The following is a 56306-nucleotide window of genomic DNA, read 5'->3' as shown; positions in this document are numbered from 1 at the left end:
GCGCCGAGGCCGAGAAGGCGGTGACCGAAGCGGTCGGCTCCGGCGTCCGGGAGTTCACCGAACGTTACGCCGGCACCGGCGAGTTCGCTCGTACGGCAGCGGATGCGGCCGGGATCACCTGCCTGGAGTGGGACAAGCGTGGACTGCCGTGCCTGGACAACGCCGACCCGTGGGCCGAAGCAATCCTGGAATCCGCGGGCGTGGCCCGCTGTCCCGCCGATGAACCGGCGTTCACCTGCGACGCCATCTGGATGAACGGCGTTCCCGACACTTTCACCACAGTATTCGGGCCGGGCTCCCTCGACGGCAACAATGCGCACGCACAGGGAGAGTTCGCCGACCTGACCGACCTGGACGCGTTCGCGTCCGCGGTCTCCGGGCTGCTCGTCGCCTTCGCCGGGCAAGCCGCCGAACAAGGGGGAGGTTCCGCATGACGGTCCGCCGGAGCGACAGCGCGCCAGGGCAGACGGTGCTGGTCGACTACCACGACCTGCGCCACGCCATCACCGGTCTGTTCACCGCGCACGGCATCCCATCACAGCGCGCTGCCACCGCCGCCACGGCCCTGTGTTACGGAGACCTCACCGGGCTCGACTCCCACGGCGTGTTCAACCTCGGCCGCCTGTATCTGCCGCTCCTCACATCCGGCAGGTCCGACCCCGTGGCCGAGCCCCGGACGCTCACCGACCTGGGCGCCTGCGCGGTCGTCGACTCCCGGCGCGCACTCGGGCTGTGGGCCGCCTCCGAGGCGATGGACTCCGCCGTCGACCGTGCGCGCCGGCACGGGATCGGCCTGGTGTCGGTCCGTGGCGCGACGCACTTCGGCTGCGCCGGGTTCCACGCAGCCCGCGCCGCCAAGCAGGGCATGATCGGTGTGGTCGCGGGCAACTGCGGCGGTCAGCGCATCGCGCGTCCTCCGCGGGGCGCGGTCGCCATGCTCGGCACGAACCCGCTCAGCGTCGCCGCGCCCGCGCTCGAAGACCATCCCTTCGTCCTCGACATGAGCACGACGGTGGTGCCCACCGGGCGGATCCGTACGGCCGCCCGCCTCGGCGAGACCGTGCCCGAGGGATGGCTGGAGGACCCGGCCGGGAACCCGGTAACCGACCCTGCCGCGTTCGACCGCGGGGAGGCCTGCCTGCGCTGGCTGGGCGGGAACCCGGATACCGGCGCGTACAAGGGGTTCGGGCTGGGACTGGCCGTCGAGCTGCTGGCCGCTGTGCTGCCCGGAGCAGCCGTCGGCCCTGCCCCCGAGAGCCTCGGCGGGGACGGCCGTCCGCACGGCCGCGACGACGACATCGGTTTCTTCGCGCTCGCCATCGCGCCGGGCGAGCTGCGCCGGGAGGAGGACTTCCGCGGCGCGGCGCGCTCGCTCTTCAGCACCCTGCTGGGCTGCCCGCCCCTCGACGAGCACGCTCCCGTACGCTATCCGGGCTGGTGGGAAGCCGAACGCGCGCGCACGCGCCTGCGCGACGGGATCCCCGTCGCGGCGCACCTCCACGAGGAGCTCACCGAGCTGGGGCTCGTCCTTCCCGTCCTCCCGGCGAACGGAGCCGCCTGATGCCGCCCCGCCCCCGCCGCGTCGGCGTCACCGGACTCGGCGTCATCTCAAGGTTCTACCTCGCCGCGATCGACCGCCTCCCGCGCTGGGAGCTGGCGGCCGTGTGCGACGTACGCCGGGCAGCGCTGGCCCCGCACCGCGGACGCGTTCCCTGCTACGGCGACCACCGCTCGATGCTGGCGAAGGCGGGTCTCGACGCCGTCCTCGTCACCGCGCCGAACCATGTGCACGCCGAGGTCTGCCGGGACGCGCTGCTCGCCGGCGTCCCGGTCTGCGTCGAAAAGCCGCTCGCTCTCTCAGGAACCGAAGGGCATGGTCTGGTCGCGTTGGCGCGCGACCGGGAGGTGCCGCTCTTCACCGCGTTTCACCGCCGCTACAACGACAACGTGCTCTCGCTGCAGCGGAGCCTGCCGACCGATGCCCGGATCACGTCGATGAGAGTGCGCTACCTCGAACGCATCGAGGAGCACATCGGCCAGGACACCTGGTACCTCGATCCGCTGCGCTGCGGCGGCGGCTGCGTAGCCGACAACGGCCCGAACGCCTTCGACCTCGTCCGGCAGTTCCTCGGCCACGTCGAGGTGGCCGGCTCGGCGGTCCTGCGCGACGCCCGGGGTACGGACCGGCAGGCGGTCGTGGACCTGCGGGCTCCGGGCGGGAGTACGGCCAGGGTCGAGCTCGACTGGTCGCATCCCGGCGAGACCAAGGACGTCGAGGTGCGACTGGAGAGCGGCACGGTCCTGTACGCGGACATGCTGGCGCGGCACCCAGGATTCAAAGCGTCGCTGTGGCACGAGTACGCCGGCGTCCTCGACGGCTTCGCCGCCGTTCTCTCGGCCGGGCCCGGCGCCGGTACCGACGACGGCCTCGCCGCGCTGGAACTGGTGGAGGCAAGTTATCGCGGGGAACGGTCCACGACGACAGCACGGGAGCAGCGATGAGTACGTACGGCGAAGACGGCGCCAAGCGGCCGGTGCGGGGCGTCCTTGTCAAGGTCCTTCTGCACCACCGGACCGAGCGCGGCATGTCCCTTGAACCGCATGCGAGCCGCTGCGTGCGGCGCGGCGAGGTCCATGAGCTGGTCACCACCGACCACAGGGAGACGGCGCCGGGAGCCTGCATCGACCGCGTCGGTTTTCTCGGCTTCGCGGAGCTCGCCTGCGCAGGGGTGATCGACCGCGGCGACGAACTCTGGATCGGGGGCAGCCGTCTCGGCACAGTGCTGGGATTCGACGCCTGCCACTTCCCCAACCACTACAACATCCTCATCAGCGCCGACCGGCTTGTCACCGGGGGCGATCTGGAATTGCGGCCTGAGATGCCGGTCGCCTTCACTCCGGTGCCGGGCCCGGCCTCCTGACACGATGCGGCCGGTGGCTTCCACTCGGCGGAGACCACCGGCCGCATCGCCGTGGAGTCAGCCCAGCAACTCAACCTCCAGGCGGCCGAAGTGGTAGTCGCGGACCGCAGCGAGCAGTTCCTCCAGCGACAGTTCGCCGTCGCCGTTCTTGTCCACCCGCCGGAAGGCCTCCTGGGCCTCGGCGCGGTCCACGCCGATCCCGGCAAGCCACGCCTCGAACTCCCCGGCGTTGATCTGCCCGTCGGCGTTCTTGTCGCAGAGACCGATGATGGCCTTCACCACGGGGCCGAGCGCGCGGTTGAAGTTGGCCTCACCGCCCTGGAAGATCAGGTTCTCGGTGACGCTCAAGAACTGGTCCTTGGAGAGGGGGCCCTCAGCCGGAACCCCGGCCTCCCGCACGAGGTAGTCGAACAGGCTGTGGAACGCGTCCCTCAGCGCCTGCACCTCCCCCGAGTCGGGGGACTTCCCGAAGGCATGGGCGATCTTGGCAGCCTCCTCCTCGAAGTCACCGCGTTCAAGGGCCCCGTTGCCGTCCGCGTCCCATTTCTCGAAACGCTTGACCAGTCGGTCGGTCGCGATGGCAGTACTCACTATTCCGTTCTCCTTTTCCTCTCGGATTCCTCTCGGACTCGCTGGCAGACCGCGACGCCGTATCTCCATTGGGCGCCACCTCGCGTGAACTTCACCGAAGCCCGACGCAAGTTCAAAGGACCCGCAATCACTTCTCTTCACGGGTCGGTTCCAGGTTTTCAGAGCCGAGTCACCCGGGCTCCTGATGCTTTTCCGCGCGTGTCCAGCAGTGCACATCTGGCGCGCGTCAGCATCGTCATGTCGTAGCAGGCGTGATCCTGTAGAAGAATTGCCAGATCCGCGTCGGCCAACGCCTCAGGAAGGCACTCAACCCGCTCCACGAGCGCACCGCCGACCGTGAATTCCGGTACGTACGGATCGTGATAGGTGACTTTGGCCCCCTTGTCGCGGAGTCCTTTCGCCACGGGAGCCGCCGGCGACTCCCTGGTGTCGGCGACATCGGGTTTGTACGCCACCCCTAGCAGCAGCACCTTCGCCTCGCACACCGGCTTTCCGAGCTCCGCAAGCAATCTGGCAGCCCGCTCGACCACATGGCGCGGCATCTGCGACAGCACGTCCTGGGCCGCCGAGAGCATCCGAAGCGGGACCCCTTCGGCTTCGGCCTTCGCCGCGAGGTAACGGGAATCGACCGGGACGCAGTGGCCGCCCACCCCGGCCCCCGGCACGAAGGGTGCGAAGCCGAAGGGCTTCGTCGCGGCGCAGTGCAGCACGTCCCACACATCGATGTCCGTCTTGTCGCAGAACAGCGCGACCTCGTTGACCAGCGCGATGTTCACATACCGGTACGTGTTCTCCAGCAACTTGGCCATCTCGGCCTCGCGCGTGCCCCTTGAGACCACCAATGTGTCCACGAACCGGCCGTAGAAGGCGACAGCGCGCTTGGCGCACAGCGGCGTACAGCCGCTCACCACCTTCGGGGTATTGCGGATCCCGAACCGCCCGTTGCCCGGATCGATCCGCTCCGGCGAGTACGCGAGGTGGAAGTCCTCACCGGCCCGCATCCCGCTCCCCCGCTCAAGGATCGGCCGCACCACCTCCTCCGTAGTGCCCGGATAACTCGTGGACTCCAGGATCACCAGTGTTCCCGGCCGCAGATGGGTAGCCACTCTGCGGGAGGCCGCCCGTACCGCGGCAAGATCGGGTGCACCGTCCGCCGAGAGGCCGGTGGGCACGCAGATCACGACCGTCTCGCCATGGCCGGTCACCGACGGATCGAACGTGGCGCGGAAGCCCGCCGAGAGCATGTCGGCGACCTCCGCGTCCCGGACGTCGCCGACATGCGAGCGCCCCGCGCCCAGCCCGGCCACCACCGAGGCGGAGACGTCGTGGCCGAGGGTCGACAGCCCCGCCGCGCATGCCTGCCGCGCGAGCGGCAGTCCGACGTAGCCCAGTCCGACCACGACGAGGTCAACAACCATGCGGAACTCCTTGCGGGTGCGTCGCTTCCGCTGTGCTGGGCAAGGAAGCCCCGTCAGCTCCAGGGCTTCTGGCGGAGCGCATTGGCCAGCTCCTGACGATCGGGCACTCAGACGGAGAAACTTCCGCTGCCCGGGGTGACGTGTGAACCGTGTCCGGGCTGCACGGTGAAGCTCGGACTGAGGCAGAGCGGATCCGTGTAGACGCGCACGGGTTTATCGGTTTTATTGATCAGCACGTGGGCAGCAAGCGGCAGCTTGTTGCAGCCTGCGGGGTTCTCGTATGTCGTCAGCGGGTTGATTTCGGTTTCGAATACGACGACTTCACCGGTGGACGCTTCGGCGGGAACGGTGAAACCCAGCATGAGAAGAGCCGTCCCCATGGCAATGAGCGCAGAACCGACTCGGCGCACGTTATATTCCCCTCCTGAAGAACGATTACGTTATTCATCGTCTCCAGCACTCAACGTGCTTAAGGTTCGCACCGTCCAAGTGCACTCGAATAAGCGACCCATGGTCGTTCTCGTGATCAATAAAGAATCTTGTGGTATAAGACGGCCCAGTGCGGGCGTGGCCGCCAGGCAGGTTTTCAAGAGCGCTGTACGTGCGCGTGTGCGCGGCGCGTGAGCCGAGACGGTCAGCGATGCTTGAGTGTCCTTTTTCCCGTAGCGTGAAGACCGTGACTGCAGGGGAAGTGGAGAGTGTGCTTGTGCGGTCGACGCAGGGCACGGTGACGGCATTGCTGCCGTTCCGTTTCCCTGGGCCGCCGACCCGAACTGGATTGCGCGTTGGGCACGCATCCGGCTCTCCGCGTGTCTTGTCCGGTGGTCAGCCGTGGTCGGCTGCCAGCCCGATGGTCTTCGGACTTGGAATCCGAACTCCACGGTAGCGATAGCGTTCGATCGCGACGCTGGATGCGCCGAGGAACTACCGTGCCGCCTGAGGCGAAACGCCACCTCTGATCGCAGTGGTCCCTGCGGGCGCGCGTCGGCGGACGGCGCGCCGAGCAGGGCAAAGACATGAGCGTGGGCGCGGCCGGACACCAGGACATCTACAACGCCGGGGACCGTGAGCACGCGGCCCGGGCCGTCCAAGTGTTCACCCGGCAGTACGGGGCGAAGTTTCCCAAGGCCGTCAAGAAGATCACGGACGACGAAGAGGAACTGCTGGCGTTCTTCGACTTCCCCGCCGAGCACTGGATTCATCTGCGGACGACGAACCCCATCGAGTCGGCGTTCGCCACCGTGCGGCTGCGGACGAAGGTGACCAAGGGCGCCGGCAGCCCGGGCCGCCGCCCTGGCCATGGTCTTCAAGCTGGTGGAATCCGCTCATGCCCGCTGGCGGGCTGTGACCGCGCCCCACCTCGTCGCGCTCGTCCGCGCCGGAGCCCGCTTCGAACGCGGCCACCTCGTCGAGCGCCCCGAGGCCCTCGCGGCATGAGCAGCGCTCCGTGGGGACCATCTGGGGACCAGCGGGGGCGGGTTCGTCGGAGGTGGTGACCCCGCGGCCGGCCGCCAGGTGCGCGCTGAGCGCCTGGCCCGCCAGGTCCACCGACCGAAGATCGGGATGCAGATAGCGCTGCGTTGTGGTGAGCGAGCCATGCCCGGCGACCTTGCGCAGTACATGGAGCGGCACCCCTGCATCCGCCATCCAGGTCAGACCTGTATGGCGCAGGTCATGCCGCCGCAGATGCTCGTAACCGAGCTTGACCACGACCTCGTCCCAGTGCGTCGCGTCCCGCAGGACCGCAGTGGTGATTCGCCCTCCGCGCGGACCGGTGAACAGTCGGTTCATGGGGTCATGGCCGACCGCGTCCAGCCGTGCGGCGACCATGGGACGAATCTCCGGGATGATCGGCACGGTGCGACGGCGCTTGCCCTTGGTGCCCTTGTCGACCAGCCCACCGGGAGCCGTCGTAGTCTGCCGGCAGACCTCCCAGCCGCCGTACTCACCGGCCGACCGGAGCACGAGCGCCGAGGCCAGCTCATTCAGCGCCGCCCAGTCCCGCAGCGCCAGCGAGCGCGGAACGTCCAGTTCGTCCTCAGCCAGCTTGTACTGCCGTTGCCAGCCGGACCAACTATGCACCGCGCGATCCACCACGCCGTTGGTGACCAGGGGGGTCTGGAGATGCCCGAGCGCCGGAACGACCCGGAGATCCCAGCCGGCGCGGTAGGGGTGCATCCCGCTCGGAAGCATTCCCCACCGATGCAGAGGCCCAGACGTGGATTGCGCGTATGCAGCGGCTTGCGGGGCGCGGAGTGCTGGTGGCGCGGTAGTCCGCGCGTACTTCGCGGCGTTCGGTGAAGGTCGAGGAATAGCGGCGGCTCTTGGTCAGGAAGTGGCCGCGGGAGCCGAGCATGTGAGTCCAACGGGCCAGCATCCGCTTCGGATAGATCCGTTGAAGGTCCGCGCACGCGGTCATCAGGCGCCCCCCGCTGCCTCGGCACGTTCCGCAGTAGACCGGCTTGTCGGTGGCGCCTGCGATCTCAGCCGCTTTGGTGGCGTACTTTGCGACATAGGAAGCGACCTTCTGTTCGGTGATGTCGTCCTTGCCGAACGCCTTGATTGGTCTGACGTCGAGCTTCTCGCCCCGGCACAGCGAGCGCGCGGGCAAGCCCTCAGCAGCGGGAACGGTCACCGTGGTGTATGGATGCTTCCTGGCCTCGTGGATAGCGTCAGTGAGCATCTCGAGCGTGGCCCACTCGGGAGGCAGCGTGTCAGGTCCCGCCGGACCGTCGAGGCGGATCACGGCGTGGAAGTGGATCGCTCCGCGATTCTGGAATTCGGCGACCTTGCCGTACGACAGGCGGACTGCAGCGGCGAATTCGCGTTGGGTCAGTCCCGCGCGGGCGGCGATCTCAACGAGCTGAACATCCACCCGTCCATGCGTTTATGCGGATCGATCACGGACTAGCGGGGCGCGCGGAGCCCTACATCGTTTCCCCACTGCCACAGGTGTCAGCGCGACCGCGGAATCACGTGCTCGATAGCACCTGTACGCATGGGAGCTCACCATCGCGGCCAGGTCAGTAGCAGGGGAATTCCCTCAGGGCTACGGAGGAGACCTCGTTGTCGAGGGTGTACAGGCCGAGGTCGTAGACGTGGGTGTGCGGAGGCACTTCGAGGCAGGTCCCCGGGTCGCTCCATGTCGGGAAGTGCCGGTAGAGGTAGATGGGTTCGTCCAGGTTGTTGACGACGGAGCTGGCCCTGTCGGCGGCGCCCTGCGTCCCGAGGTCGGTGACGGGGGACTTGAAGATCCAGATCTGGCCGTCGGCGTGGCGGATGTTGAAGCCGCGGTGGTCGTAGAGGCAGTAGAACTTCTGCGGGCACTCATCGATGCCTTGCCCGGCGCCGACGGCCCGTGCGGTTGGAGTGCTGGTGGGCGAGGCGGAGGCGGTCGAGGTGAGCCCCGCGGTGAGTGCGATGGCCGAAACGAAGCTGACAACGGCGGTGATGAAGCGACGCATGGGTCATTTCCTCCTCGGTGGCGACAGTGAAGCAACCCGTAGCTACCCAGAGGGATTGACTGAATGCACTCAGTAGTGGCCTGACGGTTGTGAAGCGGCGCAATCGCGACATCTGCGGAAGCCTATTTCGCGCGGGGCGCACCGCTGCCGTGCCGTCGGGCCGATGTGCCGCGGGTGGTCGGCCAGGCCGATGTCATCGCCCGGGGGTGGCTGCCGCATGTTTTCTCAGCAGGCGACTGACACCGGCTGAGCAGACCTCAGCAACCGTCCAGCCGGTAGTTCGCATCGAGGTGATCTCCCCGTGCCCGCTGCGTGCCAGATGGGGCGGGGAACGGTGGGGAAAAACGGGGACTCGCGGAGCACGGAAACGAGGAAAGCCCCTGACCGTATGCACTGGTCAGAGGCTGTTCCCCTCGTGTGGCGGGTGCAGGGTTCGAACCTGCGCAGGCGTAAGCCGACAGATTTACAGCTCGCCGACTTCGTCAGCCATGGCGCGCACGGACTGACGCGCGGTTCCCTCGGTAGCGGCCACCTGGTGGGAGGGCGATGCTGGATGCAGGGGGCATGTGATTGAGAGGCACATCCATGGCTCGGACCAGCACAGCCAAGCAGCCGCGCACGTCATTCCTTTCCCGTCCTGGTGTCCGCCGCGTCGCCCCGTTCGCTCTGATCACCGCAATCGCCTTGATCTTCATCTTCGAGAACAACGCGAGCACCAAGATCCGCCTTCTCATTCCAGAGGTGACCATGCCACTGTGGGGCGCCCTTCTGATTGCCTGGGCCCTCGGCATACTTGCCTTCGCATTTGCTCGGCATCGACGCCGCTGAATGTGCAGTTCCGCAGACGCGGCCGTCCAGCACTGGAGCGCTCACAGGAACGAACTTACAAAGCAGTGATCACAAGGATGGTCCGATCATCGCCGGGCCGTCTCTGGGCCGTGCGAGGTCGGCCAACGGTGACAGAGGACCACCGGGGGTGACCGGTCTCCCACCGCTCTGGCCTGGGGCCCCGGAGTCGCTCTGCGGCACTGGTTGGACCATGCCTGCACCCGGAGGGCTGACGTCGGACGTGGCAGCTGACATCCACGGGTGACATCAACGGCAATGGATGACCACGCATCTTGGCGGTCCTACGTGGAGAGGGCAGCGCCTGTTGGTCTTCACCGAGCGGGTGAGGTCAAGCCATCGAGTCGAACTTACAAGGTAGGTCCTCAGCAGCCGTGGACAATTCGTGGACAGGAAACAACTCACTGCCCACATCCGGACCTGTGACCAGCGACGATCCCAAAGGCCGAAGCGGCCTCCGGCGCCGTGTGCGCAGGTTCGAACATTCCCTGCCCAACTCTGGAAACGGCGCAGCCTTCAAGAGCCGGACCCAGTCTCATCGAGTCCGGCTCTGTGTCGTGTTCCCGCACCGCTGCGGAATCCTCATCCTCGACCCAATCCGGGCGGCGAAGACAGGGGCCCCTCGGCTGCTCGGTTGGCTCAGGCGTTGGGACGCTTGCCGTGATTGGCCTTCTTCTTCTTACGGCCGCGTCGCTTGTTCCCTCGCTTGGCCATGGTGCACATCTCCCTAATTCGGGACTTTCCATGCCTTCGTCAGTCTAGATTCGGCCCGGGGTGTCCGCATCAGCGGTGCCGCGGCCACAGCGCCCGTACCGGTGCTCCGCCGCCCCAGCAGTCACTGTCTTCTGTCGAATGCGCGTCGAAGCCGGGCAGGCCGATCCATCACAGCGCTGCCAACTGCAGGTAAGAGTCCGTGCAGGGCTCGGACCATCAAGCGCCTTCTAAGCACTTGGCTAGTGGTTCGTCCGCACCAGGGTTAGGCGGATCGTCGTGTACTGGACAGCTCGAGCGCTTCGTGGTGGTGCCAGAGCAAATGGCGGTCGCCACGGCGTAGCTCTGCGTCTCCCCACTCCAGGCGCATGACCCCTTTGTCCATGGCACACGCGTAGGCCAAGAGCACTACGCCGACGTTTGGATCAAGCTGGTTTAGGTCGTTGTGGAACTCCTGTTCTTGCAGTTCCTCGAGCCCTAGATCCAGCTCTTCCTGCATGGGCTCCGGCCCGTGGCGTCGGATCAGGTCGGCTCGGAGGCCGACTGCGCGGCGGAGTCGCGCGACGGTCACCGGGACGTCCCTCAGCCGCGCCTGTGGGGACCACTGGGAGTCAAGGGGTCGCAGGTTCAAATCCTGTCGTGCCGACCAGCGTTTTCGCAGTCGGAGGCCCTTTTCTCAGAGATGGGAGAGCAGCCTTTTCCGCGTTCGCAGGCCTGGTGGTCGCATGGTGGTCGCGTATGTGCCCTGGAGTTGGGATGCCTGGGGTGAACTGGCTGCTGGGGCGGGGGAGTAGAGCCGGTTGTGGCGCCTTTCTGTGTGGTCGTGGTGTGGCCGCAGCCAGTGCGGCCAGTGGCGGCCGGTGGCGTCTTGGTCGGCGTTGGTCAGGGCCTGGTCGATGGTGTCCACGGCATCGCGGGCGGCTTGCCGGGTGAGGTGGCTGTAGAGGTTTGCTGTGGTGAACAGCGTGGAATGCCGCAAGGTCTTGGACACGACCGTGAGGGGGACGCCTGCGGTGATGGTGGGGATTGCGGCGAGGTGCCGAAGGTCGTGCAGGCCGATGCGCGGTAGACCGGCTTCCTTGGCGCATCGGCGGAAGCGGTCGAGTACCGACTGCGAGACAGCGGAACATGGTCACCCTCCCGCGGCCCACTGCCAGCTGGGTGTCGGCGAAGCCGGCGAAATGGCGGCGGCCGAGTTCGTCGAGCTTCAGGCTGCCAAGGCCGGGGATAAAATAGTGGTGCGTTCCAGCTGGCGGCGGTGCTGGTCGCGGCAGCCGCAGCGGCGGTAGACGCGTCCGCGGTCGGCAGAGGAGCGCATGATGATCGCCTCCTGGGAGGAGCAAGGTGCTGACGTGGCCAGTGTCTGCTGATGTGCTCACCATGCGACCACCCGCAGTATCAGGTCCCGCCTGACCTGGAAGTCCCCCTTGTCGAGGCGCCAAGTGCGCGCGTCCCGGTGCTCGTCACCCGCCGCCGCTCGGGGCTGGGGAAGGCCGTCAGCCCACGCGAAGTGTGCCCGGACACGGGGCTGGCCCCCCGCCACAGGCCGCCCTGCTGCTCAACGAGCTGCTCGCGAATTCCGTCCGGATGATGGAGGAGCTCTGCGCCGATGGTGCGCTTGGGTGACCGCGCTCCCCGGAACCGTGTCGGCTCACAATGGTCGGAACGCCGCGCGTTTACTCGGAGTATGAAGGCACCAGATGTGCTCGCGGACGCTTTCGGACGCATCCACGAGGTGGTGCACGAGGCGGCCGAGGGGCTCACGGTGAAGGATCTCCATGCCCGTCTCGATCCCCGGGCCAACTCCATCGCCTGGCTCGTGTGGCACCTCTCGCGGATTCAGGACGATCACGTGGCCGACGCCTCGGGCCAGGAACAGGTGTGGCTCTCTCAGGCTCGCCGGCGGCTGGCCGTCGATGAACCGCTCGGGACGGAAGACGTCCGGCTGGTCGGCGATCTCCGCGTACAGCAGCTTGTCGAGCCGGCGCTGGAGGGACGTGTGCCGGCGCCAGGGCCCGAAGCGCTGGAGCAGGAGGTAGGGCAGCCCGAGCAGGTTCTTGCACCACCGCAGGCAGTCGCAGTCCGGGCGGCCGCTTCGCTAGCAGTCGGGTTGTGGGGGCAGACGTGATGGAGGGTCATTTCTCGCCGCCACCCTGTTTCTCGCAGTGCCCCCGCCCTTTGTACGGGCAGGCCGGGTTAGGGTCCTGGCGTGCTCAAGCTGATCCTGCCGACCGCCGTGGCGTGCGCCGAGTCCTTCACGGACGTAACCGAGTCCGCGCTCCTTCCTGAGGAGCGGGCGGCGCTCGGGGCAGCGCGCCATGAGGGTCGGCGGCGGGAGTTCACCACGGTCCGCCACTGCGCCCGGCGGGCCCTGGCCGACCTCGGCGTACCGCCCGTACCGCTGCTGCCCGGCGAGCGTGGGGCACCGCGGTGGCCGGCGGGGGTGGTCGGGAGCATGACGCACTGTCCGGGGTACCGGGCGGCGGCGGTGGCGCGCAGCGGGGAGATACGGGCGGTGGGGATCGACGCCGAACTCCATGCCGCACTGCCGCGGCGGGTGCTCGGCGCCGTCACACGGCCCGAGGAACGGGAGCGGCTGGCCGTACTCTCCGGCGCCGACCCGGAGGTGTGCTGGGACCGGCTGCTGTTCTGTGCGAAGGAGGCGGTGTACAAGGCGTGGTTCCCCATGACGCGCCGCCGTCTGGGTTTCGCGGACGCGTCGGTCACGTTCGACCGGACTTCCGGGAGCTTCCACCTCGACGTCAGCGAACCGGCCAGCGCCGGGAGCGCGCCGGCGTCCTACTCCTTCGAGGGGCGCTGGACGGCCACCCCGGGCCTGCTCCTCGCCACCGTCGCGGTGCCCGTGGTTCCTGTCGTTCCTGTACTCAGGAGTGGTCCGGATTCCTCCATCCCGCCCGTGAGTTGAGCGGCGACATCAGGGCGCCGAGACCGACGAGCAGCCGCAGCGCGCCCGCGATCGCAATGATCAGATACATGTTGTGCCAGTGCTGTTCCAGCACACCGCCCAGGATCGAGGCGACCGGGATGGACATGAACGCGATCATCCTGGTGGTGGCGACCACGCGGCCGAGCAGCCGCGCGGGCGCGGTGCGCTGACGCAGGACGAACCAACTCACCATGTTCACGGTGCCGATGCCGTAGATCAGCGCCCACAGCACGGAGATGCCGACGACGTCCTGGAAGGGGATCAGCGTGACGATATCGACGCCGGCCAGGACCGTCCCTGCGATGATGACCCGGCAGGGCCATCGTCAGGCTCCTCCCACCCGGCCTGCTCCCACCGCTGCGCGCGCTGCACGGCGTGACGCGAAGCGGCGGGCCAGCCAGGGACACGCCGCCGCCCCGAGCACCGCGCCCGCCCCCTGCGCCGCGAAGACCACGGCGATCAGGCTCGGCGACATCGCGAGGTAGTCGCTGAGGTAGTAGACGAGGTTGGCCTGCACCAGCCAGGTGCCTGGTCGGTCCGGCGGGGCGGCCGGACCGGCGACTCATTCGCTGTGGGCGTGGGCAGGTAGTCGCGGCGCCGCGGGTCTGATGGTCAGGTTGCGCACGCTGCTGCTGCACAGCGCCAGGAAGGTCGCGGTCACGACGAGTCCGGCGCCGAGCAGGAGGGTCGTACGGAGTCCCGTGTGCAGGGCGAGCGGGCCGGCCGCCATCTCACCGAGCGGGATGGCCACGAAGGAGCCGAGGGCGTCGTAGGAGTAGACCCGGGCCAGCCGTTCCGGCGGGATGTTCTCCTGGAGCGACACGTCCCAGGCCACGGCGAGTTGTTCCAGCGCGACGCCGTTGGCGAACATCGCGAGGACCAGCACGAGCTCGTTCGACGTGGTCGCGAGCGCCAGCAGTGGCAGCGCCTCGAACACTCCGATGGCCGTGCCCAGCCGCAGGGCGTGCCGCGGCTGGGTGCGGGCCGCGATGACGCCGCCCGCGAGCGCGCCGGCCGTCTGCGCCGCGAGCAGCAGTCCCCAGGTCGTACGGCCGAAGGACTGGTCGGCGATGGTGGGCCCGAGAACTTGGAGGCCGCCGGCGACCACCGCGTTGATGACCAGGAACTGGAGCACCACGACCCACACCCAGGTGCGGGAGACGAACTCCGACCAGCCCTCGCGCAGTTCGGCCAGCGGCCGTGCCCGGTCGCCGTTCGGCGGTGGCGTCTTCGCCGACCGGATGCCGGCGAAACACAGGCCCGCGAGCAGGAACACCCCCGCGTTGGTGGCGATGCCCCAGCCGGAGCCGACGAAGCCGACGATGATGCCGCCCGTGGAGGCACCGACGACCATGCCCGCGTTGATGGCCATCCGCACGAGCGCGTTGGCCTGCCGGATCATCGCGTGCGGAACGGTCTGCGGGACCAGGGCGGCGGCCGCCGGCAGCGACACCGCGGACACCATGCCGTTGATGACACTGACCACGACCAGGACCGGGATGGAGGCGAAGCCGAGCAGCACGCTCGCCGCGATGAAGGCCTGGGCCATCCCGGCGGCCACGCTCGACCCCTGGAGCACGAAGGTGCGCGGCAGCCGGTCGGCGATCACCCCGCCGAACAGCAGCAGCACCACATTGGCGACGGACCGCGCGCCGACGACGATGCCGAGGTCGATCACCGAGCCCGTGAGGTCCAGCACCGCGAACGAGAGCACGATGGGCGCCATCGCGTTGGCGACATAGGTCGCCATCCTCCCGCACGCCAACCAGCGGAAATCGCGCTGCCGCAGCGTGTCGAACAGGGTGGGGGTGCGAGCGCGGTCGCTCATCGCTGGTCCACCGGACTCTCCAGGACCAGCACGCCGTTGGAGGCGGCACCCTGGTGCGTATTGATGAGAACACCGCTGTTGGGGGAGGAGTGCCGGACGTAAAGGCCCGAGGGCTCGCGGCCGTACACCAGTGGCCCCAGCACGCACGGGACGGCGGCGCTGCGGATCTCCCCGGTCTCGGCGTGCGCGAACTCGAAGGTGACCTGGTCGGTGTCCACGACCCGCTGGAGGATGTGGTCGCCCCTTTCTGCGGCGTACAGGATCAGCTCCCGCCACTCCTCCTCGGTCACCGAACGCCCCAGCGTCACACCGGCGCCGCCATAGCCGTCGCCGGGCTTGAGGACCAGGAACGTCCTGTCACCACTGAGTGCCTCCGCTCGGACGATGGTCGTCTCGGGTATGTGGCGGCGTACGAAGTCCTGGTCGGCCGGGTCCAGTCCGGGGAGGTCCTCCCAGATCCAGGCCAGCACCCGCTTGTCGCTGACCGGGCTGGTGGCCTCCGGCGTGTACATCTCCGCGGTGCCGGCCCGAAGCGCCCCGGCCAGGGCGTCGAGTCCCGCACCCGGCTGCTCGACCGGTAGGAAGAGGCGGAAGACACCATGGACGATGTGCTCACCGGCGTGCAGCCGCCGCTGGTCGTCCAGGGTCAGCCGGTCCAGCGGATGACCGACGATGGAGATTCCGTGCGCCTTGCCCCGCTCGGCCAGGGGAGCGAGGAAGGCGATGAAGTCCTCGGGGTCCGCCAGGCTGTCGAGCCCGTCCTCGCGGAAGACGGGGACGGCGAGGCAGCTGCCCTCGGTGAGGCCGAGGAAGGAGGTCAGTTCGGTGAAGAGCGCGTCGAGAGCGGAGGGGGGCGGGCGTAGCGCGACCGCCTGCGATGTCTGCTCCGCGGCGCCGAGTGCGGAGTACAGCTCCATGAACTGCCCCGCGATCAGATCGGCTTCGATCGCTCCGCCTACCGCCCCGTCGATGTTGAGCTCGACGACTTTGGGCACACCGCGCTCGACCATGACGTCGGCGCGGAGGGATGTCAGTAACCGTTCGGTGAGCGGTTCGTCGGGGTCGAGGAGGGGGAACTCCTTCCGGGACATGCCGAGGGCATCGAGCAGGTCGCCCGCCGTCCGTGCCCGGCGCCTGCACGCCTCCAGCACGAGTGCCGCCGCGCGGAGCGCGACGGCGCCCACCCGGGCGTACGCCGCCTCGCCCAGCATGAGGGGCCTGGTCGGGCACCAGGAATCCGCCAGGCGCGGAACCCCGGCGTGCGCCTGGCGCCAGTGGGCCCTGCCGAGTGCGCCGGCCGTTCGGCGGAACTCCTCGGGCAGGGTGTCGTACAGGTCCACCACGGGTGCCTCGTTCACGGAGCCGACACCCACGTCTCGTATTCGGGGAGCAGGCCCTGCTCGGCCTGCTGGTAGGTCCGCACGAGCTCGGCGACGGCGGGGTTGCCGGTATCGAACTCGGTGTCGTCGACGCACCGGACAGGGCGTACGCCGCCGGCGGTGCTGGCAACGCACAGCGCATCGCAGCCGAGCAGCTCCTGCGCGCTCACCCGGGTCCGGGCCACCTCATAGCCGAGATCGCGGGCGATCTCGGCGACGGACGCGACGGTGATGCCGTCGAGCGCGGCCGCGGAGTCGGGCACGACGACGGTGCGGCCCCGCACCCCGAAGACGTTCTGCACGGTGCACTCGGCGACGGAGCCGGTGTCGTCGAGGAGCAACGCGTCGTCGTAGCCGCGCCGTTGGGCGTCCATCCAGGCGATCCTGGAGTTGAGGTAGGCGGCGGACACCTTCGCCTTGGTGGGGAACGCTCCGGGGCTGAGCCGGGCGACCGGCGACAGGGTCAGCCGGGGCCGCTGCCCGCGGATCAGCTCGTCGAAGTCCGAGACGTCGAAGGCCAGTACCGCCACCTCGGCCTGCGCGCCGGGCCTGGCCAGGCCGAGCACCCCGTCACCGAGGAAGGCGATGGGACGCAGATAGGCCCGGCGCAGGCCGTTGGCGCGCAGTGTCTCGTGGCAGGCCGCAGCGAGGTCGGCGGGGGACTGGGCCAGCGCCGTCCCCACCAGGCGGCACGACTCGGCGAACCGGGTCAGGTGCTCCTCGAGCCGGAAGAAGTGGTGGTCAGTGTCCCCGGAGGGGAACGCGGAGATCCCCTCGAACACGCACAGGCCGTAGTGGAGGCTGTGGTTGGCGAGGGTCAACGCGGTGTCTCCCGCGGGGACGACCCTGCCCTGCCACCACATGTACTTCGCTGGTTCGTTCATGCTGTCAGTCCTTGTCGGGGCGGGCGATGGCCCGGCACATCTCGTCGCCGACCTCTTCGGTGCGCGCGGTGCCGCCCAGGTCGGGCGTCAGCAGGTCCCCGCACAGCACGTGGTCGACGGCGCGTTCCACGGCGGCGTGCGCCTCGCGCAACCCCATGCGGTCCAGCATCAGGGAGTAGCTCATGACCGAGGCGAGCGGGTTGGCGCGCCCCGTGCCCACGATGTCCGGGGCGCTGCCGTGCACCGCCTCGAAGACGCCGAAGAACGCGGTGTCCTCGGGGTCGTAGCTGGCTGACGGCGCGACCCCGAGCCCGCCGGCGAGCTGGGCGGCCTCGTCGCTGAGGATGTCGCCGAAGAGGTTGCCGGCCACCACGACGTCGAACCGGGCCGGGTTGCGGATCAGCTCCATGGCAGCGGCGTCGACGTACAGGTGGTCGCACTCCACGTCCGGATAGGACGAGGCGATGGCGCGGAAGCGCTCCTGCCACAGGGGACCGGCGCTCGGCATGGCGTTGCTCTTGTCCACGAGTGCGAGCCTGCGGCGCGGACGGGAGCGGGCGAGCTCGAACGCGGCCGTGACCGCCCGGTCCACGGCCCAGCGCGTGTGCACGGCGACCTCCATGGCGACGTGCCCGGGGCGGCCGCCGCGGACCGTCCCGCCGACGCCGGCGTACACGTCCTCCGTGTTCTCCCGCACGATGACGAGGTCCACGTCCTCGATGGACGTCACATGCTTCAGTGGGCAGTGTTCCAGGGTGCGCAGCCGCACCGGGCGGAGGTTGACACTCAGTTCGAGCTGCCGGCGCAGCCCGCCGATGATCTGCTTGGCATGCCCGTTGTCCGGGATGCGCGGATCGCCGAGCGCGCCGAGGAGGACGGCCCGGTACCTGTTTCTGATCTCCTCGATGTCGATGTCGACATCGCCGTGCTCGAGGAAGTAGTCGGCGTCGTACGGCAGTACGTCGGTGGTGAGGCCGGTGCCGAAGGTGTCCTCGACCACGGCATGGACCTTCAGCACCTCGGCCATGACCTCGGGGCCGATGCCGTCTCCCGGGATGACCGCGAGGGGCCTCACCGTGCCGACGCTCCGGACCGGAGCTGTGTACCGGCGTAGGCGACGAGACCGCCCGCGGTGAGCAGCTCCCGCTCGAACGCGGAGGGCGGCGTGATCGGCGCGGACGTCCCCCGGGTCGCGTTGACCAGTTCGCCGCGCTCGTCGTCGACGACCAGCCGGTCTCCCTCCTGGATCTCGTAGGCGAAGTCGCCCACTTCGACCAGCCTGAGGCCGATGTTGAGGGCGTTGCGGGAGAAGATCCGCGCGAAGCTGTGCGCGACGACGAACGGGGCGCCGGACGCCTTGATCCCCATGGGCGCGTTCTCCCGGGAGGAGCCGCAGCCGAAGTTCATGCCGCCGACGATCACCGAGCCGCTCAGGTCGTGCCCGGAATCCTGGTAGTGGTCGAGGAACGGCTGGTTCCCCGCGTGCGCCATGATGTGCTTCTTGTACTCGGCCGGGTCGGGGATCTGGCAGTACACACTGGGCAGGATCACGTCGGTGTTGACATGGTCGCCGAAGACCCAGGCAAGGCTTCCCTGGCGGTCGGCGCCGGCTGCGGAAGCCGCCTGCTCCGGCCGCCCGGCCGCGGCGGTCAGCGGCGACCTGCCCTCGCGTGCCGAGTGGACCGAGAACAACTCGTCGATCCCGCTTCGGACATCGTCCTCGGTGGTGTAGTAGTCGGCCTGGTCGCCGATGGGGGAGAGCACCCCGGTCAGCGCCGCCCGCGCCGCGACGGCGGGGCTGGCGAGCACGACACTGGCGTCCACGTCACCGCAGCGGCCGCGGAAGTTGCGGTTGGAGGTGAAGACCGCGACCTCTCCCTTGCCGAGCACACCGGACTTGATGCCGATGCACGGGCCGCAGCTGGAGGACTCCACGTAGCAGCCCGCCTCCAGCAGGACGTCGATGAGGCCTTCCTTCATCGCCGCCCGGTAGGCCTTCTGGGACGCGGGGATGACGATGGTGCGGACGCCGTCCGTGACGCGCTTGCCCTTGAGCATCTCCGCGACGACCCTCAGGTCCTCCAGGTGCCCGTTGGTGCAGGAGCCGATGAAGACCTGGTTGACCGGGATCTCGCCGTCCTCGTTGGCGATACGGGCCAGTGGCGCGACGCCGGTCATCAGGTCCTCGCGGCCGCCGTACGCGTCCCAGTGGCGCAGTATGTACTGGAGCTGGTGCGTGCCGATGGCGTTGTCCGGCGAGAACGGAAGGGCGACGGTCGGCTCGATCCGGTCGAGGTGGACGTCGATCACGTCGACGTACTCGGGGTCGTCCTCGTCGACGGTGAAGGTGGGGTACGTGACATCGCCGAGGAAGTCGGCGAGGACCCGGTCGGTCGGGAACAGGCCGTACTTGGCGCCCATCTCCACCGCCATGTTGCTCAGCGACAGCCGGTCGGTGATCGCCAGGGAGGCGAGGCCGGGGCCGCCGAACTCGAGGCTGCGGTAGACGGCGCCGTGCACACCGAGGAGGCCGCACAGGTGCAGGGCCACGTCCTTGCCCTGAACGTGCGGGCGCAGCGAACCGTGGAAGCGGACCAGCGTCGCCTCGGGCACCCGCATCCAGCAGCTGCCCCGGACCAGGGCCATGGCCAGGTCCGTCGAGCCGATGCCGGTGGCGAGCGACCCGATCGCGCCCGCGGTGCAGCTGTGCGAGTCGGCGCCGACGGCGACGTCGCCGGGACGGATCAGGCCCTGCTCGATGAGGATCTTGTGCTGGATGCCGCCGTCGTAGCCGACGTCGAACACCCGGATGCCGTGTTCCTTGGCGAACCGCCGCAGCTCGACGAGGATCGAGGCCATCGAGGCGGTGTGCGTCGGGACGACGTGGTCGAAGACGAAGGCGGTCTTCTCACGCTGCGCGGCGAGGCCCGTGGCGATGTACTCGTCGTCGAAGCCGCTGTCCCGGAGGATGTCCAGGGCCCACTTGACGGTCATCTCGCTGCCCCAGCACAGGTCGAACGGCAGGTCGACGACCTCGCCGGTGCTGACGGGACGGCCGAGTTTGTGCTCGAAGAGCTGTCGTACCAGAGTCATCGCAGAACTCTTCCATCCTGGGAACCGAGAAGCTGTTTCTTGAGGCAGTCGAAGACGGTGACGTAGGGCTCGATGCGCCGGTGCACGGCCGGGGACGAGAACCGGATCCAGCCGCGCACCTGTGCCGGGCGGCAGCCCCGCAGCCGCTTCGCGTCCGCCGAACCCATCCCGTACGAGATACGGCGGGCGCCGCCCGCGACTGCCTGTTCGACGAGGTGGTAGAAGGCGAGGTTGAAGTAGGCGTAGTTGGCGCCGATGGCGGCGGTGTCGAAGCCGACGAACTTGGGGTGCAGCACACCCCCGGCTTCCAGGCACAGCAGGAAGCCCGCGATGTCTTGCCCCTCGGCGCCTTCGCGCAGCACGAGATGCAGCGTGGCTCCGAGCCGCTTCGCGTCGAGGAGGGAGGTGAACAGCCGCTCCATCGCGGCCCGGTCGACCGGAAGGCCGTACTTCTTCTGCTGCCCCTCGGACAGTTCCGCGCAGCGTTCGATCACTGCCGGGCCCGGGGCCGCGGCGTGTTCGATACGCATCCCGCTCGCGGTGAATCTGCGGATCTCGGACCGCACGACCGTGCGGCGCTTGCGGTCGAGTGTGCGGAGGTAGTCCTCGAACGAGGAGGCGGGCGCGACGTCGAGGTCGTATTCCAGGTCGGAGAGGAACTCCAGATAGCCGTGTCCGGCGAGGGCGCGGTGCAGTTCCTCGTCCGTGCCGGACTGCCACAGGAAGCTCTGTGCGGGGATCCCCTGTGTCCGGCAGAACGCGTCGATGCCCCCGAGGAGCTGTCCGATCGCCGACCGGCGGTCGGCCGACGGCAGGGTGAGGACGCCGCTCGCGTACCCGTACGGGCTGGTCATCACGAGTGCCGGATAGCCGGCCGCGCGCGTGTGGGCGGCCTCGGCGCACACCACGGCGGCGAGCAGCGCGGCGGCCTCGGCGGACTCCGCCTCCGACCGGTCCCGCGCGAGCGCCTGGCGGAGGTGGTCCAGTTCGTAGTCGCCGAACAGCGCGCCCGTCGGGTCGTGGTACGGAAACGCGTCGGGGTCGCGGACCAGCAGGCCCTGCACACCGGCCACGGTGCGACCGCCGTCCCGCAGCAGGAAGAAGACCAGCTCGAAGCCGAAACAGTCCTCGACCGCGCACAGCCAGTCGTGCGTGAGATACACCTGCGGCGCGGGGACGAGCGCGTCCCACTCCCCGCGGTCGACACCGGATGCCGACCGTACGACGACCACCTCAGTCCCCACGGACATCCACGCCCTTCGTGGCCACCGCGATGAGCCGCTCGGCCCGGTGGTCGTAGGGCGTGCCCAGGTAGCCGCCGAAGAACCGTACGTCGTCGAAACCGGCGGTCCCCAGCATGTCCCGCAGTTCGGCAGCGCTGTAGAGATAGATCGTCATCGACCCCCTGGCAGCGGCCGAGCCGTCGATGGAGAACCAGTCGCTGCGCAGCCGGGTCCAGTCGTCGAGGATGGTGTCGCGCTGGATGAGCACCTTTCCGTCCTGCTCGGAGAGCGAGACCCGCTCGTCGAGCCGCGCGAGGACCTCCTTGCCGACGACGTCGATGAGCAGCGAGCCGCCCGGCGCCAGGCTGGCGTGGGCGTTGTGCAGGACCTGGACGTTGTCCTCGTGCCGGTCGAAGTAGCCGAAGGAGGTGAACATGTTGACGATGACGTCGAACGCCCCGGGCTCGGCGAAGTCGAGCATGTCCGCCTCGACGAGCCGTGCGCCGACGCCCGCCTCGTGGCAGGCCGAGGAGGCGTCCTTCAGCAACCTTCCGCTGCGGTCCACGCCGGTGACCGCATGGCCGTTGCGGGCGAGCGGCACGGTGAACAGGCCCGGGCCGCAGCACAGGTCCAGGACGCGTGCACCGGGCGGAAAGCGGAACAGCGGCGACTGTGCCACGATCCGTGCCGCCTCGGCGGCGCGCTCCTCGGAGAACAGATGCGGGAAGAAATCGTTCCAGAACCTCTCGTCCTCGAACCATGCGGGGTTGTCGTGCTCTGCGGTCATACCGAATTGGCCGTTCGCTTGTGATAGATCTCGATCATCTGCGCCTCGGTGACGCTGGACTTCGTCAGCACGGAGACCTCCTTGACGTCGCGGAGCACCGCGCCGAGGACCGCGTCGTCGTACGACAGTCCGTGGGCGTCGAGGACATGGGAGATGATCGACTTGCCGGAGTGCTTGCCCATGACGATGCGTCTCGTGTGTCCGACGAGTTCGGGAGGGAGCGGCTCGTAGGCGGTGGAGTCCTTCATCACCGACGACACGTGCAGGCCGGACTCGTGCGAGAAGGCGTTGCCGCCGACGATCGGCTTCATGGGGCTGACCTCGATGCCGGACAGGTCGGCGATGAGGTTCGACATGGGCCCCAGCCGGGACAGGTCGACATTCGTGTCGTATCCGTAGAGCTGGGTCAGGGCCACCGTCACCTCCTCCAGGGAGGCGTTCCCCGCCCGCTCCCCGATGCCGTTGATGGTGCACTGCACCTCGTCCGCGCCGCCGAGGATCCCGGCGACGGTGTTGGCCGTGGCGAGACCGAAGTCGTTGTGGCAGTGCAGCGAAAGCAGCACGCTGATGCGCGAGCGCAGCCGCGAGATGAGGGTGCGGAAGTCGTCGGGGGTGGTGGATCCGACGGTGTCCGCGACACCGACCAGATCGGCACCGCTCTCCTGGGCGAGGACGAGGACCTCTTCGAGGTAGTCGTACGACGTCCTGGTGGCGTCCTCCGAGCCGCAGCCGACGAACATGCCGAGGCCCTTGGCGTAGGCGATGCCGTCGGCCATCTCCCGCTTCAGCCGCTCACGCACCGAGCTGTCGGCACCGCCGAACTTGACCCGCATGTGTACGTCGGACGTGGGAACGAAGGTGTAGATGGCGCCCGCACCGCACGCCTTCGCGAGGTCGATCTCCGTGCGATTCGGGCGGCAGAACGCCACGACGCGAGCCCGCAGGCCCAGGGCGGCGATGCCGCGCACGGCCTCCTGGTCGGCCTGCGACGAGGCGGGGAAGCCCGCGTCGATGCAGTCGACGCCCATCTCGTCGAGAAGGCGGGCGATCTTCACCTTCTCCTCGACCTGGAAGGCCACTCCGCAGGTCTGCTCGCCGTCGCGGAGCGTGGTGTCACAGACGAGGATCTTCCTCGCCGGGGATTCGACCTGGGTCACTTTCCCTCTCCCAACAGGTACTCCCGGCACCGGGTGCCGATCAGGTCTCCGGTGAACCGGGGACGGGGGCCGTAGACGACCCACGTGGTGGTCACCGCTCCGATGTAGCGGTCGAGGCGGAGCGCGCCATCCGACTGCTCCAGGTACTCCAGGTGGGTGAGCCCCGAGTCGTACGCCCCCGCGAGCAGGTTGCGGCCCACCACGGGCTTGGACGGTTCGCGGATGACCTCCTCCCACTGCGACAGATCGACATAGCCGGCGGTCGCCGGGACCAGGCCAAGGGTCTTCGGGCGCTCCACGTCGGCCCGGCTCAGCAGCACCAGTTCCTTGGTGGGGTACACAAAGGTGTCCACCACATGGACCTCCCCGAAGTACCGCTCGGTGATCAGATGCACCTCGGGGTGCGCGCTGCACTGCACCAGGAAGTCGGACTCGCCGCGCCGGACGCGCTCGAGACCTTCGTGCAGATCGAGGGTGAGGTCGGTCTTCGCCTCGTCCTCGATGCCCTGGAACGTGAGGTAGTGCGCCACCGCGTTCTCGTGGCAGCTTCCCTCGGGGCCGAGCGTGGTGAATGTCAGGGTCATCGCCGTACCTCCACAGATGCCTTCGCCGGGGAACCGTCGATGATCTCGTCCTCCAGGCGGCATGCCTCGTCGATGAGCAGGGTTGCCAGGGAGCGCATGAAGTCCGGGGAGACGTTCAGCCGCCCGCCGCGGGCCGCGTACGCCTCATGGACCGTGTGCACCCGCTGGGGCTGCATCATCGGAATGCCGTTGGCCCGCTTGACCTCGGCCACTTCGCAGCAGATCGCCAGGCGCGCCGCCACGAGCTCCGCGAGCTGCTGGTCCAGCGCCTCCAGCCGTTCCCGGTACGGCTGCAGGACGGTGTCGGGAGTCGGGTTCATCGCGAAGCCTCCGATGCCAGGGCGCGGGCCGCGCCGCGCAGGGACGGGAGTCCGTATCCGCCCTCCTGGACGAAGACGGTGGGCAGCTGCTGTTCGGTCAGGAGCGCTGCGACAGGGCCGAACACATCCGGCGGCAGGGTCCAGGACCCGTGCGGGTCGCCCAGGAGTACGTCGTAGCCGACGGACACCACCAGGGCGTCGACGTCCTCCTGGCGCAGATGGGACACGGCGTCCTTCACCAGCGCGAGGAATCCCTCCGTGCCGGGGTCGGACGGCACTCCGAAGAGACCCGGCCCCGGTTCGAAGCTGTAGGGGAAGTCCCCGGGGTCGCTGGAGTGGACCGAGGCGAACGGCAGCGTGGGATCGTTCTGTACGCAGGCGAGCGTGCCGTTTCCCAGGTGGTAGTCGACGTCGAGGATGCCGACCCGGGCCGCGCCCTCCTCACGCAGAGTCCGGGCGGCGACGACGGCGCTGTTGAGGAAGCAGTAGCCGCCGTGCCAGCCGGGTCCCGCGTGGTGGCCCGGGGGCCGCACCAGGGCGTAGCTGTTGCGTCTCTGGCGAGCAGTCAGTTCGGCGGCCCGCACGGCGGCGGCTGCCGCGCTCAGTGCGGCGGGCCAGACGGCGCGGGTGACCGGCGTCTCCTGGTCGAGGCCGGGTGCCGCGAAGGCGTCGTCGAGCGCCGACTCCCGGCCCTCGGGCACTCCGTGGCGCAGGTAGTGCAGAAGGGCGTCGTCGTGCACGGCGGCGACGAGCCGCTCCGCGCGGCTCAGGCTGTCCCCGCCGAGCGGGGCCACGACGGCACCGCCGTCCTGCAGCCCGGCCAGGATCTGGTGGATCCGCTCGGGGACCTCCTTGCTGGCCACCTGGACGCCGGACGGCTCGACCGTGAACGGCAGAGCGTCGGACTCCTCCGGTACCACCACATGCAGGCTCATGTCAGGTCCTTGATCACGCGAGGGCCCAAGACGCGGAAACCGGAGCGCTCGTAGAACGCCAGCGTCCGGGGGAACGTGGCGACGTGCGGGCCGGGCAGGCATACCTCGACCCGCCGGATGCCGTCGGCGGCGCAGGCCGCGTCGAGTTCGGCGAGGAGCTGGGCCGCGACGCCCCGGGACCGCAGCCCGGGGTCCACCCACAACTCCTGGACCAGGCGGTACGGCGCGGCGAGCCGGAGCGCGATCTGGGTGGTGTATCCGAGAACGCCGACCACGCGGCGCTGTTCATCGCGAGCGACCAGCACCCCGGAGCCGTCCTTGCCCGCGATGGCGTCGGCCACGGCCGCCCCGATCCCGGGAATCGTGTGGCCGGGGTCGGCGCGCAGCTCCCGCAGGAGGGCGGTGACCGCCGCCGCCACCGCGTCCGCCTCGGCCGGCTTCGCCGGGCCCGTCTCGAAGATCAGAGGGGGCATGCCGGTCACCTCACACCCGTTTCCAGCGTGGCCTCGCTCAGCTCCTCGACGCCGAGGACGCGCAGCAGCGCACGGGCCTTGAGGCGCGTCTCCTGGAACTCCTCCTCGGCGTCGGAGAGCTCGATCAGCGCACCGCCCACTCCCATGCGCACACGGTTTCCTTCCCAGACGATCGTGCGGATGACGATGCTCTGGTCCGCTCTGCCGTCGAAGCCGAAGAACCCGAGGCTGCCGGAGTACACACCACGCTCCTCCGCCTCCAGTTCGTCGAGGAGTTCCACCGTCCGCTTCTTCGGCGCCCCGGTCATCGACCCGCCAGGGAAGAGCGCCTCCACGCAGTCGACCGCGTCACGGTCGGAGCGCAGGCGTCCCCGGACCGTGGTGACGAGCTGGTGCACCGTGGCGTACGACTCCGCGGCCATCAGCTTGGGCACGTGCACGGTGCCGGTGTCGCAGACCTGGCCGAGGTCGTTGCGGAGGAGGTCGGCGATCATCAGGTTCTCGCTGCGGACCTTGCGGTCAGTCTCGAGCGCCCTGCGCGCGGCCTCGTCGGCCACGGGGTCGGCGTGCCGGGGAGCGGTGCCCTTGATCGGCTTGGTCTCCACTTGGCCGTTGCCGGCCACCGTGACGAAACGTTCAGGCGAGGAGCTCAGGAGCGACCGCTCTCCCAGCCGGATGTATGCGGCGTACGGCGCGGGGTTGGTCGCCCGCAGCCGCAGATAGGTCTCCAGCGGATCGGCCTGGCTGGTGCCGCTGATCTGGTACGTGTAGCAGGCCTCGTACGACTCGCCGTCACGCAGCCACTGCTGCACGACGTCGAAGTGCCGCAGGTACGTCTCCCGGTCCACTCCGGGCTTCAGCACGGCCGGCGCCGTCTCCCGCAGGGGCCCGGACACCGGTGCGCGCCGCGCCAGTGCGCGCACTTCATCGCACCAGGAGGCGTGCTCCTCGGCGGACAGGCCCACGGTGATCAGATAGCGTCGGCCGGTCTCGTGGTCGTAGGCCGCGAAGCGGTCGACGCGGAGCAGCTCCGCGTCCGGCCGCTCACCGCTGCCGGAACGGCCCATTCCCACGCTTCCCTTGACGCCGTATCCGAGATATCCGACATAGCCTCCGGCGAACGGCACGGGCGACGCGTCGGCTGGGACGGGCGTAGCCGCGAGGCCCGCCCGTAACTGCTCGAAGACGGTGCCGGAGACGCGCTCCATGGAGTCGTCGGTCTCGCGTTCGACGAGATTCGCCCCCGCGTAGGCCCGGATCACCTCGAGGCCGCCCCCGGCGCAGGAGCCGAGGTAGCTGTAGCGGCCCATCTCGTACGCCGCGCGCGAGCTGTCGAGCCAGAAGCTGTACGGACTGTCGGCGAAGGCCCGCAGGAACAGGTCCTCGGCGGTCAGGTCGATATCCAGTTCGCTCCAGCGGAGTGCGGGCGTGACGCCCAGGAAGTTCGCGATGAGTTCCGGGCCGTACTGGCTGTCCACCGACTCGGGGTGGAACTGCACGCCGTACAGGGGCCGTTCGCGGTGCTCCAGGCCCATCACGAGACCGCTCTCCGACCAGGCCGTCGCGACCAGGCTCTCCGGCAGCGGGTCGGTGACGGTGAGGGAGTGGTAGCGCACCGCGCGGAACCCCTGCGGGATCCCGGCGAAGACACCGGTCCCGGTGTGGGTGATCGCGCTGGTCTGGCCGTGCACGATCTCCGGCGCGTGCCGGACGTCGCCCCCGAAGGCGAGGGCCAGGCCCTGGTGACCGAGACACACGCCGAGGCAGGGCACGGTGGCCCGCTCCAGCAGGGCCCCGCAGAGCCCGAAGTCCTCCTCCTTGGCCGCAGTGCCCGGGCCGGGGGAGATCACCACGTGGGTGAAGTCCTGTCGCAGCAGTTCGTCCGCCGTCGCTTCGTCGTTGCGCACGACGACGGGAGGCACTCCTGCCACCTTCCAGATCAGCTGGAAGAGGTTCCACGTGTAGGAGTCATAGTTGTCGACAAGAAGAATCCGCAGGTCTTTCACGATGTGCTCGAACTCCTTGAGAGCCGAAAGGCGCTTGTGAGCGCGGCAATCCGGCAGACCGACTTTTATCCGCGATGAAACACCGGTGAATGAATCGCTACGAATGGAGCGAAGGTGAGCATGCTCAAGCGGATAGGCATGCGGATTGAGGTGACATGTCCCCCGGCCCCCGTACGTTTGTCACTGCTTAGATGTCCAGTGAAACTGATGTTAGTCACCTCCAGCCGGAAACACACCCTGGTGTGACTCAACCCACTGCAAGTCGACCATGGAGGGCGCGAGTTGACCGCCGACGGTCAAACAATGCGGTTGGAGGGTGACCTGCTGGAGCGTCAGGCAGCCGCGACGGTCGCCAGGACCCCGGCCGCGATCCGGGCCAGGTCGTCGTCCCCGGTGACGAACGGCGGCATGGTGTAGATCATGTCGCGGTACGGCCGCAGCCAGACTCCTTCGCGCATCGCTGCACGCGACGCCACCGCCACGTCGACGTCATGGTCGAGCTGGACCACGCCGATCGCGCCGAGCACGCGTACGTCGACCACACCGGGTAGCACCGTGGCCGGTTCCAGGGCCTTCCGCAGCGCCGACTCGATCCCCTTGACCTGCTGCCGCCAGTCGTCCTGGAACAGCAGCTCGATCGAGGCGTTGGCCACCGCGCTGGCCAGCGGATTGCCCATGAACGTCGGGCCGTGCGCCAGCACGGGAAGCTCGCCGCGGGAGATGCCGTCGGCGACGCGGGAGGTGCACAGCGTCGCGGCCATCGACAGATAGCCGCCGGTGAGGGACTTGCCCAGACACATCACGTCGGGCGCGACGGAGGCGTGGTCGGCGGCGAACAGCTCGCCGGTGCGGCCGAATCCGGTGGCGACCTCGTCGAAGATCAGCAGTACGTCGTTGGCGTCTGCGACCTCGCGCAGCACCTTCAGATAGCCCGGGGCGTGGAAGCGCATCCCGCCCGTTCCCTGCACCACCGGCTCCACGATCACGGCGGCCAGCTCGTGGGCGTGCCGCTCGACGAGATCGGCCAGGTGGCGGGCGTACGCCTCGTCGACTCCGGCGTCGAAACCGGCTGGCGGGAGATCCGCGAACACTTGCGATGGCAGCAGGCCCGACCAGGCGCTGTGCATGCCGCCGTCGGGATCGCACACCGCCATCGTCTGGAACGTGTCGCCGTGGTAGCCGCCCCGCCATGTCAGCAGCCGCCGCTTCTCCGGGCGGCCGAGCGAACGCCAGTACTGCAGGCACATCTTGACCGCGACCTCGACGGACACCGATCCGGAGTCGGACAGGAACACATGCCTGAGCGGCTCGGGTGTGATCTCGACGAGTTTCGTGGCCAGTCGCACGGCCGGCTCGTGGGTGAGGCCGCCGAACATCACATGGCTCATCCTGCCGAGCTGGTCGCGCACAGCGGCGTCGAGCACCGGGTGCCCGTAGCCGTGGACAGCCGCCCACCACGAGGACATCCCGTCGACGAGTTCCCCGACGCCTTCGACGGGCTGGGCGAGCCGCAGCCGTACTCCCGAGGCCGACTCGACCACGACCGGGTCGGTCCGTCCCGGCATGGGCCCGTACGGGTGCCACACATGGGCCCGGTCGAGTGCGATGAGCTGCTGGGGGTCCATGGGCGGCGCGGGTACAGGCACGAGATGCGATTCCTCCTTGACGCTTCGTCTCATCGAAGCGGTTCAGTAAACGGCCTGAATATAACTACCGTGTGGCTCAGGCGGAACGACGACGATTTTCGGCCACCGGCCTGACGATCCCACTCACCCGCGGGCTGCCATGACCCGGTCCTCCTTGCTGGTACGTTGATACGAACAAGCCCGCCGTGTAAAGCGGTCCGCAAAAGCGGCTCGACTGGAAAGGGGGAGCGGGAAATCCGCAATCCCGTCATGCGCGATCCCGTACCAGCTCCCCAGGGGGCGCCGTGCCCCACAAGGTGATTCTGGCGCTTCTCGCGGTCGGTTCCTTCGCCGTCGGCACCGACGGGTTCGTCATCAGCGGGATCCTGTCCCGCATCGCCGGCGAACTGGAGGTGTCCGAGCCCGTGGCCGGGCAGCTCGTCACGGCCTTCGCGCTCAGTTACGCGATCAGTGCACCGGTCCTGATGACCCTGACCGCCGGCCTGTCCCGCCGCGTCATGCTGCGCGGCTCGCTGCTGATGTTCCTGCTCGCCAATGTGCTCGGCGCGATCGCCCCGACGTACGGGGTGCTGATGGCCGCCAGGATTCTGTCCGGAGTCGGCGCCGCGCTCTACATGAACACCGCGGCAGCCGCGGCGACGGCGCTCGCGGGGGAGCGGTACCGGGGCAGGGCCGTATCCCTGATCATCGGTGGGCTCACGGTGGCCACCGCGCTCGGTGTGCCCGGCGGCACGCTGGTCGGGCAACTCGGCGGCTGGCGGCTGACGTTGGTGCTGGTCGCGGTGCTGGCCCTGCCCGTGTTCATCGGCCTGTTCTTCGTGCTGCCCGCCGTGCCCCAGCCGCCGCTCATCAGCCTGCGCGACCGTGTGCGGATCGGCGCCCAGCGTCCGGTGCTGTTGGCGATTCTGGCCAACCTGTTCGCGGTGGCCGGCTGTTTCACCGTATTCACCTACCTCGCCCCCTTCACCCGGACGGCCACGGGGATGGACGACGCCAGTGTGAGCATCGTGCTGCTGGTGTGGGGTGTCGCGGGCGCGGTCGGGAACGCGATCGGAGGCCGGCTCAGCGACCGCATCGGGGCGGAACGCACGTTCACCGCCTCGGTGTCGGGCGTCGTGGTGACGATGACCCTGCTGGCCGTGATGGCGAGTTTCTTCGCCTCCGGCGCGACCGTCGTCGTGGCCGTCTTCCTCGCCGTCACCGTCGCCTGGGGCACGGTCTACTGGGCCGAACCTCCCACCGCCATCCACCGCGTTCTGGACCTGGCTCCGACGGCCCCGAGCGTGGCCATCTCCGTGAACAGCTCCGCGTCGTATCTCGGCGTGGCTCTGGGCGGCGCGGTCGGCGGTGCGGTGCTCGACCGGCTCTCGCCCGCCGCGCTGGCGTGGGCGGGTGTGTGTCTGGAGCTGATCGCTCTGGCATGTGTCGTCCTGCCCAGGGTTTCCGCAGGTCGGCGGGGTCGGGTGCACGTTCCCGGCCACGCGGCCCCGGAACCCGTGCGTGAAGTGTGACCTTGATGACTTCCGGTAGGTCAGCGACGACATCGCAGGTCCGGAAGTGAAACAGTGCAGACAACGACAATCCATATGATTTAGGGGGAGGTTGGCCACCCATGGCTGACGACGTTTTCGACCGGCTCACCGCCTGCGCCGTCGACGTCTTACAGGTCAAGCAGGAGTCCGTGACCCCGGACGCGAGCCTGGCCGACGATCTTGGTGCCAGCAGTCTCATCCAGGTCGAGCTGGTCATGGCCATCGAGGAGGCGTTCGGCATCTCGGTGCCGGACGACGCCGTGGAGGACATCCGCACCATGGACGACCTGCACCGTCTCATCCTGTCCCTCGTCTCATGACGAACGGGAGCGGCAAACGCGAGGGGCGCCGCGTCGCGGTCACCGGTCTCGGTGTGGTGAGCGCCTGCGGCATGGGAGCGGAGTCCTTCTGGGAGGGCCTGTTCCAGGAGCCGCCCCCGGGCCACCGGGAGCTGACGGACTGGGACCCGTCGCCCTGGATGGAGACCCGGGAAGCCCGGCACACCGACCGGTTCACCCAATTCGCCGTCGCGGCCGCTGACATGGCGTACCGCGACTCGGGCCTCACCGAAGTGGAAGCCGAACGCTGTGGCGTCATCGTGGCCACGGCCCTCGCCGGCGTCAGCACGTTCGAACGGCAGAGCATCGTCCACCACGAGCGCGGCGCCAGGCGTGTCTCCCCGTTCCTGGTGCCGATGATCATGGCCAACGCCGCCGCAGCGACGGTGGCCATGCACCAGGGGTGGCGGGGGCCGTGCGAGAGCCTGGAGACGGCCTGCGCCGCGAGCACCCACGCCATCGGGCACGCCGCGCGGATGATCGCCGACGGCACCTGTGACGCGGTGCTCGCCGGCGGCACGGAGGCCGCCATCACGCCCGCCATCGTGGCCGGGTTCACCAATATGAGGGCCCTGTCGCCCTCGGGCCGCACCAGGCCCTTCGACGCCGAGCGCGACGGCTTCGCGATCGCCGAGGGCGCCGCGGTGCTGCTGCTCGAGAGCTGGGACGCGGCCGTGGAGCGCGGCGCCACCCTCTACGGAGAGGTGCTCGGCTCGGGCAGTACGGCCGACGCGCACGACATCACCATGCCCGCTCCCGACGGCGGTGAGGCCGCCCGGTGCATCCGGCTGGCCCTCGCCGACGCAGGGGTGCGCCCGGAGGACGTACGCCAGATCAACGCCCACGGCACCGGCACGTTGCGCAACGACGAGGCGGAGACCAACGCCATCCTGTCGGTGTTCGACGACTGCCCGCCCGTGACCTCCACCAAGGGAGCGACCGGGCACGCGTTCGGCGCCGGCGGCGCGATGGAGGCCGCCGCGGTGCTGCTGTCCATGCGGCGCGAAGCGATACCGCCGACCCTCGGGCTCACCGAACTCGACCCCAGGCTCGGTCTGGACGTGGTGACGGGCGAAGGCAGGAAGTGGCAGCCCGGCCCGACCCTCACGTCGTCGTTCGGCTTCGGCGGCCACAACGGCGTCCTTGTCCTTGGCCCCGCTGGTTAGCGTTCGGAGCGCAGCGATGGAAGCAGAGCGACGTAGCAGTCCGCACGACGTGTTCGCGTGGATCGACGACAGCGCGCGCCGCAGGGACCGGGCCGGCCTGACCCGGCGGGTCCAGGTCCGCGGCACCCGGGCGAGCGTGATCGATTTCGGCGGCAATGACTATCTCGGCCTGACCAGGCACCCCGACGTCGTACGGGCCGTGGCCGACGCAGCCCTGACGTGGGGGGCCGGGTCGACCGGCTCCCGGCTGGCCACCGGGACGACGGAGGTGCACGCCGAACTGGAGCGGGAACTGGCTGAGTTCTGCGGGGCGGAGGCCGCTCTGGTCTTCTCCTCCGGCTACCTGGCCAACCTCGGCGCGGTCACCGCGCTGGCCCGCCCCGGCACGCTGATCGCCTCCGACGTGTTCAACCACGCATCCCTCATTGACGGTTACCGGCTGTCGGGCGCCGACGTGGTCAATACCGAGCACGCCGACTCGCAGGCACTTGCGCACGTGCTGGCCGAGCGCGATCAGCAGCGTGCGGTGGCTGTGACCGAGTCGGTGTTCTCGGTCGACGGCGACCTCGTGGACCTGTCGGCCATCCTGGCCGTCTGCCGCGATCACGCTGCGGGACTGCTCGTCGACGACGCGCACGGATTCGGCGTCATCGGAGAGCGGGGCGAGGGCGCGGTGGCCGCTGCCGGCCTGGACGGCAGCCCCGACGTCGTCACCACCATCACCCTGTCCAAATCCCTTGGCGCACAGGGCGGTGCGGTGATCGGCCCCCGCCGGGTGATCGAGCATGTGACGAACATGGCCCGCAGCTTCCTGTTCGACACCGGGCTGGCCCCGGCCTCGGCCGCCGGGGCGCTGGCGGCGCTCCGGGTGCTGCGTGCCGAGCCGGACCGTCCGGCGCGGACCCGCGCGGTGGCGGTGGCCATCGCCGAACGCCTCGCGGGCGCCGGAATGGCGGTGACCGAGGCGCAGGCGGCCGTGGTGTCGGTGCGCGGGCCCTCCGCGGCACAGACCGCCGAGTGGGCGGAGAGCTGCCTGGCCGACGGCGTCAAGGTGGCGTGCTTCCGCCCTCCGTCGGTCCCCGACCGGTTCTCCCGCATCCGTCTCACCGCCCGGGCGGACCTGACCGAAGCCGAGATCGACCGCGCGGTCGAGGTCGTGGTCAAGAACAGCCCCTGATCGGGGAACTGCCGTACGACGACACGGTGACCTACGCCGAACGAGACAGGACATCATGACGATCGCCAGCGGGTTCCTCTCGCACGCCACGACCTCACCCGGCCGTGATGCCGTTGCCATCGGCGGCAATCCCGGACAGCGGTGGAGCTACGACGCGCTGCGGCGCGGCACGCTTGCCGTCGCGCGGGCGCTGCGCGCAGAATTCGGCGCGGCCGCGGGTCCTGAGGTCCGGGCCGCTGTGCTCCTCGGCAACCGCAAGGAGTTTCTGGAGATCTTCTTCGGTGCGGCGGTCGCCGGGATCCCCGTGATGGTTCTCGACCCGGCGTGGAGCGCCACCGAAGTGGCGTCCGTCCTGCGGGACACGCCGCCGGTGCGGCTGTTCTGCGAGACCGCCACCGGGCCGATTGCGGAGACCGCGCCCAGCGGCACGGTGGTGGAGGTGGCCGGTCCCGGCTTCGAGGACTGGCTGCGCCGCCACGGGGGCAGGGAACCGGCCGACGGCTTCCCGGAGTTCGCCGAGGTGCCGGAGGACGCGCCGTTCTACGTGGGGTTCACCTCGGGGAGCACCGGCCGCCCCAAGGGCGCTGTTCGTTCCCACCAGTCCTGGCTGCGTACCTTCGACCACTACACTGCCGAGTTCGGCATCGACGGGACCGACACGATCCTGCTGCCGGGCTCGCTGGCGCACTCGCACTTCCTGTTCGGAGCGGTGCACGGGCTGCATGCCGGTGCGACGGTGTACCCGATGGCGTCGTTCGATGCGGGCCTGGTTCTCGACCACGTCGAACGGTACTCCGTCACTCGGCTCTACCTGGTGCCGACCATGTTCGAGGCACTGCTCGAGTACGCAGGCCGGCACCCGGGCCGCTCCTTCCCCCAGGTGCGTTCCCTGCTCTCGGCGGGGACGAAGTGGTCGCCGGCGCGGCAGGCCCTGGCCGGGGACCTCTTCCCGAACGCCGACGCCGTGGAGTTCTACGGGGCGACCGAACTGAGCCTGGTCTCCGTGCTGCACGGCGACGACGACGGCCCGAGAGACTCGGTGGGCAGGCCCGTGGCCGGCGTCGAGCTGTCGCTGCGGTCGCCCTCGGGCGGCGAGGTGGGGGTGAACGAGGTCGGCAAGGTGCATGTGCGCAGCGACATGCTCTTCACCGAGTACCTGTCCGCCGACCACAGAGGAGCCCCGGACGAGGACGGGTGGTTCACCGTCGGCGACATCGGCCGTGTCGACGAGCAGGGCTATCTGCATCTCGTCGGCAGGGACAAGGGCATGCTGATCAGCGGCGGCCTCAATGTGCACCCGGAGGAGGTCACGGCGGCCCTGCTCCGGCTGGAGGAGATCGCCGAGGTCGCGGTCGTCGGCCTGCCCGACGAGCACTGGGGCGACCTGGTGTGCGCTGTGGTCCGGTGGCGCGGCGGCGCACGCCTCGACCTGGCGCAGATACGGGACCAGGCCTCGGCGTATGTCTCGCGGCAGAAGTGCCCCCGGCGGCTGTTCGAGACGGCCGAGCTGCCGCACACGACGAGCGGAAAGATCGACAACAGGCGGGTGCGGAACATCCTCCTGGACGGTCGGCAGGGTATGCGGGAGGTTCTGTGAACGGGCAGCGGCCCATCGTCGTGGCGGCGCGCCGCACCCCGATCGGCTGGATCGGCGGTGCGTTCGCCACGACGCCGATCCACGAGTTGCTCAGGGCCTGTCCTCACCTGTCCTCACGGCCCTGCTGGACGACCTGGGCGTCACCGGGGCCGATATCGACGACGTGATCGTCGGCACGCGGGCGGCTCCGGCGGCAACGCGGGCGGCTGCGGCGGCAATCCCGCCCGGTACGCTTCGCTCACCGCGGGTCTCGGCATCGATGTGCCGGCGACGACCGTCGACCGGCAGTGCGGCAGCGGCCGGGAGGCCGTCAACCTGGCGGCCCGGCTGGTGGCGACGGGGGCCGCGGACATCATTCTGGCCGGAGGCGCGGAGAGCGCCAGCACGGCGCCCTGGCGGGTCGAGCGCCCGGCCGTCCCGCACGGAACGCCGCGCTTCTACGCCCGCCCGCACTTCGTGCCCTCGGAGTTCGGGGACCCCCGACATGGGTGTTCCTGGCGAGAATGTGGCACGGCTGGGCGGGATCACCCCGGGAGCGGCAGGACCGGTACGCGCTCGCCAGCCACCAGAAGGCGGTCGCCGCCGCCGAAGCGGGTCGCTACGACGCCGAGTTGATGCCCGTGCCGGTCCGGGTCGGCGAGGCGGCCGGTGATCGCGGGAAATGATCGCCAAGGGTCCTGGCATAAGCCATGAGCAGCGCTTCGTCGGTTGCCCCATCAGGACGCTGCGCCTGGCCGACAGCCTGGGCGAGGCGCTGGACGCCCGGGGCCTGGGCGCGAGGGCCGACGACCGGCGCGCATGGCGGCGTGGTGTACGGCAGACGGAGAAGGGCGACGTGCGCTGAGCGGTTGAGCATGAGGGAACGACGAAAGGGCTTCCGGTCGTTGATCGGAAGCCCCCTCGTCGTGCGCCCCGGTATGGGCCGGTTCAGCCGCGCTCCACCCGGACGTGCAGCGGGGCGCGGAACGACAGCAGCGCCAGCATCTCCGGTGTCGAGTCGTCCGCGAGCCTGAGGTCGGGCAGCCGGGCGGCAGTCATCCGCATCACCACATCGGCCTCCATCCTGGCCAGTTCGGCTCCGGAGCAGCGATGCCGCCCCACACCGAAGGACAGGTGTTTGCGTACGTTGGCCCGGTGCGGACAGATCTGCTCGGGGCGCTCGAAGACATCGGGGTCCGAGCCGGTGGAAGCCAGCATCAGGAGCAACGGAGCCCCTTCCGGCAAGTCCACGCCGGAGAGGGTCATCGGCCGGCCGGTGACCCGACGCCAGGTGGTGATGGGGGGTTCCCGCCGCAGCATCTCCTCGGTCCACGGCTCGACGGTGCCGGGCTCGGCGGCGAACTGCCGCCACAGGCCGGGGACTTCGAGCGCCCGCCGGTACATGGTGCTCAGCATCTGCGTGGTGGTCATCTGGCCAGCGATGATCATGAAGTAGACGACCGCCGCTGCCTGGGCCACGCTCAGCGGCTCCCCATCCGGCAGGCGGTGCGCGGCGAGCGCGCCGAGCAGCGTACCGTCCTGGGGATCGGGCTGTTGCACCAGACCCGTGAGCCAAGCGTAGAAGTCTGCGGCCTCACGGGCCAGTTCGACCTCGCGCCCGCGTCGCGGCCGCCCCCAGAACAGCTCCAGGGACGCGTCGCTCCACCGGGCCAGGGTGTCGATGTCCACATCGATGGCCCGCTCCAGACCGAGCAACCGCAGCATCACCTGGAACGGCACGTCCCGCGCCAGAGTTGTGGCCAGATCGCACACGCCGTCGGCGGCGAGCCGTTCCTCGACCTCGTCCAGCGACTGGGCCACGACCTTCTCGACCATGGGGACGGATGCGTTGACGGCCTGAGCGTTGAGCAGCCTGGTCATGATGCGCCGGAAACCGGCGTGGGTTTCACTGCCGTTGTTCGCCAGCGTCTGCGGCAGGTCGAACTTGACCCGCGCGAGGACGCGAAGCGTCGGCACGGAAAAACGGCCGACCGCGTCGATAGCGTTGTCCGGAAGGAAGTTCTCCGGATCGAGGAGAATCGCGCGTACGTCCTCGTACCGGCTCACCAACCACAGTCCCGTGTTCTCGTCGTACTTCACGGGTTCGTTCTCGCGGAGCGCCGCCATCGCCGGAAATGGGTCGAGCGCGTACCCTTGATCGAACAGATCCACACTGTCAATGGGAATTGCCACCATGACGTCAAACCCACCTCCCCCGGTCGACGGTATCAATCGTTCCTGATCACGCTGAATAGCTGCCGGGGGACAGATGTGTGAGACGTGTCTCGTGCGGGTCTGCGTCAGGGGTCATGCGTGACGCCTAGGATGATCAGCTGCGGTCTTGGCGAGTTCCGGGACTACCCGGCGCATCTGCTGAGAGGTGGGCAGAAGCGGATGCTCGCGATCGCGGCGGTGCTGGCCGTGGGACCGGGGTATGTCGTGTTCGACGAGCCGACCACGCTCCTCATGGGACGTCGCCGACGGCCCGCCGCCGAAGACCATAGCCACCTATGTCTCCATGCATCCGCCGCTGTAGACGGCGCGGATAAGCGGACATGGGGACGGACGAGCCGTCCGAAGAACTCCTTCGGACGGCTCGTCCGCGTTCGGTTCCGCGCGTCAGCGTGTCACTTCTGCGCGGCGTCGAAGGGGTTGCCGCTGTTGACACCGTTCTTCTTGGCTTGGGCGATGGCGGCGGCCGAGGGCTTGTTCTTGGTGAACACGTCGTGGCCGACCAGGGTGGACTTCCACTCGTTGGCGGGGGTGGTGCCGGAGGTCAGCAGCCACTGCGTGGCGATCTTCTCCTGGCTGCCGCTGACATACTGACCGCTCCAGGTGGTGGCCGAGTGGGCGTTGCGGTATTCGTTGCGCCAGGCGACCGTCCAGCCGAGGGCGGTGCCGCTGCCGTCGGTGGCGGCTGCGCTGTCGTAGCGGCCGGTCAGCACATAGCGGTTCTCGGCGTTGCCGACGGTCGACTCGTAGGTGCCGACGAGCCCGCCGTCCGCGGTCGCGGTCACAATGAAGGTCGAGCCCAGCTGGTTGTACCACGTACCGGTGATTCCGGCCTGCGAGGCCGACTGGGCGGCTGTCTTCGAGGTCTTGCCGGTGTCCATCGACGCGCTGGCCGTGACTGTGACACAGGTCAGCGAAACGGCAACAGCTGCAACCACGATCTTGCGCATGTGAGACACGAATTTCTCCCCTAGTTGATGCTGGCGAGACCGGCGGACGTGAGTTCCGCGCGACGGCCGGAAGCTCGCTCCGCAAAGGTGTGTGACCCGTACACCCGGTGGTGCCCGGTGGACAATCAGCAATGTGGATGGGCCCTTGGCCGAAAAGAGCAGGATGGTCGAGGTCCGAGTAGATTGCTGCCAACAGCACATGTCCGGTGGAGATCGTACTCGCGCTCTGCGGATTGTCTCAACGCTCTTTTCTGCAAAGGAGTTTCGGCCAAACTATGGCTTGAATACTACCTAGCGGCGTCGACCCGGCAATGAAGTGACGGTAGTCAGCGATCAGGAGGAGTGTTTCGTCATCGGCGATGCGTATCTTGCGATAGGGGTTCCTGGCGTTGGAGATATCCCTCTCTCGTGAGATGGCCTTGCCACGGCACCACCCCGGCCTCCGGCCGCTATCCGCCATGATGGCCCATCTGATGCAGCCCCACGAACGCCGTGATCCGCCTCGCCCGTGCGCATCGCGAGAATGGAACTCGTCCGCCCGTCTGTGAGGGGGGTCTTGTTGCAGGGCAGCAGGGGGATGCCCCCCAGGCGCGCACGTGCTGCCCCTGGAAGTCCACGCCCTGCGAGTGGATGGTTCGGCGATTGCACTCCAGGCCGACTCCGCGATGGTGCTTGGGTGGGCGAACAGGAACTGGGTTTCCGGTGACGGGAGATCAGCTCGTTGAGGTTCTCGGGGTGGGCGGTCCGTGCGGTGTGGATGCGCTGCTTGAGGTCGGCGTTGCGCAGCGGTCCGAACGCGCGGTTGCTGACCAGCTCGTGCTCCTGGCGATCCGCAGCGCCTTGACGGCCAGCCGCAGCCGCTCCTCCTCCTGGTTCATGGGGTTGTTGGAGGTCGGCCGCCCGGCTGTGCACGCGGAGATCGTCTGAGCGATGCTCACTCGTACCTGCGGGGCGAGTTCGTAGCCGGCGAAGGCGCCCGGCAGTTCGGGCTCGCCGACATGACCGGAGGAGACGTCGAGTCGCCTCGCCGTGTTTGTTCTGCGGACAGGCGCGGAGCCGTCCCGCAACTCCTCGAGGGGCGCCCGCAGCTCCCGGGACCCGGCCGGTCACCGCTTCCGGCGCATGCCGCGACAGCGTGAGGACGGTGCAGGAGGCCACCGCCTTGACCGCAGTCCCCCGTCAGCACGTCCTCGCCGACGTAATCGCCGTCGGCCAGCACGCCGAGGACCGTCGGCGCGCCGTACTTGCCCGCGCCCAGCTTGTCGGCCTTGCCGTGGCCGATGAGGATGACCTCATCTTCTAGGAGCAGCGGACGGACCGGAGCGTCGTGCACTCACCGGAGCGTCGGGCCACCCGGCTCGCAACCCGCGAGGAGCCGGCGGTCCTGGAGGTGAGTGCTCCGGGAGGATGCTGACGGCGCCGAGGAAGTGTGTCGCCCCAGCCTAGGACCGTCAGGCTGATGATCCACTGTCGACGACCAGGTCGGTGCCGACCATCGCGCCGGCTGCGGGTGAGGCGAGGTAGAGCACCGCGGCGGCCACTTCTTCGGCCTCCGCTACCCGGCCGAGCGGGTTCTCCGTCTTCGCCCGCTCGGCACGGTCGGTCTCGGTCTCGCCGGGCCGTAGCGACATGGGGGCGGCGGAGGCGCCGGGGCTGACCGCGTTGATGCGGATGCCCTGGTGGATGTGGTCGAGAGCGGCGGCGCGGGTCAGCGCGGAGACCGCTGCCTTTGAGGTGATGTACGCGGCGGCGTTCGGGATCCGCAGGTGTGCGCCCAGGTTGGAGGAGATATTGACGATGGCACCGCCGCCGTTCTCCTTCATCTGCGCGATCTCGTGCTTCATGGCCAGCCAGACGCCGGTGACATTGGTCCGCAGCACCGCGTCCCAGTCGTCCTCGCTCACTTCGCCGACGGGTACGGTGCCGCGGAGTATCCCGGCGTTGTTGACCGCTATGTCCAGTCCGCCGAAGCGGGTGACGCTCTCGCGTACGAGGTTCTTCAGCTGGCCGGAGTCGGTGACGTCGGCGGTGACGGCGACGGCCGTGCCGTCGGCCGCCTTGATGAGACCGACCGTCTCGTCCAGGGAGGCCTCGGTGCGTCCCGCGGCGACCACGGATGCGCCCTCGGCGGCGAAGGCGAGAGCGATTGCGCGGCCGAGGCCGGAGCCTGCGCCGGTGACGAGGGCCGTCTTGCCGGTGAAGCGGTTCATTTCGATGACTCCCTTGAGTGATGGATTACTTGGTGCGGTGGTTCAGGAGGGCGACGACGGCGAGGGCGGCCCCCGTCGCAGCCAGGGACCAGGCGTCGCTGCCGAGCGTGAGCAGGACGGCGAAGAGAACGGTCGGGCCGAGTTCCACGGCGGTGTTCAGCACGCCGCCCGCGAGTCCGGTCTGCTGCTGCGGCACGCCCTCGGTGGCGAGCCCGGCGGCTCCCGCGAAGGAAGCCGTGGTGCCGGCCGGCAGCAGCACGAGGCCCGGCAGCAGTCCATACGCGTACGAGGTGCGCACATCGAGCCCGGTGAAGGCCAGGAGGGTGAGCCCGGCCGCGCCTGTGCCGAGCCCGGCGGCCGTGACGGCTCGGGCCCGTACCGGCCGATGAGCGGTCCGTGCCGCCCGGCCCGAGGAGATCAGCGCGACGGCGAACGGGACGAGGACGGCCGAGGTCTGCAGCGGTGACCAGTTGCGTGCCTGCTGGAGGTGGAGCGAGAGGACCACGAAGGTCATCGCGGTGGCGCAGGCACTCAGTGCGATGGCCGTGAGTGCGAGGGCCCGCCGCTGGTTGAGCAGGAAGCGGGGTGGCAGCAGCGGGTCGCGGGCACGGCGCTCCGCGTACCAGAAGGCGGCGAGCAGCGCGGTCCCGCCGAGCAGCGGCACGAGCACCCTGGCCGACGACCAGGGTTGGGCATCGGTGACGACGAGCCCGTAACTGGCGAGGGTGATCCCGGCGGTGGAGAGCAGCGCACCTGGAGGGTCGAGAACGCGGCCCTGGCAGCCCCGATACTGGGTGCGAGCGGGGCAGCGGCCGAGGCGGCGGCGAAGAGGACAAGGCCTGCGGTGAGGGCGCGCCGCCCGCCGTAACGGTCGGCGAGGCGTCCGCCGAAGAGCAGCAGTCCGGCGAAGGTCAATCCGTAGGCGGCGCTGAGCAGGATCAAGTCGGCGCGCTCCAGGTCGAATTCGCGCCCGAGACGAGGCAGCGGTACGGCGATCGCTGCAAGCGTGAAGATCAGTGTGGCCTGGACGCTGGCGAGGAGACCGAAGGCGTATCTGTGCTGCATGGTGGCGACGCGGGCGGCACCCGTGGCGGGTCATATCCCCTCTAATATTTGACCGATCGGTTCATTATTCGAGCGTGCGGAAGGGCCCGGTGGCTCCGGTGAATGTGGTTCAGTTCAGCAGGGCCAACGCCTGTTCGGCCGCGTCCTGCACCCGGGCGGGATCGCTCGACGCCTTGCCGACGATCCGTACGCCCTGCAGCAGGACGAAAAGCATGCGGGCCAACGCGCGCGGATCGCGGTCCTCGGGCAGCTCGCCCTGGGCCTGAGCTCGTACGAGCGCGGAGTGCAGCAGGGTCTCGAGGTGCTCCCAGCTGATCTCGACCCGGCGGGCTGCCGCGAGGTCGTGCGGGGCCAGCTCGGCCGCGGTGTTGGTGATGAAGCAGCCGTTCAGCCGGGCCTCCGGGGAGGCGGCTTCCCCGGCGAAGCGGTGCACCAGTGCCCGCACCGCGGGCAGCGCGGGGCCTGGCTGGGACAGCTCGGCGAGGAGGAGGGGGCCCCGCGTCTCGGCGTACCGGTCCATGGCCTTCAGGTATAGCTCATGCTTGTTCCCGAAGGTCGCGTAGACGCTGGCGCGGCCGATGCCGAGATGCTCGACGATGTCCGTCATCGACGTCGCTTCGTAGCCGCGCCGCCAGAACAGCTCAAGGGCCGCCTGCAGCGCGGCGTCCGGATCGAATTCCTTGGTCCTGGCCACGTCGGAGACCATAAACCTATCTGGAACGATCGGTCAATAACTGTGCACCGTGGTCGGGTCCGTGAGGGGGCAGAACCGTCAGTGGTTGTCTTCGAGGTATGCCGGCCACCTCCGGAAATAAAGAGCGCGCGGTTTGTCTGAAATGTTCTTGCGCCTCCTTGTGACGTACCAGGTCAAGGACAGGGCGGTGGCAGCGTTGTGACATACGGCTGACAGCGTCTCCGCATGGCAGAGACGAGATCATCCAGGTGGCGCCGGCTGCTCGTGGCCGCGGGTGTCACAGGGGCGGTCGCGGCCGGGGCCTGGTACGGCTACGCATGGGCGTGGCCTGGCCGGGCGAACTCGGAGGAGGTGTCCGCCGCGAGCGCCGCCGCGGGGGCGGAAGTGGACCGTCGTCTGAACGACGTGCTCCGTGCTCTGCCCGGCCGCCCGCAGATGCTCGGCGACGCGGCCCTGGACCGCTGCCTCCGCATGGCAGAGTTCGAAGGCGCCGATCCCGGCCCGATGCACTGCCAGTGGCAGAAGGCTCGGTACGTATCCTTCGACGGAAACCTCCGAGAGACAGCCCAAAGCTGGTACTCCGCCCTCGACCGTCAGCAATGGGCCGGCTCTCCCGCACCGTTGCCGCCCGACTCCGGATATACCGCCGAGCGCTACGAGTACATCGACGCGGAGACTCAGGATTACCTCATCATCACGATGGTCCGCGACAGCGTCTCCGTTCCGCTCCTCGACAACGAGCAACGCAGGGAGGGATTCCAGGAAACCCGTCGGGAACACCAGGAGTTCGGCTCGCGGAAAGCCGCGGAGCAAGCCCTGACCGACGGCCGACGCATCGCTGAGATAACCCTGATCCGGACCTACTACTCCGAGAGCGATCGCCCCCGGCCGCCATACTGACGAGACGGAAGCGACGGCCACGATGACGGTGCTGTCACCCTTCTCCATACCGACGAAAGGCCTCCCCCTGACCTTGAACGACGGGAGCCTGAAGTGCGTCGTCTCCTCGACCTCAGGAAGCGCCATCGCGTACCGGCGGATGTCGGCAAGCTCATACGTGTGCTTGTGTGAGCGGGTCATGTGTGGGGGAACCGTTCGCTTGAGGCGCCTCGCAGTCGCCCTGCCGGCAGCTTCCGGCCGCACAGGATCAGCGCCAGGTCCTGGGCTGTGCCGGACACCGGGGTTCCGGACCCGAAGGACCAGTCGATGTCGTCGGCGCAGAGTTTGATCCCGCTCAGCGCGACCAGGTGCCCGCAGCGGAGATCGCCCGGGTCCTGGGCGCCTACGCCACCCGGGTCCTCATCCCGCGCGGGGGCGGTGCCACCTGCGGGATGGCGCTGATGGAGGCGAGTGCTCTGGTCGTCGTGGGCGGGTGTGTGCCGGGGGTACGGTCGGCCGGAGCCATACCGGAAGTGCCTGACTCGACGTACAGCCGTGCCTGGGTGTTCGCGGGCGTCGAGATCCCCGCTCCCCTCGCCGAGCGCATGATCTCTATGCTGACGACGTGTTCGATACACCTCTTTCAGCGCTGGAAGTCGCGATGGTCCAATCGGGCGCCGGAGCCGTGGATACCCTGCGGGATACTGCGGCCTTCGCACAAGGACTGGAACGGCTGGGCTACCACCGGATCTGGTACGCCGAGCATCACCACTCGCCCGCGATCGGCGCGTTCCCACCAGTCGTGTTGACCGCGCACGCTGCCGCTTCGACCTCGGTCATCCGTCTCGGTTCAGGCGGAGTACTGGCCCCCAACCACGCACCCATCACGCTGGCGGAGCAGTTCGGAACGCTGGCAGCCTTGCACCGGGACCGCATCGACCTGGGCATCGGCCGCGGTCCTGGCACCTTTGACGAGGCCACCGCACGGGCACTTCGCCGCGGAGCCGGACCGGCGACGGATGCGGAGTACCAGGGCGACGTAGCCGCGATCCTGTCCTTTCTGGTCGACGAAGTCGCACTCGGCCCGCTGCCGGAGCCATGGCTGCTGGCCTCCAGCACCGCAGGTGCCGCTCTCGCCGCGGGACTCGGCCTGCCGATCGCCATCGCACACCACATCCGGCCGGACAACACCCTCGCGGCCCTGGAACGTTACCGGGCGGCGTTCATCCCATCTCGTTGGTGTGAGCAACCTCGGGTGCTGTTGTGCGTGGAGGCGGTGTGTGCCGAGACGGAAGAAGAAGCCGCGTGGCGAGTCGGACCGATGGACGTCATCAAAGCCGGGCTCCTCAAAGGATTGAGTGAGACGCCCTTCCCCACGCCCGCGGAGGCGGCCACCCACCCCTTCACGGCGAAGGAGCGACAGGAGCTGGCCGGCTTCCGTGCACAGCAAGCCGTCGGGACACCCAAGACCGTCGTACACCGGCTCACGCAACTGGCTGGTGAGACCGGAGCAGACGAACTGATGCTGACCACACCCGTCTACGACCTCCGCGACCGCATTCGCTCCTACGAACTCATCAAGAAATACTCCGAGACCACGACAGCACCGTAGGAACAACGCTGGGAAGGAGTCGGTGCCGCACGTCGCAGGCCCTCCTCGCCAGCACCCACCTGCTGGCACCGAGCCCGGCGACCGCACAGGCGGCCCTGCTTAAGCGTGAGTCGCGTATTCCCCAGCGTGCCGCGTCGCCGCGACCGGGGTGCGCAACCTGCTGCTCGGGCTCCAGGGCGTGACGCGGAATGCGAAGGAGGGGCGCCGTCGTTGGCGTTGGTTGACCGCTACGAATAGGAGCAACCGCATGCTTTTCGGTGACGAACACGTCCGCCGGTACGAGGAGACCAACGGCGAGGTCGGCCACGACTGGGAGAAGGGTGCGCCGGTCCTGGTGCTGACCACCAAGGGCCGCAAGACCGGCCAGGACCGCAAGTTCGCGCTGATCTACCAGGAGGTGGACGGCGACCACGTGATCGTGGCTTCGAAGGGCGGCGCTCCCGTGCACCCCGGTTGGTACCTCAACCTCCAGCAGGACCCCGAGGTGAAGGTGCAGGTCAAGGCGGATAAATTCACCGCCCGCGCCCGCACCGCCGCCGGCGAGGAGCGCGCGAAGCTGTGGGAGAAGATGGCCGCGGTGTGGCCGGACTACAACGACTACCAGAAGAAGACCGACCGGGAGATCCCTGTCGTCGTCCTCGAACGGCAGTAGTTTTCCGGGGCCTGCCGAAATCTTCTGCGGCTCGGTTGAGGGCTCGTGCTCACCGTGAGTGGTCGCCGGGGGGCATAGTGGCGCCAGGCGCCTCCGGCCTCGGCGGCGACGGTGGAACGCCGGGCCACCGCCCATGTGTACGTACTCGGAGGTCGAGGGCCCTGGACCGGTCTGGCCGGCGACTACGTGGAGTTGATGGGGACAGGCAGCCATGCCCCCGTTACGCGACGCAGGCCGATCGGCTCCGCGGCTCCCATCTCTCTCCTGGCTGGGGTAGTCGACCGCGGTGACGCCGTCCGGTGGGCCAGGGTCGGCCACCTCCGGCCCACCGGCTGTCCCGCGTTTTTCTCAACCGCGCCCTTCCTTCTCCTTCGGCCCTACTTCAGCGCGTAGGCGTCATAGACGGTCTGGTCCAGCTTTCCGCCCTGTTCATCGGCCACGTGCAGGCGCAGGGCGACCTTCCCATCGGTGTCGGACAGCTTCGGGTGCTGGATCAACGCCCGATAGCCGCCGTCCGGGAGCTCGACCGGCTTGTGCGTGGGCTGCCAGGTCTTGCCCTTGTCGTAGGAGACCTCCAGCTTGACGTCCTTGATCGGGACCGGCGGCGCATCCATCTGTGTCTCGGGCTTGAACTTCAGGACGAACGGCCTGCCGGCGCGCGCCGCGTTGTCGCCGTCGAGCGCCAGGTCCCAGAAGTTCTTGATGAGTTGCAGCGCCGTCCACTTGTCGTCCGGGGTCTTCTCCGAGCGGAAGGTCCACGACGTGTTGCTGGTCCTGGCGAACCGCCAGTCGGGCAGCTGCTCCTTGACGTCGAGCTCGATCCGGTACGTGGCGGGGTCGGGGTTGTCCAGCTCCAGCGTTCCCGACGGGTGCTCGCCTGTGCCGACCAGTTCGCCGTCCTCGTAGACCCGCACCTCGGCGGACGGAACGGAGAAGTTCATCCCGTGTTCCGGATCCGAGTCGGTGATCTCGCCGATGTTGATGAGGAGGGTGTTGCCCCGCCGGGCGGACGGCACGTGGATATCGGTCACTCCCGGTCCCAGCGGGGCCTTGAACCACTCCTCGGTCCTGTGATCGCCGGGCTCGTACGTGTGGCTGAACACCACCGTGGAGAGCTCCGGGAACCGCGCCCAGACCAACTGGCCGAAGTGGGTCTCGCGGTCCGCGACCACGTACAGCTTGTGCCTGTGTGGGTAGGGCACCGTCAGGGGCAGGGTTGACCACAGAAATTCGTACGGCCGGCGCCCGTACGCGGTGTAGGCACCGACCTGGCCGGGGTACACCGCGTGGAGCCTGGTGTCCACCGTCGCCAGCTTGTCGGCGCCGAGCCGGTAGGTGAGCGAGTCCGGGATACGGTCAGCCTCCGGCAGCACGATGGAGTAGTCGTACGGGCCGCCGGCGACGGCGTCGATGCCGAGGTGGACCGGGCCGGCCTTGAGGAGGTCGAGGAGCTTGCGGCCCTCCTCGTAGTCGATCTGCATCGGGGGGATCGGGGAGCGGAACACCGACGGGTCACGGAACATCCCAGGCTCATTGCCGTAGATCAGGGTGGCCTTTGCCCCATGGGCGGCCGCCGTCGCGATCAGCCGCATCGACGACCCCGGTTCGGGGTTGGAGAGGATGAGAGCGATCTTGCCCTTGACGTCCTTGCCCTTGTAGTCCTCGGGTGCCCCGGCACCCACGTCGATGACCTCCAGGCGGTGCTTGCCGTCGAGCGGCGGGTTGGTGAACCCGCGGAAGCCCATGTACGTCGGGTGCAGCTCCACACCCGAGTTCACTGTGCTGACCCGCCGGAACCGCGGTGCGATCAGATGCTCGCGGGTGACGTACTCGAACTCGCCTGTGGCCGCTGCCTCGGAGGGCACGGCGGACAGCTTCGTCGCCGCGACGCCCGGTACGGAGCTGACGAGGGCATTCACCTTGCCCGCTTTCCGGTAGACATGCTGCTGGAGTTCGTACACTTCGGTAACGGACTCCGGAACGGTGATGTCCACCGGCTTCGCCTGGCGCGCGTCGAGGACGAGTTCGCGGTCCCCAGGGACCTTGAAGTCCGGGAAGGCGAAGGCGGTCTGCTCGATCTCGTGCCGGTTGTGTTCGTCCTTGGTGTACACGAAGGCCGTCACCGAGAAGGGGCCGTCGTCGTAGACCTTCGCGGTGCCCTCGCCGGTGGCGCCATCGACGTCCACGCTCACGTCGTCACCGGTGGCCTGGCTGGCCAGGGCGACCCGTGCGGAGGCCGGGCGGCCCTCACGGTCCTTGGCCCGCAGCAAGACCCGGTGCACCTGCTGCTTGGTGAAGGCCAGGGCCGTGCGCAGCACCGTGGAGCCGTTGTCGCTGGTGGCGGTGAGGGCACCGCCGTACAGGCCGAGGTCGCCCTTGGTGACGTCGAGGGTGACGACGGCGTCCGCGGTGCCTCCGGCGGGGACGGTGAGGCTGGCCGGTTCAACCTTCAGCAGGTCGCCGCCCGCCGGGGGGCCCTTCTCGGAGGTGGCCGCGGCCCTGAGGTCGAGGGAGACGGGCTGGTCGCCGTCGTTGCGGTAGGTGACCGTCTTCGTCACCGGGTCGATCTCGTCGAAGGGGCTCTCGAAGTAGCCGAGGTTGAGAGTTCCGGTCGACGCGCTCACGGTTTGGGCGCTCGCCCTGGCCACGTCCACGCGCCCGGAGCCCTGCTGGAACGGGGTCAGATCGGGCAGCCCCTTGGCGGTGCTGGTGAGGGCGGTCTTGAGGCGGTCCGCCTTCCACTCCGTGTGCTGCTGGAGGAGCAGCGCCGCGGTGCCGGAGACATGCGGGGTGGCCATGGAGGTGCCGGTGGCCCGTGCGTAGTTGTCGTCGACCGGCTCGTTGTCGCCGACCGGGGTGCCCTTGACTCGGGCGGCGGCGATGCCGGCGCCGGGTGCGGTGATCTCGGGCTTGATCGCGTTGTCGCCCAGACGTGGCCCCCGGCCGGAGAAGTCCGCGAGTTCGTCCTGTTTGCTGACCGCGCCCACGGTCAGGGCCGCGTCGGCGGCGGCGGGCGAGCCGATGGTGCGCGCGTTCGGGCCTGCGTTGCCCGCGGCCACCACGAACAGCGCGCCGGTGGACTTGGTGAGGTTGTTGATCGCCTGGGAGGACGGGTCGGTGCCGTCGCCGGCCTGGTCGCTTCCCAGGCTCATGCTGACGACCTGGGCTTTCCTCGCGGCCCACTCCATACCCGCGATGACCTGCGACTCCGATCCCGATCCGTCATCGCCGAGCACCTTGGCGTTGATCAGGCCGGCGTCCGGTGCCACGCCCTTGTACGTGCCGCCGGACGCGGCCCCGGTACCGGCGATGGTGGAGGCGACATGCGTGCCGTGCCCGGTCCGGTCATCGGTGCCGGTGTCGCTCCCGGTGAAGTCCTGGGCAGCCGTGATCTTGCCTTCCAGGTCCGGGTGCTTGGCGATCCCGGTGTCGAGGACGGCAATGGTGACGCCTTTTCCGGTGTACCCCGATTTCCACGCCTCCGGGGCCCCGATCTGCGGGACACTGACGTCTAAGTGTGTCTTGACCTTGCGGTCCAGCCACACCTTTGTGACCCCGTTCGCCAGCTTCGGCGCGGTGGCTGACGTGGTCGAGTTCGGTAGGGCGCCGAAGGTGAGCCCGGTGAGGTCCCGCCAGAAGTCGGAGGCCTTCTTCTTGTTCTCCCGCACCGCCGTGGCGTTGATGCTCCGCAGCTCCCGGGCCGTGACGCTGCCGTCGAGTGCGGGCCGGTCCGCCTGGTCGCGTGCGGACTGCTTCCTGTGGGACAGGATCAGTGGCAACGTTGTCCGCTTGCCGTCGTCGTAGCCGTCCTTGATCAGCCGGGTGATGTTGAACAGCTCCCGGTCGACCAGACCCGCCGACACATAGGGCGCGGCCTGCTTGGGCAGGAAGTAGGACTGCTGCTCGACGTCTGTCCAGCTGATGTGGCCATTGCCGCTGCCGGAGACCTGGCTTATCGCCGTCCGCCCGTCGGGCTGGACGGAGACGGAGAGGACATCCCCGGTGACCAGGGTCAGGGTGTGGGACTTGGCCTTGCTCGCAGCGTCGAATCTGGGGCTTTCGGAGAGTTTGACTGGGGATGGCGTCGGACCTGGGTCGGCGACGGCCGGAGGCATTCCTCCGGCCATGAACGCCACGCCGAGACCGGCTGCCAAGACCCTCGAGCGCGTGCGCATCGTTGCTCCCTTCAGATCGTGCTGTAGGGGGTCACTGCGTGGGTGATTGTGAAGGTATAGACCAATGCCCGCCAGCGTGCAGGCCGAGGTTTTTCGTTCAGTGCAGGTCAAAGACTTAAAAATCAGTCCGGCGGGCTGACGAGCCGTCTGAAATGGATAGTTCATGCCACTAGGAGGTCCATCCCTCCCTATCGTCCTCGGTCGGAAAGCACTTCTGTGTTCGTGCCGATGGTCCGGACGGCCACCGAAGCGAGGCGGGAGGGCTGGGGCGCTCGGTGCCGCCAACGCGCGCGACGCGAGCTGTAGTGGGGCGAACTCGTCAGAGTACGCCCCGGTCGACTTGGGGGCGTTGACCGAAGGTCGCTGCCTCCTGGCCGCAGTGCAGCTCTGTGGGATGAGCAACCTTTCATAATTGGTCTGTACCTTGACAGGTAAAGAGGTCTAGTCCGGCCTTCGTTGGCGATGGAACAGCAAGCGCCATCGGAAGTCGTGCACCGATCACGCCCGGGCCTTTGCTCCAGCGCACCATCGATCGCCTTTCGGTCCGGGTGCCGTGCCACGCAGCGCTCTCCAAAGGAGTCGATCATGCGCTGGACCAGGACATTCGTCGCCTTATCGGCGGTAGCTGCCGTGCTTTTGCCCACCACGCCCGCACAGGGCGCGGTGTCGGACACGGCCGACCGGCCGCCGGCCGCCGGCCGTGCGTCGAACCCGGTGACCCACTCTGCGACGCTGCTCACCGGAGATCGGGTCATCGTCACCCAACTCCCCGACCGGCGGTACGAGCTCAGGGTGCTCCCGGGTCCGGGCCGCAAGGACATCGGATTCATCAGACGCATAACCAGAGACCAGGACGGTGTTGACCGTATCGTGGTGATTCCCGACGACGCACGGCCACTCGTGTCGTCCGGTGCGCTCGACGGCAACCTGTTCGACGTCGCGGAACTGGTGCGTCAGCACCGGGACGACAAGTCCCGCAGCACGTTGCCGTTGCTCGTCTCCTCCCGGTCCGACAAAACCCCGGCCAAGGTTGGGATCGCCAAGGTGACCCGTCGACTGCCCAGCCTTGGCGGCTCGTCGGTCGTCGCCGACAAGAACGAACTCGGCAAGCTGTGGGCCTCGCTGATCACCCACGAGGCCGGGAAGCGAAGCAGGCTCAAGGACGGAGTCACCAGGATCTGGCTCGACGGTGAGGCGCGCCTCACCGACGAGCAGAGCAACAGCCAGGTCGGCGCACCGGCCGCGTGGGAGGCGGGGTACACCGGCAAGGGCGTGACCGTCGCTGTCCTCGACGGCGGCTACGACGCCACCCATCCCGACTTCGGCTCCACCGTTGCCGAGGGCAAGGACTTCACCCATAGCCCGGACGGCGTCAAGGACACCTTCGGGCACGGCACCCACGTCGCCTCCACCATCGCGGGGTCAGGAGCCGCGTCCGGTGGCAAGCACAAGGGAGTTGCCCCCGACGCCCGGCTGCTGGTCGGCAAGGTGTGCGGCGCGGAGTCGTGCGACTTCTCGGCCGTCCTCGCCGGGATGGAGTGGGCCGCACAGCGGGCGAAGATAGTCAACATGAGCCTCGGCAGCCGTGCCACCGACGGAACCGACCCGCTCTCCGCCGCAGTGAACCGGCTCTCCGCCCAGTACGGCACCCTCTTCGTCGTCGCCGTGGGCAACAGCGGCAGCGCGTCGGGCACGGTGGCCACCCCGGCCGCTGCCGACGCCGCCCTCGCCGTCGGCAGCGTGTCCAAGACCGACCGGGTCAGCGGGTTCTCCTCGCGCGGGCCGCGGTTCCGCGACTTCGCGGTCAAGCCCGATATCGCCGCGCCCGGTGAGTCGATCGTCGCGGCGCGCGCCGCGGGCACGTCCATGGGCACGCCTGTCGACGACCACCACACCATGGCCAGCGGCACCTCGATGGCCGGCCCGCATGTGGCGGCGGGCGCCGCGATCCTGGCCCAGCAGCACCCCGACTGGTCGGGCAAGACGCTCAAGGCGGCGCTGACCAGCACCGCCAAGCCCGTCGCCGACGCAGGCGTCTTCGACCAGGGCGGCGGCCGGGTCGACCTCGTCCGCGCCGTCAAGCAGACTGTCCGCGCCACCACCACCGCCGTGGACTTCGGGCTGCTGAAGTACCCTCAGACCGATCTGCCGCCCGTCACCAAGTCCATGACGTACACCAACGACGGCGACGCTCCGATCACCCTGTCCCTCCAGGTCACTGGGGCCGGACCGGGTGGAGCCGGGCTGCCTGACGGTGCGTTCGCGGTTGCGGACAACGATGTCACCGTGCCCGCTCACGGCACGGCCACCGTCGACCTGACGGCCACGCCCAAGGCGCTGCTCGCGGGCGCCCCCGGCAGCTTCGGCGGGCGCGTCACCGCGACCGGGCCCGACGGCGCCACCGTCACCACGCCGTTCGCCGCGACCACCGAGCCCGAGTCGTTCGAGCTGACGGTCAAGGCCGTCGACCGCGCGGGCAAGCCGGCTAGCCCGGACCTCGACCACTACTTCGATCTGGTCGACCTCGACAGCGGCGACTCCCCCCAGCTGCCGCCGCTGACGGACGGCGTGCTGACCGTACGCGTCCCCAAGGCGACGTACGGCCTGAACGCGCTCGTCGACACGCCAAAGCCAGGCGAGCCTGCGCAGTTGGCCAGCAGGACGTGGGCGAGCGTCCCGCAGATCGTCCTCGACAAGCCCACGACGGTCACCCTGGACGCCCGTGAGGGCACGAAGATCGAGGTGAGGTCCGACAAGCCGGACGCCGTACGCCACGTCGCGGACATCGACCAGATCTACGTGGTCGGTGGGGCCGGCGACGGCACCCCCGTGCAGACCAACTACCGCAGCTACCGCGGCGAGCAGCTCTACGCCATCCCGGTGGAGGCCGACCCCGCCAGGTTCGACTTCGGCATCTACCAGACCCTCCTGCCGCCCCCGGGAAGCAGCGAGAGGTACGCGTACTACGTCGCCCAGCCGTCGTCGGGCGGGATCCCGGACTCGCTCAGCTACCGGGTGCGCGACCGTGAGCTGGGGCAGGAGCGCGCGCTGTACCGCGCGCAGGGCGTCGACGCCCTCGGCACCCGCTCCTCTACCCCGGACTACCTGCCGAACCAGTTCGTCGTGAACGCGGCCTTCGACGACATCCCCCTGCCGTCGAGGCGCATGGAGTTCTACTCGGCGAGGGAGGGCACCCTGTGGAGCCACTACCTGTGGCAGCGCCCGACCGACGTACCGGAGATCAGCGACTTCGACGGGCACGTCGAGGCCGGGTACTACGGCTACAAGCCGGGTGAGCGGCGCACGCACACCTGGAACTCCGCGGTGCTCGGCTCCGACATCTCCATGCACCCGTGGAACCGGGTGGTCAGGCTCGGCGACAACCTGCTCGCCCAGGTCTGGCCGTATTCGCCGGGCGATCCCGGCCACTCCGCCGCCTCCGCACTCAGCGCGCAGTACATCACCGCGCAGACCACGCTCGCCAAGGAGGACGGCACGGTGATCGGGACCACGCCGAAGCCGTGGGGCTTTTGGGCAGTGCCCGCGGAGAAGGGCCGCTACACACTGGAGGTGAAGTCGAACCGCAGCCCCAAGTGGGCGTCCCTGGCGCCCGAGACCACCACCACGTGGTCGTTCCTCTCCGAGAACGCGGCCGAGGCGACGTACCAGCCGCTGCTCACGCTCAGCATGACCGGCCCGTTTGACACCTACAACCGGGTACCCGACCAGCCCTGGTTCCCCCTGAAGATCACCGTCGGCGCGCAGGCGGAGTCCACGGGAAGCGGCCAGGTGGAGAAGGTCACGGTCGAGCAGTCCGCCGACGACGGCAAGACCTGGCAGCGCGCCAAGGTGAAGCACATCGACGGCGACACCTGGGGTGCGCTGCTCGCCAGGCCGTCCGACGGAGCGCGGTTCGTCTCCCTGCGCGTCAAGGCGGAGGCGGCGAACGGCGACTTGGTAGAGCAGACCACGATCCGCGCCTACGGCCTGAAGGGCTAGTACCTCAGTTGCCGTTTGCTATTCCTGCAAGTGCGAAGCATATTTCCGAGTGACAGTGAGCTGACCGCCCATCATGTGACGGGAGCTCGTGACCGGCGATGCGACGCTCTGCGCCCCCTTTCCCTACCGGCCTGAGAGCGGCCATGGCAGCGAGGAAGGCGTGGGCGAGCATAGCGAGGGTGCCAGGTCGGGCCGGGGCGCGGTGTCTCCGTTTCCGGAGTTCCGTTTCCCGGCCCGCCCGCCGAGCCCGCCGTGCGACTCACGCCGCAACGGGCTCTCCACGCATTCGTGCCGTTGGTTGGGCAGTGGTGCCGGTGGTGGTGTCCATGGTGTCGGGATCCGTCGTCCCCGGTAGACGCATTCCCCGCTGCCTTCCTGGGGCCTGCCGATGGGCAGCCCCAGGTGCGTCCAGCCGGGGCGTCGCGCAGGGGGATACAGGGGACGAGTTCGGCCCCGTGGTGTCCAAAACGGCCCCGGATCCCGGTCGACTGCCTCGGTGCGCGACGCGACGGCCGGGAGCGCGGCCGGTTGCAGACGATGGCGCCTGCAGTCGCCCAGTTCAGGCTGTGGCCGGTCGCTGCCGCGGCATCGGGGCGCGGCTCCGTGCCCTGCCCGTACCGGCGGCCGGGAGCCTCCTCGAGGCACTGCCGCACACGGCCCTCAACGCCTGCTCAACCAGCTTGACCTGCTCGAGCATGGCGCAGGCCCAGTCACGTTCGCATGCATAGAAGTCGGTTATTTCGGAAGGATTTGCCCGAGCGGGTTCCGCCAGGACCGACTGGGCGACTTCGCTCAGCCCCGCCTGCATCGCGATGATGTCCGCCTGGAGGTGCAGTCTGACCACGTGGGCCAGCTCGACGGGATCCCGGTGCAGTGTCTCCTCGTGCCGCCAGCGTGGTGGAGCGAACTCGAGCAGCCAGGTCTTTGCCGACTGCAGGAACCCCGGCGAGGTCGGCGGGCCTACCGTGCCGGGCCAGCGCTCAGGGGGGTCCGGTCGCTGTCCGAGCCGGTCGGCGCCGGGCGGCATCAGGTCGAGGTGCTCGAGGCGGGGGGTCGGGTCGGGCGGAGGTGTCGGATGTGCCACGTGCGCTCCCTTGCTCCTCACCGCCCTGGACATGAGCCCGGCACGCCGGCGGCTCATATCGCCTGTCGGCGGACCGTCTCCCGGCTGAGGGGCGATGTCCGGCAGGGCGGATTTCGGTCGCGGTCGCTTCCTGGAGGGAGGCGAGCCGGACGAGGACGTGGGATGACCCTGTCCCGCTCGTCGGTGAGCCGCGGCCTGGTCGGCTTGCCGGATGACGTGGAAACGGAAATTACCTAGTTGGCGCAAGTTGCACAAGGGCTCTTGCATATGCCATTCGGTGTTGCCGAGCGGTCGGGGCCGGCGGCGCTGCCGACAGCCGTGGGGTGCTGTCGGCGACGGCGCGCGTCACCGGACTGGCGAGCCCGGTGGCCCTGCGGGTGCACGATACTCGGCCACCCATGCGCCCTGGGCGTAGTGGATCACACCGCCGAGTCGGTCGGGGCGGATGACTCTGCCCGTTGACACCCGACGAGGGCGGCACACGGTTGGGCGGTGCCTCCGAGGCCCGCGTCGTCAACGCTCTGCTGATCCCCTACATCCTGGCAGCGATCCGTATGTGCGAGTCGGGGTTCGCACGCGCCGAGGACATCGACGCCGGCATGGTGCGGGGATGCGCCCACCCGATGGGCCCGCTGTCACTGGCCGACCACATCGGCCTGGATACCACGCTGGCGGTCGCAGAATCCCTGTATGAGGAGTTCAAGGAACCGCTGTACGCACCTCCGCCCCCGTTGTCACGGATGGTGCAGGCCGGACATGTCGGTCGCAAAGCAGGCCGCGGCTTCTACCGGTACCCGCCGCGCACGCCCTGAACCGCCAACGGAGTTCTGGGATAAGCCAATCACGTCCGTGCGCTTGAGAGTTCGCGGATCGTCGGCTGTGACTCCGGCTACGGCGACCCTGTGCGTGCAGCTTCCTCGTTCCTGCACGTCATGGCAGTCGGAGTCCGGCGAATAGGGGGCACAGCTCCCTGTCGGGGGTACCCCCGGGGCGAAGCCAGGAGAGTCCCCTTGCATCGACGACGCAGGGCGTCCCCCGATTCCCAGGGCCGCTGAGGTGCCGCTGAGCCGCTGCTGAGGGCGCCGCTGATGCGAGGAGGGCGTCAGATCTCGGCCGTGGCCCGGCCTCGGAGCAGGCTCGCCCATGCCAGCGCAGCAGTGTTCCGGACATTGCCAAGCGATGTTCCCGCAGCATCCTCGGCAGCAGCCGGGCCAGCGCGGTGAGGATCGCGCGGTGGGCCCAGCCGAGGCGAGGCTCCTGGAACTCACACGTCAGCGGCGCGAGTCGGCGGCGTCATCGCCCGCCCGACCGCTGCTGCGCGCCGGACGGAAGTGCCAGTCTCCGATGAAGTCGATTTCGGGGGTGAGCAGGACGTCGGTGTGGCGCAGGACCTGCTGGAGCACGATGTCGATGGCTTGGGCGAAGCTTTCGGCGCTCGCGCCGTCGTCGGCCACAAGGGTGTAGTGCAGCGAAGAGATGCGGGTGCCCGCCGTGATGGGGCGGCCCAGCTCGAATCCGGCTTGCTGGATGAGCCAGCTCGCACTCACTCTGGTCGAGCCGTCGGCGAAGTGGTTCACCGGCGCGTTCTGCGCCCGCAGGCGGTCGGCCTGTCCTGGGGACACCTCGGGGCTGAGGAAGATGCTGCCGACTGTGCGGCGGTCGGTGTCGGTGCTGTCCATCACCATGCCCTTGCCGCGGCGGACCGTGAGCACCGCCCGGGCCGCCTCGGCGGTCGGCACCCTGCCACCGACA

General features: G+C 69.0%; 49 protein-coding genes and 8 pseudogenes (2 of these 57 cut by a window edge). 22 read left to right on the top strand and 35 right to left on the bottom strand.

Translation table 11 applies throughout. The features are described from left to right. The 4 genes in view from ACTWQC_RS14185 to ACTWQC_RS14170 are tightly spaced (each overlapping or abutting the next) and all read left to right on the top strand, a layout consistent with a single transcriptional unit that may run on beyond the window. Positions 1 to 434 carry the 3' portion of a M20/M25/M40 family metallo-hydrolase gene (locus tag ACTWQC_RS14185; RefSeq protein WP_443316008.1) on the top strand. Its footprint begins 877 nt before the window's first position, so the window shows 434 of its 1311 coding nt (coding positions 878–1311); its start codon lies off the left edge, out of view; the stop codon is at positions 432 to 434. Continuing rightward, complete coding sequence (locus ACTWQC_RS14180) at positions 431 to 1561, top strand: Ldh family oxidoreductase (protein ID WP_443316007.1); 1131 nt, start codon at positions 431 to 433, stop codon at positions 1559 to 1561. The genes ACTWQC_RS14185 and ACTWQC_RS14180 overlap by 4 nt, the downstream gene beginning before the upstream one ends. After that, on the top strand, positions 1561 to 2502 hold the full coding sequence (locus tag ACTWQC_RS14175) for a Gfo/Idh/MocA family protein (protein WP_443316006.1): 942 nt from the start codon (positions 1561 to 1563) through the stop codon (positions 2500 to 2502). The genes ACTWQC_RS14180 and ACTWQC_RS14175 overlap by 1 nt, the downstream gene beginning before the upstream one ends. After that, positions 2499 to 2921, top strand: coding sequence for a DUF6917 domain-containing protein (locus ACTWQC_RS14170; RefSeq protein ID WP_443316005.1), 423 nt, complete (start codon positions 2499 to 2501; stop codon positions 2919 to 2921). Before ACTWQC_RS14175 ends, ACTWQC_RS14170 begins: the two co-directional genes overlap by 4 nt. Positions 2922 to 2978: 57 nt before the next feature. Here ACTWQC_RS14170 and ACTWQC_RS14165 read toward each other — a convergent pair whose 3' ends face one another. The 3 genes from ACTWQC_RS14165 to ACTWQC_RS14155 all read right to left on the bottom strand — a co-directional run bounded on the left by ACTWQC_RS14165 (position 2979) and on the right by ACTWQC_RS14155 (position 5340). Continuing rightward, complete coding sequence (locus ACTWQC_RS14165) at positions 2979 to 3512, bottom strand: EF-hand domain-containing protein (RefSeq protein WP_443316004.1); 534 nt, start codon at positions 3510 to 3512, stop codon at positions 2979 to 2981. Positions 3513 to 3670: 158 nt separating this feature from the next. Further along, positions 3671 to 4930, bottom strand: a complete 1260-nt coding sequence (locus ACTWQC_RS14160) for a nucleotide sugar dehydrogenase (protein WP_443316003.1) — start codon at positions 4928 to 4930, stop codon at positions 3671 to 3673. Positions 4931 to 5037: 107 nt separating this feature from the next. Beyond that, positions 5038 to 5340: a hypothetical protein gene (locus ACTWQC_RS14155; protein WP_443316002.1), complete on the bottom strand. Its 303-nt coding sequence runs from the start codon at positions 5338 to 5340 to the stop codon at positions 5038 to 5040. A 621-nt stretch (positions 5341 to 5961) separates the two neighbouring features. Here ACTWQC_RS14155 and ACTWQC_RS14150 point away from each other — a divergent pair. Continuing rightward, positions 5962 to 6367 (top strand): annotated as a pseudogene (locus ACTWQC_RS14150) (transposase); the annotation flags it as partial. Positions 6368 to 6499: 132 nt separating this feature from the next. Here the strand turns inward: ACTWQC_RS14150 and ACTWQC_RS14145 are convergent. From ACTWQC_RS14145 to ACTWQC_RS14135, 3 genes and pseudogenes are all read right to left on the bottom strand, one after another. Further along, positions 6500 to 7108: pseudogene (locus ACTWQC_RS14145) on the bottom strand (tyrosine-type recombinase/integrase); the annotation flags it as partial. Further along, a pseudogene (locus tag ACTWQC_RS14140) lies at positions 7005 to 7787 on the bottom strand (replication initiator); the annotation flags it as partial. The pseudogenes ACTWQC_RS14145 and ACTWQC_RS14140, both read right to left, overlap by 104 nt. 166 nt (positions 7788 to 7953) lie before the next feature. Further along, positions 7954 to 8394 (bottom strand): peptidase inhibitor family I36 protein, encoded by a 441-nt coding sequence (locus tag ACTWQC_RS14135; RefSeq protein ID WP_443316001.1) that lies wholly within the window; start codon positions 8392 to 8394, stop codon positions 7954 to 7956. A 585-nt stretch (positions 8395 to 8979) separates the two neighbouring features. Between ACTWQC_RS14135 and ACTWQC_RS14130 the strand changes: the two genes are divergently transcribed. Next, entirely contained in the window at positions 8980 to 9222 is a 243-nt protein-coding gene (locus tag ACTWQC_RS14130) for a hypothetical protein (protein ID WP_443316000.1), read from the top strand. A 657-nt stretch (positions 9223 to 9879) separates the two neighbouring features. On the opposite strand, the gene ACTWQC_RS14125 is transcribed toward ACTWQC_RS14130, so the two are convergent. Continuing rightward, positions 9880 to 9954 carry a 50S ribosomal protein bL37 gene (locus ACTWQC_RS14125; RefSeq protein ID WP_099504217.1) on the bottom strand — a complete coding sequence of 25 codons (75 nt, stop codon included), beginning with the start codon at positions 9952 to 9954 and terminating at the stop codon, positions 9880 to 9882. Between the two features lie 673 nt (positions 9955 to 10627). Then, a pseudogene (locus ACTWQC_RS14120) lies at positions 10628 to 11056 on the bottom strand (tyrosine-type recombinase/integrase); the annotation flags it as partial. 582 nt (positions 11057 to 11638) lie between these two features. On the opposite strand from ACTWQC_RS14120, the gene ACTWQC_RS14115 reads away from it, so the two are divergent. Together ACTWQC_RS14115 and ACTWQC_RS14110 are read left to right on the top strand one after the other, a co-directional pair. Further along, entirely contained in the window at positions 11639 to 12079 is a 441-nt protein-coding gene (locus tag ACTWQC_RS14115) for a DinB family protein (protein ID WP_443315999.1), read from the top strand. 81 nt (positions 12080 to 12160) lie between these two features. After that, the gene (locus ACTWQC_RS14110) at positions 12161 to 12877 is read left to right on the top strand and encodes a 4'-phosphopantetheinyl transferase family protein (protein WP_443315998.1); all 717 of its coding nucleotides are present in this window, start codon (positions 12161 to 12163) and stop codon (positions 12875 to 12877) included. On the opposite strand, the gene ACTWQC_RS14105 is transcribed toward ACTWQC_RS14110, so the two are convergent. The 16 genes from ACTWQC_RS14105 to ACTWQC_RS14030 all read right to left on the bottom strand — a co-directional run bounded on the left by ACTWQC_RS14105 (position 12837) and on the right by ACTWQC_RS14030 (position 29192). Beyond that, positions 12837 to 13130: a hypothetical protein gene (locus ACTWQC_RS14105; RefSeq protein ID WP_443315997.1), complete on the bottom strand. Its 294-nt coding sequence runs from the start codon at positions 13128 to 13130 to the stop codon at positions 12837 to 12839. The two genes, ACTWQC_RS14110 and ACTWQC_RS14105, sit on opposite strands and share 41 nt — an antisense overlap. Before the next feature lie 93 nt (positions 13131 to 13223). Then, entirely contained in the window at positions 13224 to 13415 is a 192-nt protein-coding gene (locus ACTWQC_RS14100; protein ID WP_443315996.1) for a hypothetical protein, read from the bottom strand. A 45-nt stretch (positions 13416 to 13460) separates the two neighbouring features. Then, entirely contained in the window at positions 13461 to 14726 is a 1266-nt protein-coding gene (locus ACTWQC_RS14095) for an MFS transporter (protein ID WP_443315995.1), read from the bottom strand. Beyond that, positions 14723 to 16084, bottom strand: coding sequence for a hypothetical protein (locus tag ACTWQC_RS14090; protein WP_443315994.1), 1362 nt, complete (start codon positions 16082 to 16084; stop codon positions 14723 to 14725). The genes ACTWQC_RS14095 and ACTWQC_RS14090 overlap by 4 nt, the downstream gene beginning before the upstream one ends. Beyond that, positions 16081 to 16989, bottom strand: a complete 909-nt coding sequence (locus ACTWQC_RS14085; protein ID WP_443315993.1) for an aminotransferase class IV — start codon at positions 16987 to 16989, stop codon at positions 16081 to 16083. Before ACTWQC_RS14085 ends, ACTWQC_RS14090 begins: the two co-directional genes overlap by 4 nt. Positions 16990 to 16993: 4 nt before the next feature. Continuing rightward, positions 16994 to 18064, bottom strand: a complete 1071-nt coding sequence (locus ACTWQC_RS14080; RefSeq protein WP_443315992.1) for an isocitrate/isopropylmalate dehydrogenase family protein — start codon at positions 18062 to 18064, stop codon at positions 16994 to 16996. Next, positions 18061 to 20082, bottom strand: coding sequence for a LeuD/DmdB family oxidoreductase small subunit (locus tag ACTWQC_RS14075; RefSeq protein ID WP_443315991.1), 2022 nt, complete (start codon positions 20080 to 20082; stop codon positions 18061 to 18063). The genes ACTWQC_RS14080 and ACTWQC_RS14075 overlap by 4 nt, the downstream gene beginning before the upstream one ends. Then, on the bottom strand, positions 20079 to 21332 hold the full coding sequence (locus ACTWQC_RS14070; protein WP_443315990.1) for a GNAT family N-acetyltransferase: 1254 nt from the start codon (positions 21330 to 21332) through the stop codon (positions 20079 to 20081). Before ACTWQC_RS14070 ends, ACTWQC_RS14075 begins: the two co-directional genes overlap by 4 nt. Then, the gene (locus ACTWQC_RS14065; RefSeq protein WP_443315989.1) at positions 21316 to 22092 is read right to left on the bottom strand and encodes a class I SAM-dependent methyltransferase; all 777 of its coding nucleotides are present in this window, start codon (positions 22090 to 22092) and stop codon (positions 21316 to 21318) included. The genes ACTWQC_RS14070 and ACTWQC_RS14065 overlap by 17 nt, the downstream gene beginning before the upstream one ends. After that, on the bottom strand, positions 22089 to 23249 hold the full coding sequence (locus tag ACTWQC_RS14060; RefSeq protein ID WP_443315988.1) for a LeuA family protein: 1161 nt from the start codon (positions 23247 to 23249) through the stop codon (positions 22089 to 22091). The genes ACTWQC_RS14065 and ACTWQC_RS14060 overlap by 4 nt, the downstream gene beginning before the upstream one ends. After that, complete coding sequence (locus ACTWQC_RS14055; RefSeq protein ID WP_443315987.1) at positions 23246 to 23833, bottom strand: hypothetical protein; 588 nt, start codon at positions 23831 to 23833, stop codon at positions 23246 to 23248. Before ACTWQC_RS14055 ends, ACTWQC_RS14060 begins: the two co-directional genes overlap by 4 nt. Beyond that, positions 23830 to 24153 (bottom strand): chorismate mutase, encoded by a 324-nt coding sequence (locus ACTWQC_RS14050; RefSeq protein ID WP_443315986.1) that lies wholly within the window; start codon positions 24151 to 24153, stop codon positions 23830 to 23832. The genes ACTWQC_RS14055 and ACTWQC_RS14050 overlap by 4 nt, the downstream gene beginning before the upstream one ends. After that, positions 24150 to 25088 (bottom strand): hypothetical protein, encoded by a 939-nt coding sequence (locus ACTWQC_RS14045; RefSeq protein WP_443315985.1) that lies wholly within the window; start codon positions 25086 to 25088, stop codon positions 24150 to 24152. Before ACTWQC_RS14045 ends, ACTWQC_RS14050 begins: the two co-directional genes overlap by 4 nt. Further along, positions 25085 to 25561 (bottom strand): GNAT family N-acetyltransferase, encoded by a 477-nt coding sequence (locus ACTWQC_RS14040; RefSeq protein WP_443315984.1) that lies wholly within the window; start codon positions 25559 to 25561, stop codon positions 25085 to 25087. Before ACTWQC_RS14040 ends, ACTWQC_RS14045 begins: the two co-directional genes overlap by 4 nt. A 5-nt stretch (positions 25562 to 25566) precedes the next feature. Continuing rightward, positions 25567 to 27567: an aminodeoxychorismate synthase component I gene (gene pabB, locus ACTWQC_RS14035; protein WP_443315983.1), complete on the bottom strand. Its 2001-nt coding sequence runs from the start codon at positions 27565 to 27567 to the stop codon at positions 25567 to 25569. Positions 27568 to 27899: 332 nt separating this feature from the next. Further along, positions 27900 to 29192, bottom strand: a complete 1293-nt coding sequence (locus ACTWQC_RS14030; protein ID WP_443316073.1) for an adenosylmethionine--8-amino-7-oxononanoate transaminase — start codon at positions 29190 to 29192, stop codon at positions 27900 to 27902. 305 nt (positions 29193 to 29497) lie between these two features. On the opposite strand from ACTWQC_RS14030, the gene ACTWQC_RS14025 reads away from it, so the two are divergent. The 8 genes and pseudogenes from ACTWQC_RS14025 (at position 29498) to ACTWQC_RS13990 (ending at position 35867) form a co-directional block, all read left to right on the top strand. After that, positions 29498 to 30724 carry an MFS transporter gene (locus ACTWQC_RS14025; RefSeq protein ID WP_443315982.1) on the top strand — a complete coding sequence of 409 codons (1227 nt, stop codon included), beginning with the start codon at positions 29498 to 29500 and terminating at the stop codon, positions 30722 to 30724. 101 nt (positions 30725 to 30825) lie between these two features. Next, positions 30826 to 31065, top strand: coding sequence for an acyl carrier protein (locus ACTWQC_RS14020; RefSeq protein ID WP_443315981.1), 240 nt, complete (start codon positions 30826 to 30828; stop codon positions 31063 to 31065). Next, positions 31062 to 32249 (top strand): beta-ketoacyl-[acyl-carrier-protein] synthase family protein, encoded by a 1188-nt coding sequence (locus ACTWQC_RS14015; protein WP_443315980.1) that lies wholly within the window; start codon positions 31062 to 31064, stop codon positions 32247 to 32249. Before ACTWQC_RS14020 ends, ACTWQC_RS14015 begins: the two co-directional genes overlap by 4 nt. A gap of 16 nt (positions 32250 to 32265) precedes the next feature. After that, a complete protein-coding gene (locus ACTWQC_RS14010; protein ID WP_443315979.1) occupies positions 32266 to 33426 on the top strand; it encodes an 8-amino-7-oxononanoate synthase in 1161 nt (386 codons plus the stop codon). A gap of 55 nt (positions 33427 to 33481) precedes the next feature. Next, positions 33482 to 35023, top strand: a complete 1542-nt coding sequence (locus ACTWQC_RS14005) for an AMP-binding protein (RefSeq protein ID WP_443315978.1) — start codon at positions 33482 to 33484, stop codon at positions 35021 to 35023. 57 nt (positions 35024 to 35080) lie between these two features. Then, a pseudogene (locus ACTWQC_RS14000) lies at positions 35081 to 35416 on the top strand (beta-ketoacyl synthase N-terminal-like domain-containing protein); the annotation flags it as partial. A 95-nt stretch (positions 35417 to 35511) separates the two neighbouring features. Then, on the top strand, positions 35512 to 35688 hold the full coding sequence (locus ACTWQC_RS13995) for a thiolase family protein (protein ID WP_443315977.1): 177 nt from the start codon (positions 35512 to 35514) through the stop codon (positions 35686 to 35688). Beyond that, positions 35685 to 35867 (top strand): hypothetical protein, encoded by a 183-nt coding sequence (locus ACTWQC_RS13990; RefSeq protein WP_443315976.1) that lies wholly within the window; start codon positions 35685 to 35687, stop codon positions 35865 to 35867. Before ACTWQC_RS13995 ends, ACTWQC_RS13990 begins: the two co-directional genes overlap by 4 nt. A gap of 83 nt (positions 35868 to 35950) precedes the next feature. On the opposite strand, the gene ACTWQC_RS13985 is transcribed toward ACTWQC_RS13990, so the two are convergent. The 4 genes and pseudogenes from ACTWQC_RS13985 to ACTWQC_RS13970 form a co-directional block, all read right to left on the bottom strand. Beyond that, the gene (locus tag ACTWQC_RS13985) at positions 35951 to 37174 is read right to left on the bottom strand and encodes a cytochrome P450 (protein ID WP_443315975.1); all 1224 of its coding nucleotides are present in this window, start codon (positions 37172 to 37174) and stop codon (positions 35951 to 35953) included. A 455-nt stretch (positions 37175 to 37629) separates the two neighbouring features. Beyond that, complete coding sequence (locus ACTWQC_RS13980; RefSeq protein WP_443316072.1) at positions 37630 to 38184, bottom strand: streptavidin; 555 nt, start codon at positions 38182 to 38184, stop codon at positions 37630 to 37632. A 333-nt stretch (positions 38185 to 38517) separates the two neighbouring features. Continuing rightward, entirely contained in the window at positions 38518 to 39096 is a 579-nt protein-coding gene (locus tag ACTWQC_RS13975; protein ID WP_443315974.1) for a hypothetical protein, read from the bottom strand. Between the two features lie 62 nt (positions 39097 to 39158). Further along, a pseudogene (locus tag ACTWQC_RS13970) lies at positions 39159 to 39251 on the bottom strand (hypothetical protein); the annotation flags it as partial. Between the two features lie 95 nt (positions 39252 to 39346). Here ACTWQC_RS13970 and ACTWQC_RS13965 point away from each other — a divergent pair. Next, a complete protein-coding gene (locus ACTWQC_RS13965) occupies positions 39347 to 39487 on the top strand; it encodes a hypothetical protein (protein WP_443315973.1) in 141 nt (46 codons plus the stop codon). A 148-nt stretch (positions 39488 to 39635) separates the two neighbouring features. Here the strand turns inward: ACTWQC_RS13965 and ACTWQC_RS13960 are convergent, their stop codons facing one another. From ACTWQC_RS13960 to ACTWQC_RS13945, 4 genes and pseudogenes are all read right to left on the bottom strand, one after another. Beyond that, positions 39636 to 40394, bottom strand: coding sequence for an SDR family NAD(P)-dependent oxidoreductase (locus ACTWQC_RS13960; RefSeq protein WP_443315972.1), 759 nt, complete (start codon positions 40392 to 40394; stop codon positions 39636 to 39638). Positions 40395 to 40419: 25 nt separating this feature from the next. Then, positions 40420 to 41058, bottom strand: a complete 639-nt coding sequence (locus ACTWQC_RS13955) for an MFS transporter (protein ID WP_443315971.1) — start codon at positions 41056 to 41058, stop codon at positions 40420 to 40422. 179 nt (positions 41059 to 41237) lie between these two features. Continuing rightward, positions 41238 to 41459 (bottom strand): annotated as a pseudogene (locus ACTWQC_RS13950) (MFS transporter); the annotation flags it as partial. A 109-nt stretch (positions 41460 to 41568) separates the two neighbouring features. Next, on the bottom strand, positions 41569 to 42153 hold the full coding sequence (locus ACTWQC_RS13945; protein ID WP_443315970.1) for a TetR/AcrR family transcriptional regulator: 585 nt from the start codon (positions 42151 to 42153) through the stop codon (positions 41569 to 41571). A gap of 351 nt (positions 42154 to 42504) precedes the next feature. Between ACTWQC_RS13945 and ACTWQC_RS13940 the strand changes: the two genes are divergently transcribed. The 3 genes from ACTWQC_RS13940 (at position 42505) to ACTWQC_RS13930 (ending at position 45296) form a co-directional block, all read left to right on the top strand. Continuing rightward, positions 42505 to 43053, top strand: coding sequence for a hypothetical protein (locus tag ACTWQC_RS13940; protein WP_443315969.1), 549 nt, complete (start codon positions 42505 to 42507; stop codon positions 43051 to 43053). A 604-nt stretch (positions 43054 to 43657) separates the two neighbouring features. Beyond that, entirely contained in the window at positions 43658 to 44644 is a 987-nt protein-coding gene (locus ACTWQC_RS13935; protein WP_443315968.1) for an LLM class flavin-dependent oxidoreductase, read from the top strand. A 247-nt stretch (positions 44645 to 44891) separates the two neighbouring features. Next, positions 44892 to 45296, top strand: coding sequence for a nitroreductase family deazaflavin-dependent oxidoreductase (locus ACTWQC_RS13930; RefSeq protein WP_443315967.1), 405 nt, complete (start codon positions 44892 to 44894; stop codon positions 45294 to 45296). A gap of 377 nt (positions 45297 to 45673) precedes the next feature. On the opposite strand, the gene ACTWQC_RS13925 is transcribed toward ACTWQC_RS13930, so the two are convergent. Further along, positions 45674 to 49471, bottom strand: coding sequence for a S8 family serine peptidase (locus ACTWQC_RS13925; RefSeq protein ID WP_443315966.1), 3798 nt, complete (start codon positions 49469 to 49471; stop codon positions 45674 to 45676). A 585-nt stretch (positions 49472 to 50056) separates the two neighbouring features. Here ACTWQC_RS13925 and ACTWQC_RS13920 point away from each other — a divergent pair. Then, positions 50057 to 53470, top strand: a complete 3414-nt coding sequence (locus ACTWQC_RS13920; protein ID WP_443315965.1) for a S8 family serine peptidase — start codon at positions 50057 to 50059, stop codon at positions 53468 to 53470. Positions 53471 to 54029: 559 nt separating this feature from the next. Here ACTWQC_RS13920 and ACTWQC_RS13915 read toward each other — a convergent pair. Continuing rightward, positions 54030 to 54554: a hypothetical protein gene (locus ACTWQC_RS13915; protein ID WP_443315964.1), complete on the bottom strand. Its 525-nt coding sequence runs from the start codon at positions 54552 to 54554 to the stop codon at positions 54030 to 54032. Between the two features lie 509 nt (positions 54555 to 55063). On the opposite strand from ACTWQC_RS13915, the pseudogene ACTWQC_RS13910 reads away from it, so the two are divergent. Then, positions 55064 to 55366: pseudogene (locus tag ACTWQC_RS13910) on the top strand (3-hydroxyacyl-CoA dehydrogenase family protein); the annotation flags it as partial. 459 nt (positions 55367 to 55825) lie between these two features. Here ACTWQC_RS13910 and ACTWQC_RS13905 read toward each other — a convergent pair. Further along, positions 55826 to 56306, bottom strand: the 3' end of a protein-coding gene (locus ACTWQC_RS13905; RefSeq protein WP_443315963.1) for a UDP-N-acetylmuramate dehydrogenase. Its footprint extends 614 nt past the window's final position; only the last 481 of its 1095 coding nucleotides appear in the window; its start codon lies beyond the right edge, outside the window — the gene reads right to left on this strand; it ends in the stop codon at positions 55826 to 55828.

The organism is Streptomyces sp. 8N616, from assembly GCF_052246385.1.
Taxonomy (GTDB): Bacteria; Actinomycetota; Actinomycetes; order Streptomycetales; family Streptomycetaceae; genus Streptomyces.
Note: the sequence above shows the minus strand (reverse complement) of the source record. Positions and strands in the feature narration are given on the sequence as shown.

What these genes read in the sequence shown, in the direction of transcription:
- ACTWQC_RS14180 (WP_443316007.1), top strand. Translation starts at nt 431, where the DNA reads ATGACGGTCCGCCGGAGCGACAGCGCGCCAGGGCAGACGGTGCTGGTC.
- ACTWQC_RS14175 (WP_443316006.1), top strand. Translation starts at nt 1,561, where the DNA reads ATGCCGCCCCGCCCCCGCCGCGTCGGCGTCACCGGACTCGGCGTCATC.
- ACTWQC_RS14170 (WP_443316005.1), top strand. Translation starts at nt 2,499, where the DNA reads ATGAGTACGTACGGCGAAGACGGCGCCAAGCGGCCGGTGCGGGGCGTC.
- ACTWQC_RS14160 (WP_443316003.1), bottom strand. Translation starts at nt 4,930, where the DNA reads ATGGTTGTTGACCTCGTCGTGGTCGGACTGGGCTACGTCGGACTGCCG.
- ACTWQC_RS14135 (WP_443316001.1), bottom strand. Translation starts at nt 8,394, where the DNA reads ATGCGTCGCTTCATCACCGCCGTTGTCAGCTTCGTTTCGGCCATCGCA.
- ACTWQC_RS14130 (WP_443316000.1), top strand. Translation starts at nt 8,980, where the DNA reads ATGGCTCGGACCAGCACAGCCAAGCAGCCGCGCACGTCATTCCTTTCC.
- ACTWQC_RS14115 (WP_443315999.1), top strand. Translation starts at nt 11,639, where the DNA reads ATGAAGGCACCAGATGTGCTCGCGGACGCTTTCGGACGCATCCACGAG.
- ACTWQC_RS14095 (WP_443315995.1), bottom strand. Translation starts at nt 14,726, where the DNA reads ATGAGCGACCGCGCTCGCACCCCCACCCTGTTCGACACGCTGCGGCAG.
- ACTWQC_RS14085 (WP_443315993.1), bottom strand. Translation starts at nt 16,989, where the DNA reads ATGAACGAACCAGCGAAGTACATGTGGTGGCAGGGCAGGGTCGTCCCC.
- ACTWQC_RS14075 (WP_443315991.1), bottom strand. Translation starts at nt 20,082, where the DNA reads ATGACTCTGGTACGACAGCTCTTCGAGCACAAACTCGGCCGTCCCGTC.
- ACTWQC_RS14070 (WP_443315990.1), bottom strand. Translation starts at nt 21,332, where the DNA reads ATGTCCGTGGGGACTGAGGTGGTCGTCGTACGGTCGGCATCCGGTGTC.
- ACTWQC_RS14065 (WP_443315989.1), bottom strand. Translation starts at nt 22,092, where the DNA reads ATGACCGCAGAGCACGACAACCCCGCATGGTTCGAGGACGAGAGGTTC.
- ACTWQC_RS14055 (WP_443315987.1), bottom strand. Translation starts at nt 23,833, where the DNA reads ATGACCCTGACATTCACCACGCTCGGCCCCGAGGGAAGCTGCCACGAG.
- ACTWQC_RS14050 (WP_443315986.1), bottom strand. Translation starts at nt 24,153, where the DNA reads ATGAACCCGACTCCCGACACCGTCCTGCAGCCGTACCGGGAACGGCTG.
- ACTWQC_RS14045 (WP_443315985.1), bottom strand. Translation starts at nt 25,088, where the DNA reads ATGAGCCTGCATGTGGTGGTACCGGAGGAGTCCGACGCTCTGCCGTTC.
- ACTWQC_RS14040 (WP_443315984.1), bottom strand. Translation starts at nt 25,561, where the DNA reads ATGCCCCCTCTGATCTTCGAGACGGGCCCGGCGAAGCCGGCCGAGGCG.
- ACTWQC_RS14030 (WP_443316073.1), bottom strand. Translation starts at nt 29,192, where the DNA reads ATGGACCCCCAGCAGCTCATCGCACTCGACCGGGCCCATGTGTGGCAC.
- ACTWQC_RS14020 (WP_443315981.1), top strand. Translation starts at nt 30,826, where the DNA reads ATGGCTGACGACGTTTTCGACCGGCTCACCGCCTGCGCCGTCGACGTC.
- ACTWQC_RS14015 (WP_443315980.1), top strand. Translation starts at nt 31,062, where the DNA reads ATGACGAACGGGAGCGGCAAACGCGAGGGGCGCCGCGTCGCGGTCACC.
- ACTWQC_RS14010 (WP_443315979.1), top strand. Translation starts at nt 32,266, where the DNA reads ATGGAAGCAGAGCGACGTAGCAGTCCGCACGACGTGTTCGCGTGGATC.
- ACTWQC_RS14005 (WP_443315978.1), top strand. Translation starts at nt 33,482, where the DNA reads ATGACGATCGCCAGCGGGTTCCTCTCGCACGCCACGACCTCACCCGGC.
- ACTWQC_RS13990 (WP_443315976.1), top strand. Translation starts at nt 35,685, where the DNA reads ATGATCGCCAAGGGTCCTGGCATAAGCCATGAGCAGCGCTTCGTCGGT.
- ACTWQC_RS13980 (WP_443316072.1), bottom strand. Translation starts at nt 38,184, where the DNA reads ATGCGCAAGATCGTGGTTGCAGCTGTTGCCGTTTCGCTGACCTGTGTC.
- ACTWQC_RS13960 (WP_443315972.1), bottom strand. Translation starts at nt 40,394, where the DNA reads ATGAACCGCTTCACCGGCAAGACGGCCCTCGTCACCGGCGCAGGCTCC.
- ACTWQC_RS13930 (WP_443315967.1), top strand. Translation starts at nt 44,892, where the DNA reads ATGCTTTTCGGTGACGAACACGTCCGCCGGTACGAGGAGACCAACGGC.
- ACTWQC_RS13925 (WP_443315966.1), bottom strand. Translation starts at nt 49,471, where the DNA reads ATGCGCACGCGCTCGAGGGTCTTGGCAGCCGGTCTCGGCGTGGCGTTC.
- ACTWQC_RS13920 (WP_443315965.1), top strand. Translation starts at nt 50,057, where the DNA reads ATGCGCTGGACCAGGACATTCGTCGCCTTATCGGCGGTAGCTGCCGTG.